This window comes from Acidovorax sp. SUPP3434 (genome assembly GCF_030159015.1).
Lineage (GTDB): Bacteria > Pseudomonadota > Gammaproteobacteria > Burkholderiales > Burkholderiaceae_C > Paracidovorax.
This window is the reverse complement of the sequence record NZ_BQXL01000005.1, coordinates 1-55,191: the sequence shown is the minus strand read 5'-3', so window position 1 is coordinate 55,191 and position 55,191 is coordinate 1. Positions and strand designations below refer to the sequence as shown.

50 protein-coding genes and 1 pseudogene (1 of these 51 only partly in view) are annotated in these 55,191 nt (G+C 68.2%); 21 read left to right on the top strand and 30 right to left on the bottom strand.

The window, feature by feature from the left end:
• The 3 genes from AVKW3434_RS10640 to cobW all read right to left on the bottom strand — a co-directional run.
• Positions 1 to 624 carry the 5' portion of a magnesium chelatase ATPase subunit I gene (locus AVKW3434_RS10640; protein ID WP_284405818.1) on the bottom strand. It extends 519 nt beyond the left edge of the window, so the window shows 624 of its 1,143 coding nt (coding positions 1-624); it begins with the start codon at positions 622 to 624; its stop codon lies beyond the left edge, outside the window.
• A 130-nt stretch (positions 625 to 754) separates the two neighbouring features.
• Positions 755 to 4,594, bottom strand: a complete 3,840-nt coding sequence (gene cobN, locus AVKW3434_RS10635) for a cobaltochelatase subunit CobN (protein ID WP_284405817.1) — start codon at positions 4,592 to 4,594, stop codon at positions 755 to 757.
• A gap of 33 nt (positions 4,595 to 4,627) precedes the next feature.
• A complete protein-coding gene (gene cobW, locus AVKW3434_RS10630; protein WP_284405816.1) occupies positions 4,628 to 5,677 on the bottom strand; it encodes a cobalamin biosynthesis protein CobW in 1,050 nt (349 codons plus the stop codon).
• A 231-nt stretch (positions 5,678 to 5,908) separates the two neighbouring features.
• Here cobW and AVKW3434_RS10625 point away from each other — a divergent pair, with 231 nt between their 5' ends.
• Complete coding sequence (locus AVKW3434_RS10625) at positions 5,909 to 7,141, top strand: multidrug effflux MFS transporter (RefSeq protein ID WP_284405815.1); 1,233 nt, start codon at positions 5,909 to 5,911, stop codon at positions 7,139 to 7,141.
• Positions 7,142 to 7,186: 45 nt separating this feature from the next.
• Here AVKW3434_RS10625 and AVKW3434_RS10620 read toward each other — a convergent pair whose 3' ends face one another.
• The 3 genes from AVKW3434_RS10620 to orn all read right to left on the bottom strand — a co-directional run bounded on the left by AVKW3434_RS10620 (position 7,187) and on the right by orn (position 11,588).
• Positions 7,187 to 8,659 (bottom strand): sensor domain-containing diguanylate cyclase, encoded by a 1,473-nt coding sequence (locus AVKW3434_RS10620; protein WP_284405814.1) that lies wholly within the window; start codon positions 8,657 to 8,659, stop codon positions 7,187 to 7,189.
• A gap of 130 nt (positions 8,660 to 8,789) precedes the next feature.
• Entirely contained in the window at positions 8,790 to 10,682 is a 1,893-nt protein-coding gene (locus tag AVKW3434_RS10615) for a DEAD/DEAH box helicase (RefSeq protein WP_284405813.1), read from the bottom strand.
• A gap of 327 nt (positions 10,683 to 11,009) precedes the next feature.
• A complete protein-coding gene (gene orn / locus AVKW3434_RS10610; RefSeq protein ID WP_284405812.1) occupies positions 11,010 to 11,588 on the bottom strand; it encodes an oligoribonuclease in 579 nt (192 codons plus the stop codon).
• Between the two features lie 37 nt (positions 11,589 to 11,625).
• On the opposite strand from orn, the gene AVKW3434_RS10605 reads away from it, so the two are divergent.
• The 3 genes from AVKW3434_RS10605 to rsgA are packed head-to-tail and all read left to right on the top strand — an operon-like array spanning position 11,626 to position 14,273.
• Complete coding sequence (locus tag AVKW3434_RS10605; RefSeq protein ID WP_284405811.1) at positions 11,626 to 12,945, top strand: M48 family metallopeptidase; 1,320 nt, start codon at positions 11,626 to 11,628, stop codon at positions 12,943 to 12,945.
• Complete coding sequence (locus tag AVKW3434_RS10600) at positions 12,942 to 13,280, top strand: 4a-hydroxytetrahydrobiopterin dehydratase (RefSeq protein ID WP_284395098.1); 339 nt, start codon at positions 12,942 to 12,944, stop codon at positions 13,278 to 13,280. Before AVKW3434_RS10605 ends, AVKW3434_RS10600 begins: the two co-directional genes overlap by 4 nt.
• A gap of 18 nt (positions 13,281 to 13,298) precedes the next feature.
• Complete coding sequence (gene rsgA / locus AVKW3434_RS10595; RefSeq protein ID WP_284405810.1) at positions 13,299 to 14,273, top strand: ribosome small subunit-dependent GTPase A; 975 nt, start codon at positions 13,299 to 13,301, stop codon at positions 14,271 to 14,273.
• 19 nt (positions 14,274 to 14,292) lie between these two features.
• Here the strand turns inward: rsgA and AVKW3434_RS10590 are convergent, their stop codons facing one another.
• From AVKW3434_RS10590 to rpsP, 7 genes are all read right to left on the bottom strand, one after another.
• Positions 14,293 to 15,378: a hypothetical protein gene (locus AVKW3434_RS10590; RefSeq protein WP_284405809.1), complete on the bottom strand. Its 1,086-nt coding sequence runs from the start codon at positions 15,376 to 15,378 to the stop codon at positions 14,293 to 14,295.
• A 104-nt stretch (positions 15,379 to 15,482) separates the two neighbouring features.
• Positions 15,483 to 16,460, bottom strand: a complete 978-nt coding sequence (locus AVKW3434_RS10585) for a CobD/CbiB family protein (protein ID WP_284395104.1) — start codon at positions 16,458 to 16,460, stop codon at positions 15,483 to 15,485.
• A gap of 66 nt (positions 16,461 to 16,526) precedes the next feature.
• Positions 16,527 to 17,261 carry a CoA pyrophosphatase gene (locus AVKW3434_RS10580; RefSeq protein WP_284405808.1) on the bottom strand — a complete coding sequence of 245 codons (735 nt, stop codon included), beginning with the start codon at positions 17,259 to 17,261 and terminating at the stop codon, positions 16,527 to 16,529.
• 85 nt (positions 17,262 to 17,346) lie between these two features.
• On the bottom strand, positions 17,347 to 17,733 hold the full coding sequence (gene rplS / locus AVKW3434_RS10575) for a 50S ribosomal protein L19 (protein WP_272548681.1): 387 nt from the start codon (positions 17,731 to 17,733) through the stop codon (positions 17,347 to 17,349).
• 113 nt (positions 17,734 to 17,846) lie between these two features.
• Positions 17,847 to 18,614, bottom strand: a complete 768-nt coding sequence (gene trmD, locus AVKW3434_RS10570) for a tRNA (guanosine(37)-N1)-methyltransferase TrmD (RefSeq protein ID WP_284405807.1) — start codon at positions 18,612 to 18,614, stop codon at positions 17,847 to 17,849.
• A 69-nt stretch (positions 18,615 to 18,683) separates the two neighbouring features.
• Positions 18,684 to 19,256, bottom strand: coding sequence for a ribosome maturation factor RimM (rimM, locus tag AVKW3434_RS10565; RefSeq protein WP_272564612.1), 573 nt, complete (start codon positions 19,254 to 19,256; stop codon positions 18,684 to 18,686).
• 86 nt (positions 19,257 to 19,342) lie between these two features.
• Positions 19,343 to 19,594, bottom strand: coding sequence for a 30S ribosomal protein S16 (rpsP, locus tag AVKW3434_RS10560; RefSeq protein WP_272564613.1), 252 nt, complete (start codon positions 19,592 to 19,594; stop codon positions 19,343 to 19,345).
• A 124-nt stretch (positions 19,595 to 19,718) separates the two neighbouring features.
• On the opposite strand from rpsP, the gene AVKW3434_RS10555 reads away from it, so the two are divergent.
• Both AVKW3434_RS10555 and AVKW3434_RS10550 read left to right on the top strand, forming a co-directional pair.
• The gene (locus AVKW3434_RS10555) at positions 19,719 to 20,240 is read left to right on the top strand and encodes a GNAT family N-acetyltransferase (RefSeq protein ID WP_284405806.1); all 522 of its coding nucleotides are present in this window, start codon (positions 19,719 to 19,721) and stop codon (positions 20,238 to 20,240) included.
• Between the two features lie 7 nt (positions 20,241 to 20,247).
• Complete coding sequence (locus AVKW3434_RS10550; RefSeq protein WP_284405805.1) at positions 20,248 to 20,694, top strand: TM2 domain-containing protein; 447 nt, start codon at positions 20,248 to 20,250, stop codon at positions 20,692 to 20,694.
• Between the two features lie 88 nt (positions 20,695 to 20,782).
• On the opposite strand, the gene AVKW3434_RS10545 is transcribed toward AVKW3434_RS10550, so the two are convergent.
• A complete protein-coding gene (locus tag AVKW3434_RS10545; RefSeq protein WP_272564616.1) occupies positions 20,783 to 21,793 on the bottom strand; it encodes an inorganic phosphate transporter in 1,011 nt (336 codons plus the stop codon).
• Positions 21,794 to 21,829: 36 nt separating this feature from the next.
• Entirely contained in the window at positions 21,830 to 22,477 is a 648-nt protein-coding gene (locus AVKW3434_RS10540) for a DUF47 domain-containing protein (RefSeq protein ID WP_092740846.1), read from the bottom strand.
• Positions 22,478 to 22,768: 291 nt separating this feature from the next.
• Between AVKW3434_RS10540 and AVKW3434_RS10535 the strand changes: the two genes are divergently transcribed.
• Positions 22,769 to 23,368 carry an outer membrane beta-barrel protein gene (locus AVKW3434_RS10535; protein WP_284405804.1) on the top strand — a complete coding sequence of 200 codons (600 nt, stop codon included), beginning with the start codon at positions 22,769 to 22,771 and terminating at the stop codon, positions 23,366 to 23,368.
• Between the two features lie 145 nt (positions 23,369 to 23,513).
• Here AVKW3434_RS10535 and AVKW3434_RS10530 read toward each other — a convergent pair whose 3' ends face one another.
• From AVKW3434_RS10530 to AVKW3434_RS10510, 5 genes are all read right to left on the bottom strand, one after another.
• Positions 23,514 to 24,242 carry an ABC transporter ATP-binding protein gene (locus AVKW3434_RS10530; RefSeq protein ID WP_272564618.1) on the bottom strand — a complete coding sequence of 243 codons (729 nt, stop codon included), beginning with the start codon at positions 24,240 to 24,242 and terminating at the stop codon, positions 23,514 to 23,516.
• A gap of 2 nt (positions 24,243 to 24,244) precedes the next feature.
• Positions 24,245 to 25,027 (bottom strand): ABC transporter ATP-binding protein, encoded by a 783-nt coding sequence (locus AVKW3434_RS10525; protein WP_272548690.1) that lies wholly within the window; start codon positions 25,025 to 25,027, stop codon positions 24,245 to 24,247.
• Positions 25,028 to 25,046: 19 nt separating this feature from the next.
• The gene (locus AVKW3434_RS10520; protein WP_272564620.1) at positions 25,047 to 26,126 is read right to left on the bottom strand and encodes an ABC transporter permease subunit; all 1,080 of its coding nucleotides are present in this window, start codon (positions 26,124 to 26,126) and stop codon (positions 25,047 to 25,049) included.
• 13 nt (positions 26,127 to 26,139) lie between these two features.
• A complete protein-coding gene (locus AVKW3434_RS10515; RefSeq protein WP_272564621.1) occupies positions 26,140 to 27,069 on the bottom strand; it encodes a branched-chain amino acid ABC transporter permease in 930 nt (309 codons plus the stop codon).
• A gap of 373 nt (positions 27,070 to 27,442) precedes the next feature.
• Complete coding sequence (locus AVKW3434_RS10510; RefSeq protein WP_284405803.1) at positions 27,443 to 28,747, bottom strand: replication-associated recombination protein A; 1,305 nt, start codon at positions 28,745 to 28,747, stop codon at positions 27,443 to 27,445.
• A 258-nt stretch (positions 28,748 to 29,005) separates the two neighbouring features.
• On the opposite strand from AVKW3434_RS10510, the gene AVKW3434_RS10505 reads away from it, so the two are divergent.
• The gene (locus AVKW3434_RS10505) at positions 29,006 to 29,362 is read left to right on the top strand and encodes a DUF1304 domain-containing protein (protein WP_284405802.1); all 357 of its coding nucleotides are present in this window, start codon (positions 29,006 to 29,008) and stop codon (positions 29,360 to 29,362) included.
• Positions 29,363 to 29,472: 110 nt separating this feature from the next.
• Here the strand turns inward: AVKW3434_RS10505 and lolA are convergent, their stop codons facing one another.
• Complete coding sequence (gene lolA, locus AVKW3434_RS10500; protein WP_284405801.1) at positions 29,473 to 30,105, bottom strand: outer membrane lipoprotein periplasmic chaperone LolA; 633 nt, start codon at positions 30,103 to 30,105, stop codon at positions 29,473 to 29,475.
• A 49-nt stretch (positions 30,106 to 30,154) separates the two neighbouring features.
• On the bottom strand, positions 30,155 to 32,497 hold the full coding sequence (locus tag AVKW3434_RS10495; RefSeq protein ID WP_284405800.1) for a DNA translocase FtsK: 2,343 nt from the start codon (positions 32,495 to 32,497) through the stop codon (positions 30,155 to 30,157).
• 225 nt (positions 32,498 to 32,722) lie between these two features.
• Here AVKW3434_RS10495 and trxB point away from each other — a divergent pair, with 225 nt between their 5' ends.
• The 3 genes from trxB to rpmG all read left to right on the top strand — a co-directional run bounded on the left by trxB (position 32,723) and on the right by rpmG (position 34,291).
• Positions 32,723 to 33,682, top strand: a complete 960-nt coding sequence (trxB, locus tag AVKW3434_RS10490) for a thioredoxin-disulfide reductase (RefSeq protein ID WP_272564625.1) — start codon at positions 32,723 to 32,725, stop codon at positions 33,680 to 33,682.
• 193 nt (positions 33,683 to 33,875) lie between these two features.
• A complete protein-coding gene (gene rpmB / locus AVKW3434_RS10485; RefSeq protein ID WP_087496789.1) occupies positions 33,876 to 34,109 on the top strand; it encodes a 50S ribosomal protein L28 in 234 nt (77 codons plus the stop codon).
• 11 nt (positions 34,110 to 34,120) lie between these two features.
• The gene (rpmG, locus tag AVKW3434_RS10480; RefSeq protein WP_008904999.1) at positions 34,121 to 34,291 is read left to right on the top strand and encodes a 50S ribosomal protein L33; all 171 of its coding nucleotides are present in this window, start codon (positions 34,121 to 34,123) and stop codon (positions 34,289 to 34,291) included.
• Positions 34,292 to 34,421: 130 nt separating this feature from the next.
• Here the strand turns inward: rpmG and AVKW3434_RS10475 are convergent, their stop codons facing one another.
• Complete coding sequence (locus AVKW3434_RS10475; protein WP_284405799.1) at positions 34,422 to 35,927, bottom strand: aminotransferase-like domain-containing protein; 1,506 nt, start codon at positions 35,925 to 35,927, stop codon at positions 34,422 to 34,424.
• Between the two features lie 224 nt (positions 35,928 to 36,151).
• Between AVKW3434_RS10475 and AVKW3434_RS10470 the strand changes: the two genes are divergently transcribed.
• Positions 36,152 to 36,568 carry a hypothetical protein gene (locus AVKW3434_RS10470; RefSeq protein WP_284405798.1) on the top strand — a complete coding sequence of 139 codons (417 nt, stop codon included), beginning with the start codon at positions 36,152 to 36,154 and terminating at the stop codon, positions 36,566 to 36,568.
• A 64-nt stretch (positions 36,569 to 36,632) separates the two neighbouring features.
• On the opposite strand, the gene AVKW3434_RS10465 is transcribed toward AVKW3434_RS10470, so the two are convergent.
• The 3 genes and pseudogenes from AVKW3434_RS10465 to AVKW3434_RS10455 all read right to left on the bottom strand — a co-directional run bounded on the left by AVKW3434_RS10465 (position 36,633) and on the right by AVKW3434_RS10455 (position 41,216).
• A complete protein-coding gene (locus tag AVKW3434_RS10465) occupies positions 36,633 to 37,847 on the bottom strand; it encodes a DesA family fatty acid desaturase (RefSeq protein WP_284405797.1) in 1,215 nt (404 codons plus the stop codon).
• A gap of 137 nt (positions 37,848 to 37,984) precedes the next feature.
• The gene (locus AVKW3434_RS10460) at positions 37,985 to 39,307 is read right to left on the bottom strand and encodes an RsmB/NOP family class I SAM-dependent RNA methyltransferase (protein WP_284405796.1); all 1,323 of its coding nucleotides are present in this window, start codon (positions 39,305 to 39,307) and stop codon (positions 37,985 to 37,987) included.
• 52 nt (positions 39,308 to 39,359) lie between these two features.
• A pseudogene (locus AVKW3434_RS10455) lies at positions 39,360 to 41,216 on the bottom strand (M48 family metallopeptidase).
• A gap of 38 nt (positions 41,217 to 41,254) precedes the next feature.
• On the opposite strand from AVKW3434_RS10455, the gene AVKW3434_RS10450 reads away from it, so the two are divergent.
• Together AVKW3434_RS10450 and AVKW3434_RS10445 are read left to right on the top strand one after the other, a co-directional pair.
• Complete coding sequence (locus AVKW3434_RS10450) at positions 41,255 to 41,521, top strand: DUF1653 domain-containing protein (RefSeq protein WP_284405795.1); 267 nt, start codon at positions 41,255 to 41,257, stop codon at positions 41,519 to 41,521.
• Between the two features lie 192 nt (positions 41,522 to 41,713).
• Entirely contained in the window at positions 41,714 to 42,403 is a 690-nt protein-coding gene (locus tag AVKW3434_RS10445; RefSeq protein ID WP_284405794.1) for a hypothetical protein, read from the top strand.
• A gap of 107 nt (positions 42,404 to 42,510) precedes the next feature.
• Here the strand turns inward: AVKW3434_RS10445 and AVKW3434_RS10440 are convergent, their stop codons facing one another.
• Positions 42,511 to 43,668, bottom strand: a complete 1,158-nt coding sequence (locus tag AVKW3434_RS10440) for an ATP-binding protein (protein WP_284405793.1) — start codon at positions 43,666 to 43,668, stop codon at positions 42,511 to 42,513.
• On the bottom strand, positions 43,665 to 44,393 hold the full coding sequence (locus AVKW3434_RS10435; protein WP_284395201.1) for a response regulator: 729 nt from the start codon (positions 44,391 to 44,393) through the stop codon (positions 43,665 to 43,667). Before AVKW3434_RS10435 ends, AVKW3434_RS10440 begins: the two co-directional genes overlap by 4 nt.
• A gap of 256 nt (positions 44,394 to 44,649) precedes the next feature.
• On the opposite strand from AVKW3434_RS10435, the gene xopAW reads away from it, so the two are divergent.
• The gene (xopAW, locus tag AVKW3434_RS10430; protein ID WP_284405792.1) at positions 44,650 to 45,717 is read left to right on the top strand and encodes a XopAW family type III secretion system calcium-binding effector; all 1,068 of its coding nucleotides are present in this window, start codon (positions 44,650 to 44,652) and stop codon (positions 45,715 to 45,717) included.
• Between the two features lie 314 nt (positions 45,718 to 46,031).
• On the top strand, positions 46,032 to 47,096 hold the full coding sequence (locus AVKW3434_RS10425) for a sensor domain-containing diguanylate cyclase (RefSeq protein ID WP_284405791.1): 1,065 nt from the start codon (positions 46,032 to 46,034) through the stop codon (positions 47,094 to 47,096).
• A 27-nt stretch (positions 47,097 to 47,123) separates the two neighbouring features.
• Here AVKW3434_RS10425 and purN read toward each other — a convergent pair whose 3' ends face one another.
• Positions 47,124 to 47,708, bottom strand: a complete 585-nt coding sequence (gene purN / locus AVKW3434_RS10420) for a phosphoribosylglycinamide formyltransferase (RefSeq protein WP_284405790.1) — start codon at positions 47,706 to 47,708, stop codon at positions 47,124 to 47,126.
• Positions 47,709 to 47,729: 21 nt separating this feature from the next.
• Here purN and AVKW3434_RS10415 point away from each other — a divergent pair, with 21 nt between their 5' ends.
• The 3 genes from AVKW3434_RS10415 to AVKW3434_RS10405 all read left to right on the top strand — a co-directional run bounded on the left by AVKW3434_RS10415 (position 47,730) and on the right by AVKW3434_RS10405 (position 50,875).
• The gene (locus AVKW3434_RS10415) at positions 47,730 to 48,443 is read left to right on the top strand and encodes a YceH family protein (RefSeq protein WP_284405789.1); all 714 of its coding nucleotides are present in this window, start codon (positions 47,730 to 47,732) and stop codon (positions 48,441 to 48,443) included.
• 63 nt (positions 48,444 to 48,506) lie between these two features.
• Positions 48,507 to 49,712, top strand: coding sequence for an acyl-CoA dehydrogenase family protein (locus AVKW3434_RS10410; RefSeq protein WP_284405788.1), 1,206 nt, complete (start codon positions 48,507 to 48,509; stop codon positions 49,710 to 49,712).
• Positions 49,713 to 49,759: 47 nt separating this feature from the next.
• Positions 49,760 to 50,875, top strand: a complete 1,116-nt coding sequence (locus AVKW3434_RS10405; RefSeq protein ID WP_284405787.1) for an acyl-CoA dehydrogenase family protein — start codon at positions 49,760 to 49,762, stop codon at positions 50,873 to 50,875.
• Positions 50,876 to 50,898: 23 nt separating this feature from the next.
• Here the strand turns inward: AVKW3434_RS10405 and AVKW3434_RS10400 are convergent, their stop codons facing one another.
• Positions 50,899 to 52,026, bottom strand: a complete 1,128-nt coding sequence (locus AVKW3434_RS10400; RefSeq protein ID WP_284405786.1) for an esterase-like activity of phytase family protein — start codon at positions 52,024 to 52,026, stop codon at positions 50,899 to 50,901.
• Positions 52,027 to 52,204: 178 nt separating this feature from the next.
• Here AVKW3434_RS10400 and AVKW3434_RS10395 point away from each other — a divergent pair, with 178 nt between their 5' ends.
• Both AVKW3434_RS10395 and AVKW3434_RS10390 read left to right on the top strand, forming a co-directional pair.
• On the top strand, positions 52,205 to 53,512 hold the full coding sequence (locus AVKW3434_RS10395; protein WP_284405785.1) for a glycoside hydrolase family 18 protein: 1,308 nt from the start codon (positions 52,205 to 52,207) through the stop codon (positions 53,510 to 53,512).
• A gap of 215 nt (positions 53,513 to 53,727) precedes the next feature.
• Complete coding sequence (locus tag AVKW3434_RS10390) at positions 53,728 to 55,041, top strand: tetratricopeptide repeat protein (protein WP_284405784.1); 1,314 nt, start codon at positions 53,728 to 53,730, stop codon at positions 55,039 to 55,041.
• Positions 55,042 to 55,191 lie beyond the last annotated feature (150 nt).

Genomic DNA, 55,191 nt, shown 5'->3' with positions numbered 1-55,191 from the left:
CTGGGCGTCGGCAAAGCGCGCGCGAAAGCCTTCCGGGTCCATGTCGAACGCCAGGCGCGAGCGCACGATGGCCTGGCGCTCGGCCGGCTCCACTACGTTGGCCAAGCGCACGCAAAGGCCCAGCCGGTCCAGCAGCTGCGGCCGCAATTGGCCTTCTTCCGGATTCATGGTGCCCACGAGCACGAAGCGCGCGGCGTGGCGGTGCGAGATGCCGTCGCGCTCCACCACGTTGACGCCGCTGGCGGCCGCGTCCAGCAGCACGTCGACCAGCGCATCGGGCAGCAGGTTGATCTCGTCCACGTAGAGCACGCCGCCGTGCGCGCGCGCCAGCAGGCCGGGCGCAAAGCGCACCGCGTTGCCGGCCATGGCCTGTTCCAGGTCCAGCGTGCCGGCAAGGTGTTCCAGCGATGCGCCGAGCGGCAGCGTGACGAAGGGCGCGCCTTCGATCAGCTCGGCCAGGGCGCGCGCGGCGGTCGATTTGGCCGTGCCGCGCGGGCCTTCGATCAGCACGCCCCCCAGCTGCGGATCGATGGCGGCGAGCAGCAGCGCCTGGCGCAGTTGCGGCTGGCCGGCAACGGCGGCGAAGGGAAAAAGCGCGGGCAGGGAAGGAGTGGCGTCTTGCATGGGGAGGGGTGGGAGAGGCGATGTCAGCGCCGATCGCGGCCTTGGCCATGCGGTCGATGCGGTCCGGCTGCCAGGGGCGATGTTGCGGGCCGTGTTGCGGGCCGTTGCGCAGATCGGGGTGCGTGGGGTGTCATCCGCGGGCGCCCTCCTGCGCTTGCTCGTGCTCCAGCAGCAGGTCTTGCAGCGCCTGGCGGTAGTCGCCCGGCACCTGCCACAGGCCGCGCTGCATGGCCTCCAGCAGGCGCTCGAGCATGTCGCGCAAGGCGGCGGGGTTGTGGGCGCGCACGAAGTCGCGGGTGCCGGCGTCCAGCACATAGGCATCGGCCACCAGCGCGTAGTGGTGGTCGCTCACCTGGCGCGTGGTGGCATCGAAGCCGAACAGGTAGTCCACCGTGGCCGCCATTTCGAAGGCGCCCTTGTAGCCGTGGCGCTTGGCGCCGTCGATCCACTTGGGGTTGGTGACGCGCGCGCGCACCACCCGGCCGATCTCTTCCTTCAGGGTGCGGATGCGAGGCGCCTGGGGGTTGGCGTGGTCGCCGTGGTACAGGGCGGGCTGCCGGCCCGACAGGTGCCGCACGGCGGCGGCCATGCCGCCCTGGAACTGGTAGTAGTCGCTGGAGTCGAGCAGGTCGTGTTCGCGGCTGTCCTGGTTCTGCGCCACCACGTCCAGGCCCTGCAGTCGGCGCGCGAGCGCATCGCCCGCGGGCTCGCCCGCGGCGTCCTGCCCGTAGGCATGGGCGCTCCAGCCCACGTAGGCGCGTGCCAGGTCGCCGTCGTCTTGCCAGTCGCCGGTCTGGAACAGGCCGTTCAGGCCCGAGCCGTAGTGGCCGGGCGGTGCGCCGAACACGCGCCAGCCGGCCTGGCGGCGTGCAGCGGCCGCGTCCACGCCCCGCTGCTGCAGCGCGGCGCATTCTTCGAGGATGCGGGCGCGGATGGGGTTTTCCTCGGCGTCCTCGGCCTCCAGCGCCGCCACGGCCTGCACGGCCGCATCGAACATCTGCACCGTGCCGGGGAAGGCATCGCGGAAAAAGCCCGAGATGCGCAGGGTGACGTCGATGCGCGGGCGGCCCAGCCCCACGCGCGGCACCACCTCGAAATCGACCACGCGCTGGCTGCCCGCCGCCCAGCGGGGCCGCACGCCGATCAGCGCGAAGGCCTGGGCGATGTCGTCGCCGCCCGTGCGCATGGTGGCCGTGCCCCAGACCGACAGGCCCAGCGTGCGCGGGTACTCGCCGTGCTCCTGCAGGTAGCGCTCCAGGATGCGCTGGGCGGACTGCTGGCCCAGCTCCCAGGCGGTCCGGGTGGGAATGGCGCGCGTGTCCAGGGTGTAGAAGTTGCGCCCCGTGGGCAGCACGTCGGGCCGGCCGCGCGACGGCGAGCCGCTCGGGCCCGGCGGCACGAACAGCCCGCGCAGGCCGCGCAGCAGCTGCCCCAACTCTTGGCCACCGCAGGCGTCCAGCGCGGGCGCCAGCGTGCCCTGCACCCGCGCGAGCACGGCCTGGGTGCGCGGCCAGGCTGCGGCCGGCGCGCCGTCCTCCAGCAGTTGCTGGGCGAGCAGCTCCAGCCGCTCGCGCGTGTCGCCGTGGTGCCGCCAGGGGCTGGCGTCCACGGCCTGCAGCGCTTGGGGCCGTGGGCCCTGCCAGGGCTGCGCCGCCTCGATCTGCAGCGGGTCGAAGGGATCGCCGGGCAACAGGTCGTCGGCCATGGCCTGCAGCAGCCCGGCCTGAGCGCCCTGCCCGTCGCCGGCCGGGTAGCGGGCCAGCGCCAGCAGCGTGTCGCGCCGCTGGCGCCCCGTCGGCGAGGCGCCGAAGACATGCAGGCCGTCGCGGATCTGCGTTTCCTTCAGCTCGCACAGGTAGGCGTCGATGCGCGCGAGGATGGCATCGTCGTCCGGCGCGCTACCGGCCGGCGCGGCCAGGTCCAGCTCTTCAAGCAGGTGCTGGCGGCGCACCGCATCCAGGATCTGCCGGCGCAGCAGCGTGGCGCGGCGCGCATCCACCAGCAGCGCGTCGTAGTACTCGTCCACCAGGCGCTCCAGGTCCTGCAGCGGGCCGTGGTTTTCGGCGCGGGTGAGCGGCGGCATCAGGTGGTCGATGATGACCGCCTGGCTGCGGCGCTTGGCCTGCGCGCCCTCGCCCGGGTCGTTCACGATGAAAGGGTACAGGTGGGGCAGCGGTCCCAGGATCGCATCAGGCCAGCACACCTGCGACAGTGCCAGGCTCTTGCCGGGCAGCCATTCGAGGTTGCCGTGCTTGCCCACGTGCACTACCGCGTCGATGGCGAACACATCGCGCAGCCAGAAGTAAAAGGCCAGGTAGCCATGCGGCGGCACCAGCTCGGCATCGTGGTAGCTTGCGTAGTCCTGCGCACCGGCAGTGCCCTGTCCTGGCGCCGCCGCATTGGCACGCGCCGGCTGGATGCCGATGAACACATTCCCCTGCCGCAGGCCCGCGATCATGAAGCGGCCCTGGCGCAGCAGCGGGTCGGCCTCGGGCGGGCCCCAGCGGTCGTGGATGGCTTGCGCCATGCCCTCCGGCAATGCGTCCAGCCGCGCGCGATAGTCGGCCAGGGCGTAGCTCTGCCAGGCGGGACGCAGCGGCCACTGCGCGGGGTCGTTCGCAATGCCCTGCTGCAGCACGCGCATGAGCGCATCGCCATCGGCCGGCGCGGCCGCGGCGTCGCCCAGGGCGTAACCCTCGGCGCGCAGGCGCTGCAGGATGCCGATCACCGACGCGGGTGTGTCCAGGCCCACGCCGCTGCCCAGGCGCCCCTCGCTGCCGGGGTAGTTGGCCAACACCAGCGCCAGCCTTTTGTCCGGGTTGGGAAGGCCCCGCAGCCGGCACCAGCGCTGGGCCAGCGCAGCGACGAACGCCACCCGGTCGGGCTCGGGCTGGTAGGCCACCACGTCGGCCTGCGTGAACGTGCAGCGGTGCGACAGCCCCTTGAAGCTGATGGCGCGCGTGACGATGCGCCCGTCCATCTCGGGCAGCACCACCTGCATGGCGATGTCGCGCGGGCGCAGGCCCTGGCTGTCCGCCCACCAGTCCTCGCGGTTTCCGCCGCTGGCGATCACCTGCAGCACCGGTGCATCGCCCGCGAGCGCGGCCCCCTCCTCCAGCGCCGCGAAGGCCGTGGTGTTCAGCACGAGCTGCACCGCATGCTGGCGGCACAGGTCCTGCAGGGTGGACAGGCACAGCGGGTCCTTGAGCGAATCGAGCGCCACCGGCAAGGGGTTGAGCCCCTGTCCGGCCAGCGCCAGCGCCAGCGCGTCGAACGCCGCGGTGTTGCCCGCCATGAGGTGCGAGCGGTAGAACACCAGCGCCACCACCGGCGCGCCCGGCGCCCAGACCGCGCGCAGATCGTCGATGCCGGGCACGGTGTGCCCCGCCGGACGCGCCACGCCCAGCGCCGGCGGCACATGCACGGCGGCCTGCGGCAGGCTGCGCGGCGGCAGCGGCGCATCGCCATGGTCCAGCCCGTGGAAGGCCACCGCGCGCAGGAACTGCATCGCATTGCCCGCGCCGCCGGCGCGCAGGTACTGCCACAGCCCATGGCACACCGAAGGGGGCAGCGTGCTGCGCTCCACCAGGTGCGGGTCTTCCTGCAGGTCGCCCGAGAACATGGCCAGTCGCAGCCCCTGCCGGCGCGCGAGCGCGCCGATCTGCTGGATGCCGTAGGGCCAGGCCGATTCGGAACCCAGGTGGTCCACGATCACCACGCGCGCGTGGCGCAGCACCTCGTCCAGGTACAGGTCCAGCGACGCGGGCTGGCGCAGGTACAGCAGGTTGGCCACCCGCACCGAGGGAAAGCCCGGCTGCGTGCGCGCCAGTTCGGCACAGGCGGCCGAAAGCAGCGAGAGCGTGGTGTCGGCCGAACTGAGCACGACGATGTCCGCCGGGCTCTGGTCCAGGCGGGTGATGACGGTCTCGTCCTCGACGAAGCCGCCCGGGCGGGTGCTCAGCAGGTGCATGCGGGCGGGCCGGGCCGGACTATCGCGCCCGCATCAGGCGGCCACGCCGTCGAGCCCGGCCCGCAGCGCGGTGGCATCCAGCGCCTGGCCGATGAACACCAGCCGCGTGCGGCGGTCCTCACCCTCGCGCCATGCGCGGTCGAAGTGGTGATCCAGGCGCCGGCCCACGCCCTGCAGCAGCCAGCGCATGGGCTTGCCCGGAATGGCGGCGAAGCCCTTCACGCGCAGGATGGCGTGCTGCTCCACGAGGCCCGCCAAGGCGGTCAACAGGCGGTCGCGGTCCACGGCCGGCAGATCGATCACGTGCGCGTCGAACTCGTCGTGGTCGTGGTCTTCTTCATGGTCATGGTGGCTCTGGCGCTGGTCGATGGAGGCCTCGGACGCCTTGGACAGGCCCAGCAGCACATCCAGCGGCAGGCGGCCCTGCTCGGACTGCACCACCTTCACGGACGAGGGAATCTCCTCGCGCACCAGCGCCTGCACGCGGGCCAGCGCGTCGGCGTCCACCAAATCGGTCTTGTTGAGCACGACCAGGTCCGCAGCGGAGAGCTGGTCCTCGAACAATTCATGCAGCGGCGACTCGTGGTCGAGATTGGGGTCCGCGCGGCGCAGGGCGTCCACGGCCTGGGGGTTGGCGGCGAACTGGCCGCTGGCGGCGGCCGGCGTGTCCACCACCGTCACCACCGCATCCACGGTGAACACGTTGGCGATCTCCGGCCACTGGAAGGCCTGCACCAGCGGCTTGGGCAGCGCCAGACCCGAGGTCTCGATGAGCACCGCATCGATCTGGTCGCGCCGCTCGGCCAGCAGCTTCATCACCGGGAAAAACTCTTCCTGCACCGTGCAGCACATGCAACCGTTGGCCAGTTCGTAGAGTGCGCCTTCGCGCTCGTTGCCCGCGTCGTCGCAGCCGATGCCGCAGCCCTTGAGGATCTCGCCGTCGATGCCGAGTTCGCCGAACTCGTTGACGATCACCGCGATGCGGCGGCCGTCGGCGTTGTCGAGGATGTGGCGCAGCAGCGTGGTCTTGCCGCTGCCCAGGAAGCCGGTGACGATGGTGGCGGGAATCTTGGACGTTTGCATATCGGTTCTTTCGGTGCCGCAGACGGCGTGACTGCGGAATTATCCGGGAACCCGCCGAGCCGTCCCCCGCGGGACAGGCGGCGCGGCCTGCACACCTCCCAAAGTGGAGCCTGCACCATAATCGTGACCCTGTGCCCTGCGGCGACGAGGCGTGCCAACAGGCATGCGGACCGTTCCCCGACCCCACGGCGGCACGGCCCTTTCGCCCGTCCCCTGCTCCACACCGAATCCATGAACCCTGAAGCCCACAACATCTGGCGCGCACCGCGCTGGGCCCTGGCCGTCCTGCTGGCGCTGCTGGGCATGCTGGGCCCATTTTCGATCGACACCTACATCCCCGCGTTCTCGGGGATCGCCGCCGCGCTGGGCGCATCGCCGGTGGAGATGCAGCAGACGCTGTCGGCCTATCTGTTCGGCTTCGCCTTCATGACGCTGTTCCACGGGGCGCTGTCGGACAGCTTCGGGCGCAGGCCCGTGGTGCTGTGGGGCATTGCCGTGTTCACCCTGGCGTCGGCCGGCTGCGCCCTGTCGGAGAGCATCGGCCAGCTGGTCATCTTCCGCGCGCTGCAAGGCCTTTCGGCGGGCGCGGGCATCGTGGTGTCGCGCGCGGTGATCCGCGACATGTTCCCGCCCGCCCAGGCGCAGCAGGTGATGAGCCAGGTCACCATCTATTTCGGCGTGGCACCGGCGATCGCGCCCATCATCGGCGGCTGGCTGTTCGTGCATGCGGGGTGGCACAGCGTGTTCTGGTTCCTGACCGGCGTCGGCGCGACGCTGTGGCTGGCCAACTACCGCCTGCTGCCGGAAACGCTGCATGCCGAGCAGCGCCAGCCTTTCAATGCGCGGCACCTGCTGCGGGGCTACTGGGAGCTGGGCTCGAGCCCCCGCTTCCTGCTGCTGGCACTGGCCAGCGGCGTGCCGTTCAACGGCATGTTCCTGTACGTGCTGGCCGCACCGGCCTTCCTGGGCGACCACCTGGGGCTGGCTCCCACGCATTTCTTCTGGTTCTTCGTGCTGACGATCTCGGGCATCATGGGCGGCGCCTGGCTCAGCGGGCGGCTGGCAGGGCGAATCGCGCCCAAGCGGCAGATCCGCCACGGCTTTCTGATCATGTTCTCCATGTCCATCCTGAACCTGCTGGCGAACTGGCTGTTCAAGGCGCACGTGTCCTGGGCGCTGCTGCCCATCGCCGTGTTCGCGTTCGGATGGGCGCTCATGGTGCCCGTGGTCACCCTGCTGGTGCTGGACCTGCATCCGGAGCGGCGCGGCATGGCCTCGTCTCTGCAGGCCTTCGTGGGGTCGTCCGCCAACGGCCTGGTGGCGGGGGTCGTCGCGCCGCTGGTCATGCATTCCACGCTGTGGCTGGCTGGTGCCTCACTGGGAATGATGTGCGTGGGGCTGGGTGCCTGGGTCTACCTGCACCACCGCTGGCCGGACGTCGGCCGCACGGCATCGGCGGGCTGACCCGGATCGGGGCATGCCCCGCCGGGCGCAGCGCGAGCCGCCGGCTCAGTTGCCCCGCCGGCGATCCGTCTCGCGGGCTTGGTAGTAGCGCATCTTCTCGGCGTACATGGCCTGGTCCGCCCGGTTCACCGCGGCCTCCAGCTGGTCGCCCGACGAGGCACTCGACGTTCCCATGGACAGGCTCAGCGGCCGGCCGGGGTAGAACTGGTTGTTCAGGTCCAGCAGCGAGTTGATGCGTTCCATGAGGGAATGCGCACCCCGTTCGTCGGTCGCAGGCATCAGCACGGTGAACTCGTCGCCGCCGATGCGCGCGGCACATGCCGGCGCATCCACGGCCTTGGCCAGCACCTCGCCCACGCGGCGCAGCATGGCGTCGCCGGCCGCATGGCCTTCTTCATCGTTGATCGACTTCAGGCCGTTCATGTCGATCACGAGAACGGCCACCGGCCAGGGGCCCTTGCGCGTGAGCCGATTCAGTTCCTCGACATAGAAGGCCCGGTTGCGCAGCTGGGTCAGCACGTCGTGCTTGCCCAGGTATTCCAGGTACGCCTCTGCCTTTTTGCGCGCGGTGATGTCCACCAGCGACAGCAGCACCATGCTCCAGTCGTGCGCGTGCTCGGGCAGGATGGCGAATTGCATGTGGATGTTCACGGCATCGCCGGAGAGGGAGTAGTTCACCACCTCGCGCTGCTGGAAGAGCCTGCCGTCCCACAAGTCCAGCAACTGCTCCGCAAAGGACTCCTGCATTTCCCCGCGGAACACCTTGCCGATCTGGTGCAGCAGCATCTCCTTGGAATCGGCCCCGAACATCGACAGGGTTTCCTGATTGACGTCGATCACGCGGATTTCGTGCATGCACCGCACCACGAACTCGGGGTGCACCTTGAGGAAGGTCTTGAAATCGCGGATGCCCTGCGAACGCACGTCATCCAGCAGCCGCTTGACCGCGCTGAAGTCCTCCACCCACAGCGACACGGGCGAATTCTCGAAGAGGCCGCGCGCATACAGTTCGCTCTCCTTCAGGGCACGGCTTGCCTGGTGCTGCGCGGTGTGGTCCTCCAGGGACACCAGCACGCGGCTCCAGTCGTCCTCATGCCCGGGCAGGATGCGTCCGCGGATCTGCACGTCGAGCCGGCGGCCATCGAGCGTGTAGTTGACCGCCTGGTTGGAAAACTCGGTCGCCCCGGACCACAGCTGCAGGATCTCGGGCAAGGCCTGCTCGTGCATGTCGTCTCGAAACACCTGACCGAGAGAGGCCTCCAGCGTGGCCTGGTCCGGCGCGGCGAACAGCTCCAGCGTCCGCTGGTTCACCTTGATGACCTTGAGGCAATGGCTGTACTGCCGCAGGCAGGAGGGGTCGTTTCGGACGTGCTCGGCGATGTCTTGCACCCCTTCGCTGCGCCAGCGGGCAAAGAGTTGCTTGAGCGCGCTGTAGTCCTCCAGCCAGAGCGACACGGGCGCAAGGTCGAACATGTGTTCGAAGTCCGCGTCCAAGGACGAGGGCAAAGAAGACGGCATCTGGAACCTCCAATCAAGCGGACGATTGTCGGGCAGACGCCGACGGCACCGTTCCATCGTGTGGTCCGCCCATAAAAAAAGCCAACCCCGAAGGGTTGGCTTTTGCAGTCAGCGGCAGTCCGCGCGCCGATCAGCGGGCAGGGCGTGCAGGGCGCTTGCGTGCATCGTGCGGCACGAAAGGCTTGCCGCCGCCGGCTCCGGGCTTCGCGAACGCCGGCTTGCGGGGAACGAATTCGCCACGGGGTGCGAAATCACCACGCGGAGCGAAGTCGCCGCGCGGAGCGCCGCCTTCGTTGCGGCCACCGCCGAAGCCATTGCCACGGGCTGCGTCGCCGAAGCCGGGCTTGCGGCCATAGCCATCGCCGTCGCGGCGGGCACCGCCGCCGAAGCCGCGGTCATCGCGCGGAGCGGCATGGCCGCCAGCACCTTGGTAGCCGCCACCAGCAGCACGGGGAGCGGGAGCGCCACGGCCACCGAAACCGCCACGGCCTGCGCCGGCCGGCTTGCGATCGCGCGAGAAGCCGTCACGGCTCTCGTAGCCACCCTGGCGGCCACGGCCACCGAACTCGGGACGGGCCTGCGGCGCGCGTTGCTGCGGCTCCAGGCCAGGCACCACTTCCGACTTGAACTGCTGCTTGCTGTAGCCTTCGATGTCGAAGATCTTGCGGCGATCGCGGAACTCGGCGAACGTCACCGCCAGGCCATCGCGACCTGCACGGCCGGTGCGGCCGATGCGGTGGGTGTAATCCTCAGCCTTCATCGGCAGGCCATAGTTGAACACGTGCGTGATCGTGGGCACGTCGATGCCACGGGCAGCGACGTCGGTGGCCACCAGCACCTGCACCTGGCCGCTGCGCAGCGCCATCAGGCGGCGGTTGCGAAGGCCCTGGCTCAGGGCGCCATGCAGCGCCACGGCCGAGAAGCCTTCCTGCTGCAGGTCGTTGGCCAAGCCGTCGCATTCGACTTGCGTGCTGGCGAACACGATGGCCTGGTTGATCGTCGTGTCACGCAGCCAGTGGTCCAGCAGCTTGCGCTTGTGCTGGGCGTTGTCGGCCCAGAACAGCACCTGCTTGATGTTGGCGTGCTTTTCCTGCGGGGAGTCGATCTGGATCTTCTTCACCGAAGCGCCGTTGTCGTGCATCACACGCATGGCCAGTTGCTGGATGCGCGGTGCGAACGTGGCACTGAACATCATGGTCTGCTGGCGCTGGGCGGTCAGCTGGTTCAGTTCGGCCAGATCGTCCGAGAAGCCAAGGTCGAGCATGCGGTCGGCTTCGTCCACCACCAGGAACTGCACCTGGTCGAGCTTGATCTGCATCGAGCGTTGCAGGTCCAGCAGGCGGCCGGGCGTGGCCACCACGAGGTTGGCGTTCTGCAGCTTGGCGATCTGCAGTTGGTACGGAATGCCGCCCACCACATTGGCCACGCGCAGGCCGCGGCAATGCTTGACCAGTTCGATGGCGTCATGGGCCACTTGCTGGGCCAGTTCGCGGGTGGGGCACAGGATCAGGGCGCCAGGGGCGGCAGCCTTGAAATTGCGGGGGTTGGTCGGGTCCTTGCGTTTGCGCTTGGGGGCCGGCTCGCCACGGGCCAGGGCTTCGGCAACGGAACGGTCGAACTCGTCGCGGGCGGCGGCATCGGCTTCGGCCTGCTGGCGGATCAGCGTGTGCAGCACGGGCAGCAGGAACGCGGCGGTCTTGCCGCTGCCGGTCTGGCTCGAAACCATCAGGTCGATGAACTGGCTGGACTCATCGCCCGAACCCATGGCCAGAGGAATGGCACGCTCCTGAACACCGGTGGGCTGGGTGTAGCCCAAGTCGGCCACGGCCTGCACCAGTTCGGGGGCCAGGCCCAGGCGCACGAAGCCGTTGGGCAACGCGGGTGCCGAGTCTTCCGCCAAGGCGGCAGATTCAGTGGATTCGATGGATTCGCCGGTTTCGATCGCGGACGATTCCAGCGTTTCAACGGCCATGGAAGATTCAGCAGGCGCGAATTCGCCCTGCACTTGCAAAGTGTCGGTCATATTTTTCTCACACGAAGACGGCCGCAGGCGTGGCCTGCGGAGGCTTCGTCAATGGTTAAAAAACATCAACCATCAAACGAAACCAGCGCCAGCATGTTGCTGGGCAGGTGGGCATTAGCGCGGGATCCAGGCTGAAGGGTTCAGCAGGCCGCAGGCCCAGTGTGTGAAGGGAGATGCACAAACTGCGCGATATTTCCGCGCAGCCGGCGATTATTGCACGGCTGGGGTTTTCCCGCAATGCAATCGGTTAAATAACGCGTTAGAGCCGCCCTGCCCGAATCGAACGATCCGCGTGCGTTGCAGCCCCGCCATGAGTGCCCCCAGCGCTCACAGCGCCAGCAGGTGGGTGCGGTAGTGCGCGAGTTCGTCGATCGACTCGTGCACATCCGCCAGGGCGGTGTGCCGCTGCGCCTTCTTGAAGGTGGTGTAGGCCTCGGGCTTCCAGCGCTTGGCCAGTTCCTTGAGAGTGCTGACATCCAGGTTGCGGTAGTGGAAAAACGTTTCCAGCCGTGGCATGTACCGGACCAGAAAACGGCGATCCTGCCCGATGCTGTTGCCGCACATGGGCGCCGTGCCCTTCGGCACATAGCGCGAGAGGAATTCGATGATCTGTTGCTCTGCTTCGGCTTCGGTCACCGTGGAGGCGCGCACCTTGTCGATCAGGCCGCTGCGGCCGTGCGTGCCCTTGTTCCATGCGTCCATTCCGTTGAGCAGCGCATCCGACTGGTGAATGGCGAACACGGGGCCCTCCACACGAGGGCTGAGGGTCGGCCCCGTGACCACGACGGCGATCTCCAGCAGGCGGTCGGTTTCCGGGTTCAAACCGGTCATTTCGCAGTCAAGCCAGACGAGGTTCTGGTCGGATTTGGGTAGCACAGGCACAGTGGGGTTGGCGATATCGGACATGGCCGGCATTGTCGCCGATGGCCTAAACTCGCCGGACATGCCCACCCCTGCCCCTTCCTCGCTGCTCGCGCCCTCCACCCTTCTCACCCTGCTGTTCGCCGCCTTTCTGGTGGCGGGGCTCGCACTCCGGTTCTGGCTGGCATCGCGCCAGATCCGCCATGTGGCACGGCACCGCGACGCCGTGCCTGCCGCGTTCGCCGACCGCATACCACTCACAGCCCACCAGAAAGCGGCCGACTACACCATCACCAAGGCCCGCTTCGGCCTGCTGGAGATGGCACTGGGCGCCGCGGTACTGCTGGGCTGGACCCTGCTGGGCGGACTGGATGCACTGAACCAGTTCCTGCTCGATGCACTGGGTGGCGGCATGCTGCAGCAATTGGCGCTGCTGACGGCCTTCGCGGCCATCAGCGGGTTGATCGACCTGCCCGCCACGCTCTACCAAACCTTCGTGATCGAACAACGCTTTGGCTTCAACCAGATGACGGCGCGCCTGTGGCTGGCAGACCTGGCCAAGTCCACCTTGATGGGCGCGGCCATCGGCCTGCCCATCGCGGCATTGATCCTGTGGCTCATGGGTGCGGCCGGCCCCCTGTGGTGGCTTTGGGCCTGGGGCGCGTGGATGGGATTCAACCTGCTGCTCATGGTGGTCTATCCGATCTTCATCGCGCCGCTGTTCAACCAATTTCAGCCGCTGGAAGACGAATCCCTCAAGGCCCGCGTCACGGCCCTCATGCAGCGTTGCGGCTTTGCAGCCAAAGGGCTTTTCGTGATGGACGGCAGCCGCCGCAGCGCCCATGCCAACGCCTATTTCACGGGGTTCGGCGCAGCCAAACGCGTGGTGTTCTACGACACCCTGCTGCGCCAGTTATCCCCCGGCGAAGTCGAGGCGGTGCTGGCCCATGAGCTGGGGCATTTCAAGCACCGCCACATCGTCAAGCGCATCGTGAGCCTTTTCGCGCTGAGCCTCGCGGGCTTTGCGCTGCTGGGCTGGCTTTCCACGCAGGGCTGGTTCTACACGGGGCTGGGCGTGCTGCCCAACCTGTCGCTGGAAGGCGTGGCCGGCTCTGCGCCCAACGATGCCCTGGCGCTGCTGTTGTTTTTGCTGGCGGTGCCAGTGTTCACCTTCTTCATTTCACCGTTGTTTGCGCAGCTGTCGCGCCGCCACGAGTTCGAGGCCGACGCTTATGCCGTGGCCCAGACCAATGGCAGCGACCTCGCCACGGCCTTGCTGAAACTTTACGAAGACAATGCCTCCACCCTCACGCCCGATCCGGTGTACGTGAAGTTCTATTACTCGCATCCGCCGGCCACCGAACGGCTGGCGCGCATGCCCAACCTGGCCCCGACACCATGACTTCGATGCTCAAGAAAAAAGACTGGTCCACGCAGACGCGACGTGCTTTGACGGCGACGGAAATCGTCGCCAAGCTGGCCGACCTCGACGGCTGGAAACTGACCGGCGACGGCGCGGATGTGGCCATCGAAAAGACCTACCGCTTCGCCAACTACTACGAGACCATCTCGTTCGTGAACGCCGTGGCCTTCGTCGCCAACGCGCAGGACCATCACCCGGACCTGTCAGTGCACTACAACCGCTGCGTGGTGCGACTGAATACGCACGACGTGAATGGCATCTCGGCGACCGACATCGAATGCGCATCGCGCTTCGATGGCCTGCTCGCCGCATGACCACACCCCTTCCCCGCCATGGCTGAGCGCAGCGCCCTGTTCGACGGCATCGTGGTGGCCAGCCACGGCCGCCATTGCCTGGTCGAATCGCCCGACGGCCAGCGCCGCATTTGCCATCCCCGCGGGAAAAAGAGCCAGGCCGTGGTGGGCGATCACGTCCTTTGGCAGGCCGCGCCAGCCGGCCAGGGAGACGAAGGCACCATCGAGAAGGTCAAGGAGCGCCGCAACCTGTTCTACCGGCAGGACGAAATCCGCACCAAGTCCTTCGCCGCCAACCTGGACCAGGTGCTGATCCTGATCGCCGCCGAACCCGTGTTCTCGGAGAGCCAACTGGCCCGTGCGCTGATCGCTGCGGAAGCAGAGCGCATCACGCCGATCATCGCGTTGAACAAAAGCGACCTGGTCGAGCCCTTCGCCCGCGCGTGGGAGCGGCTGCTACCCTACCGCCACATGGGCGGCAGCGCAGCGGACGGACACCACTATGGCGTGATGCCGCTGTCGCTGTCCGAGTCAGGCGAGGTGGACAAGGTCGCACTGATGGAGCGCCTGTCGGGCAAGACCACGCTGGTGCTCGGCCCGTCGGGCTCGGGCAAGAGCACGCTCATCAACCTGCTGGTGCCGGGCGCCACGGCGCTCACAGGCGAGATCTCCCAAGCGCTCAATTCCGGCAAGCACACCACCACCACCACGACCTGGTACTGGGTGGACGCCGAACGCCACACCGCCCTGATCGACTCGCCGGGCTTCCAGGAATTCGGCCTGCACCACATCGGACCAGCCGATCTGCCGCGCTACATGCCCGACATCGGCCTGCATGCCCAGGGATGCAAGTTCTACAACTGCACGCACCTACACGAGCCCGGCTGCGCGGTCATGGCGCAGGTGGACGGATTGCAAGGCGAATCACGCACCGGCGCAGATTCCATCAGCGCGAATCGCTACCAAATTTATAGCAACCTGTTTGCCGAACTGAGCGAGCACCGGCATTGGTGATGGGACGGCACGGCGGCGCTCAGTCCCGGCACTCGACGTACCACCCCAGATAGTCGCTCCAGGCCGGCTCGTGCTCGGCCTCCAGCACGGGGGGGTCCATGCCCGGCACCGCTTCGGCAGCGCGCCGCGCGGCCTCCAGGGCATGGTCGGCGCTGGTCACGTAGCAATGCACCGTGCGGGTGCCACCGCGCAGCACGATGTGGCTGCAGATGCCTTGCTGGTACATGGTGGCCGCATTGACCCAGGCATCCTCGAAATCCTGCGCCTGCTGCAGCGCGGACTTGTCCTGCGCCGGCAGGCTGGCCTGCACGCGCCAGCCGAAATCCGCGCGGGACACCAAGGCATTGGCGCTCAGATTGACCTGCACCATGATGGGATCGCCCTGGGCATCCCGCCCCTCCAGCGCGGCCCAGCGCACCGGCTCGGGCGGATAGACCGCCGAGCGGCCCAGGGTCTCACGCCAGAAGGTGTCGATGCGCGAAACGCTGTCATCGAGCGACGCGGGCTCCCAGTCCTCGAAGCCCGCGTCGTCGCTGAGCCCATCGGTGTCGAATTCCACCACCCCGACCTTCACCGAAAAATCGTACTCGCCCAGCATGTGGTCGAGCAAGATGAACGCCATGTGGCGGGCATGGTCCTGCAGGTCCATGGGCACGGGCTTGGAAAACGACAGCGCCAATGCGATGCGTCCATCGATCTGGCCCACGCGCACCAGCAGCTCATGGGTGGCCAGATCGAATCCGTCCATGCGCATGCCGAAGCCACCGGGCATCCGCTGGCGGAAGGCCTCCACCCGCCATGGCAACTGCGCCGGTGCCTGTGCGGTCAACGCTTGCACATCGGCAAACCGCTCGGCACTCCCGTGGGCCGTGAAAACCAGCCGGGCCAGGCCTTCCACGGGCCCCTCCTTGCCCGCGCCGGCCACCTCCACCGTGACCCCGGGAACGCAAGGCTCCAGCAGGGCATTCAGGCGCTCCATGAACGGAACGGACTCCAGGCCCTGCAAATCGGCCCGTTCGCCCAGGACCGCAGCCCAGAAGCGGTCCGCGGCGGCGGACATTTCCTGCGTGGAAGGCTCGCGGGAGGGAGATTCAGTTCGGTTCATGGACAGTCCTGGTAGCACCTGCTCGGGGGCAGGGCATCGGTAACGAACAAGGCCGCGTCAAAGGCGGAGCGACTTCGCCGCGAACTTCAAAAAGAAGGCCCGGCTCAGCCCAGCAACCGGGCCAGGGTCAGCAGGGCGAGCAGCAGCATCCATACCACCACCGAGCGCCAGACCAGGCCGACCACGCTGCGCAAATGCCCCACTTCGGGCTCCCGCCCCGGCGTCACGTCGCTGCTTGCGGCCTCAATGTCGCCATCGAAGCCGGCGGGCGAGAGCGGGTCCACCCGCGCCCGCAAAGCCTCACCGCCCAGGCGCACGTTGATGGCGCCGGACGTGGCCGCCAGCACGACGCCATCGTTGTCGTTGGGAAAGCGCTGCGCATGGAAGCGCCAGCCATCGATGGCCTCTTCGAAACTGCCCACCACGGCGAAGCTGAGGGCCGTCAGGCGGGCAGGCAACCAGTCGATCACGGTCCAGGACCGCGCCGAGGCACGCTGCAACGATGCGCTGGCCGGATGCGGGCTGCCGGCCTTCCAGTAGCGCGAGACGAATTCAGCCAGCCGGTAAAGCACCGCACCGGTCGGCCCGAGTCCCAACGCGGCCAGCACCGAAAAGCAGGCGAGCACGCCGAACACGTGGCGGTGCGCGGCGATGACGGAATACTCGACCACGTGCCGCACGATCTCGCTGCGGGGCAGTTGGCCCACATCCACCTGCTGCCAGGCCGCGAGCCGGGCCCGCGCGCTGTCTTCGTCGCGCTCTTCCAGCGCATCGCGGATGTTGGTGAAATGGTGGCTGAACTGCCGGAACCCGAGGGTGACATAAAGCACCGCGACATTCCAGACCACCGCCGCCGGCCAGCCCACCCCGTAGAACAGCAGCCAGTGCACCGCCAGCACCGCGAGCGAAGGCACCAGCACGGCGAGCGCCCATGCCACCCACCCGTGGTGGGCCTTGCCCGCATCGAAGTTGCGGCTGATCGACAGCGCCCAGGCGCGAACGCCCGCATGGATGGGGTTGCTGCGCGCCAGCGGGCGTGCCTGCTCGATCAGCAACGCGAACAGGATGGCAAAGAAACTCATGGTGGGCAATGATAGCGGCCCGGTTCGGTGCCCAGCCGTCGTCGCCACCGGAAAGATCGCCCGATCTCAGGCCAGCATGAAACGGTAGAAATTGCGCAGCATGCCCGCCGTTGCGCCCCAGATGAAGTGCGTCTTGCCGGCGGCATCCTCATAGGGCATGGAAAACCATTCGCGGGTGACCCCTTCCCATTCGAACGCATGGCGCCGGTGGTGCGACGGATCGAGCAGGTAGTCCAGCGGGACCTCGAACACGTCCGCCACTTCGTAGGCATTGGGATTCAGCGTGCAATCGGGCTGCACCAAAGCGACCACCGGGGTGATGCTGAACCCGGTGCCCGTCCTGTAGGTGGCCAGTTCCCCCAGCACCTCCACATACCGCACCTCCAGGCCGACCTCCTCCCAGGCCTCGCGCAGCGCCGTGGCGGCAGGGTTGGCATCTTCCGGGTCGGCGCTGCCGCCGGGAAAGGCCACCTGGCCGGAGTGCGTGGACAGGTGCACGGTGCGCTCGGTGAGCAGCACCGTCGCGCGTTCGCGCATCACGATCGGGATCAGCACGGCGGCATGGCGCAGCGGCCGGTCGGTGAAGGCACGCTCATGCACGACCTCAGGCACCCACTCCGGCGCCGAGGCGAAGCGCAGCCGCAGCGCTTGCGCCGTTTGCGCCGCAGCGGGAACGCGGGGGAGATGAGCATCCACCCCCAGCACGGGCACGCGGCGCGGGTCGAACTGCGGCAGCGAGGACAGCGGGGCGATCACCGAAGGCATGGAGGGTGAAGGGGGCGAAGAATCTGGCGGCGTCATGGAGTGGGCCTGGTCGGCCAGGCGGCCAAAGAAAAAGCCGCTACGGCTTGCGCTGTAGCGGCTTCGGGGCAGTGCGCAAGGCGCCTTATGCGGCTGCGACCGGCGCGGCCTTGACACGCGAAGGCAGCTTTTCCTTGATACGTGCCGACTTGCCGCTGCGTTCACGCAGGTAGTACAGCTTGGCACGGCGCACGTCGCCACGGCGCTTGACTTCGATGTTGGCGATCAGGGGGCTGTACGTCTGGAACGTACGCTCCACGCCTTCGCCGCTGGAGATCTTGCGCACCGTGAAGCCGCTGTTCAGGCCGCGATTGCGCTTGGCAATCACCACGCCTTCGTAGGCCTGCACGCGCTTGCGGGTACCTTCCACCACGTTCACACTCACGATGACCGTGTCGCCAGGGGCGAATTCGGGAATGGTCTTGTTCAAGCGGGCGATTTCTTCCTGCTCGAGAGTCTGGATCAGATTCATGTTTGCATCCAACGATCATGTCCGCGCCAAGATTGGCAAGCGTCGGGATTGACGTGGGGGTGCTTTCGCAGCAAAGGCGAAAGCGGCCGGCCAGAGGATCGAAAAGCCCGCGATTATAGCAAGTTGCCGTTCTTTGCCAAAACGGCCTCGTCCGCCTTGCCCAAAAGCCCCTGCGCGCGCGCCGCGTCGATGAGCTCGGGACGGTGCTGCGCGGTGATCGACAGGCGCTGATCCCGGCGCCAGCGCTCGATCTGCACATGGTGGCCAGAGAGCAGCGGCGCAGGAACCCGCAGGCCCTCCCACTCTTCGGGCCGGGTGTAGTGGGGGCAGTCCAGCAAGCCGTCGAGCGCTTCGTTGAAGCTGTCGAACTGGTGGCTCCCCTCATCGTTCAGCACGCCCGGCTGCAGGCGTGCGACGGCATCCAGCAGGGCCATGGCCGGGATCTCGCCGCCCGACAGAACGAAATCGCCCAGGCTGAGCTGCATCTGCACATGCGCGTCGATGAAGCGCTGGTCGATGCCCTCATACCGCCCGCACAGCAAAATGGCGCCCGCACTGCCGGACCAGCGGGTCACGCCCGCGTGATCGAGCACCTGCCCGATCGGCGAGAACAGCACCACCGGGGCCGTCTGCCCCGCCGCCTCGGCCCGGTCGGCCCGAATGGCCGCCAGGCACCGCGACAAGGGCTCGGCCATCATCACCATGCCGGGGCCGCCCCCGAAGGGCCGATCGTCCACCCGGCGGTAGTTGCCTTCGGCGTGATCGCGCGGGTTCCACAGCCGCACCTCGACCTGGCCCGACGCATACGCGCGCCGCGTCACCCCGCTGGCCAGAAACGGCGCGAACAGCTCGGGAAACAGGGTGATGACGTCGAAACGCATGGGCAGAGGGGGCCAGGGCCGCCGAAGGAATGGCGACGCGGCCCGTCCTTCAATCGGTCGGTCGATCCATCAGTAGTCGGGTTGCCAATCGACCGTGATGCGGCGCTCGGCCAGCTCCACCTTGTCGACGAAGGCCGAGACGAAGGGAATCATGCGCTCCTGCGCCTTGCCCTCGTGTTCGTAAGCCAGCACCAGCGTGGTCTGCGGGCCGGTGGAGAGCAGCTCGCGCACCGTGCCGAGGTCCACGCCCTCGCGGTTGACGACCGCCAGGCCGATCAGGTCGACCCAGTAGTACTCGTCCTCGGCGGCGGTCGGAAAGCTCGAGCGGGGCACGAAGATGCGCGCGCCGCGCAGCGCCTCGGCCGCATCGCGGTCGTCCACGCCCTGGGCGGTGGCGACCACCGTATCGGAATGTTCTCGCGCCTGCTTCACCGCCAGCACCACCGTGCCTTCGAAAAAGCTCTTGGCGCCCTTTTCGCTGGGCTGCAGAAACCAGCGCTTGGAGGAAAACAGCGCTTCCGGATCGGCGCTGTAAGGCAGCACCTTGAACCAGCCCTTCACACCCCAGGCATCGGCAATGCGGCCGATCTCCACCGCATCGGACGGCAATTCGGCAGACTCAAGAACGGGCAGATTGGGCATGGTGTGCAACGGGGTTTCGGAAATGAAAAAAGGCGGGGCCCGTCAGAAAAACCAACGGAACCCGCCTTTTGTCCGGAGGACGCGGATCAGGCAGCCTTCTTGGCAGCCTGCTTGATCAGACGGTCCACGGTGGGCGACGACTGGGCGCCGACGCTCTTCCAGTAGGTCAGACGGTCTTGCGCAATGCGCAGGCCTTCTTCGCTTTCCTTGGCCGTGGGGTTGTAGAAACCCAGGCGCTCGATGAATCGGCCATCGCGGCGCACACGCTTGTCGGCCACGACGATGTTGAAAAACGGACGACCTTTGGAGCCGCCGCGGGAGAGTCGAATAACGACCATAATGAATCCTTCGGGTGGTCGCAGCGTAAAGCTGCATGGTTTTTTGCTGCGTTTGAGACACGCGACATGGCCACCCGGCCAGCGACACGCTGCAAAGCCCGCGATTATAGCCACTTCACCCCACATGCCTACCATCCGCGACAGCCGCAGCGAAGATATCGCTGCCATCACCGCCATTTACCAACACCACGTACTGCACGGCACCGGCACCTTCGAGGTGGACCCACCGACCGAAACCGACATGGCCGCCCGCCGCACCGACGTGCTGGCCCGGGGCCTGCCCTACATCGTGGCGGAAAAGGATGGCGAGGTTCTCGGCTTCGCCTACGCCAACTGGTTCAAGCCCCGCCCGGCCTACCGCTTCTCGGCGGAAGACTCCATCTATGTCGCCGACACCGCCCGGGGCATGGGGTTGGGCCGCAAGCTGCTCGATGCGCTGGCGCAGCAGGCGGAGGCGGCGGGGGTTCGCAAGCTGCTCGCGGTGATCGGCGATTCCGCCAATGCCGGCTCCATCGGGGTACACCGCGCTGCCGGCTTCACCGAGATCGGCGTGATGCGCTCGGTGGGCTGGAAGTTCGGCGCCTGGCGCGATATCGTGCTGATGGAAAAGACCCTGGGCGCGGGCGACACCACGTCGCCGGAATGAGCCCCTCATGAAGAACAAGACCGTCGCCGCGTGGCTGGCCTTCGTCGGCGGGCCCCTGGGGCTGCACCGCTTCTATCTGCACGGCCTGTCGGACATGCTGGGCTGGCTCCTGCCCATTCCCACGGCGCTGGGCATCTACGGCATCCAGCGCGTGCAGGCGATGGGGCAGGACGACCACGCCAGCTGGCTGCTCATCCCGCTGCTGGGCTTCACCATCGCAGGCTGCGCGCTGCGCGCCATCCTCTATGGACTGATGACGCCCGAGCAATGGAACGCCCGCTTCAACCCGGCCGCGGCACCGGATGCCGCGGCGGGGCGCACGCACTGGTTCACGATCTTCGCCATCGCCCTGTCGCTCCTGGTGGGCACGGCGGTGCTGATGGCCAGCCTGGCCTTCAGCTTCCAGCGCTACTTCGAATACCAGATCGAAGAGGCCCGCAAGATCTCCCAGTGACGGCATTGGGCACCAAATATGCCCAATGCCCTAGAAAATCATGCGGTGGCAGCTATAAAAATAATAGCAAACGTCCCTTGGATCGCGATCAGTAGAGCTGCAGACTGACCCAGTAGGCGATGGCCGCCACGAACGCGCTGGCCGGAATCGTCAGGATCCACGCCCAGACGATGTTGCCCGCCACGCCCCAGCGCACGGCGCTGGCACGCTGGGTGGAGCCCACGCCGACGATGGCGCCCGTGATGGTGTGGGTGGTCGACACCGGAATGCCCAGCGCCGTGGCGACGAACAGCGTCATCGCCCCGCCCGTCTCGGCACAGAACCCGCCCACGGGCTTGAGCTTGGTGATTCGCTGGCCCATGGTCTTGACGATGCGCCAGCCGCCGAACATGGTGCCCAGCCCGATGGCCAGGTAGCAGGACACGATGGTCCAGGTGGGCGGCGAGGCGTCGGATGCCGACGCGTAGCCCGTGGCGATCAGCAGCAGCCAGATGATGCCGATGGTCTTTTGCGCATCGTTGCCGCCATGGCCCAGGCTGTACGCGCCCGCGGACAGCAGTTGCAGCCGGCGGAACCACTTGTCCACCTTGTTCGGGCGCGCGCGGCGGAAGATCCACGCCACCGCCACCATCATCAGCGAGCCCAGCAGAAAGCCGAGCAGCGGCGAGACGAAGATGAACGCCACCGTCTTCAGGATGCCGGCCGAGATCAGCGCCCCCGCGCCCGCCTTGGCGATGACCGCGCCCACGATGCCGCCGATCAGCGCGTGCGACGAGCTGCTCGGAATGCCGTAGTACCAGGTGATGACGTTCCAGGTGATGGCGCCCACCAGGGCCCCGAAGATCACGTGCGTGTCCACCACGCCGGGCTGCACGATGCCCTTGCCGATGGTGGCGGCCACGCTCAGGTGGAAGATGAAGATGGCGATGACGTTGAAGAACGCGGCGAAGAGGACGGCCTGCGTCGGCTTGAGCACCCCGGTGGAGACCACGGTGGCAATCGAGTTGGCGGCGTCGTGAAACCCGTTCATGAAGTCGAACAGGATGGCCAGCGCCACCAGCAGCATCACGACCCACAGGGCGGTTTGGACGGTTTCCATGCGTAGAGAGCGTGTATTTCTTCTGGCAGGCCGGGATCAGGAGTTCTCGAGGATGATGCCCTCGATGTGGTTCGCCACGTCTTCGCACTTGTCGGTGATCGTCTCGAGCAGTTCGTAGATCGCCTTGAGCTTGAGCACCTCGCGCACGTCGGGCTCTTCGCGGAACAGTTTGCTCATGGCGCTGCGCATCACGCGGTCGGCGTCGCCCTCCAGGCGGTCGATTTCCTCGCAGGTCTTGAGCGCGGCTTCGGCCACGGCCGGGTCGGCGATCTTCTCCAGCAGCTTGACCGCGTCGCGCACGCGTTCACAGCACTTGAGGCTGATGTCGGTCAGGCGGGTGATCTCTTCGGTCATGTGGCGCACGTCGTACAGCGCCATGGTTTCGGCCGAGTCCTGGATCAGGTCGGCCACGTCGTCCATCGTGTTGATGAGCGAATGGATCTGCTCGCGGTCGATGGGGGTGATGAAGGTCTTGTGCAGCGAGCGGTTGACCTCGTGGGTCACGCGGTCGGCGGCGCGCTCCGCGTTGTCCACGTCCTGGTTGTACTTGTCGCGCAGGTGGGGATCGTTGTAATTGGCCACCAACTGCGAAAAAGCGCGGGCGGCCTCGACGATGCGGTCAGCATGCTGATTGAACATCTCGAAAAAATTGCCCTCGCGGGGCAACAGCTTTCCAAAAAACATGCGGACTCCTGAACAGACGGACCCATCGCCCACGGTCGCCACGGATGTGACAGGACGATGACACTTTTGCGAAAGGCGCGAGTTTAACCGCGCCGTTTGCATGCACTCCGGCCCATCGTGTGCCGACGGGTGGCGGCGGGCGTGTCAGGCAACTCCTACAAACATCGCGCCGCGCTGCCCACATGACCCTGCCGAGGCGCGGCTTACATTGAATCGGCAGTCTTTGATCCGCCCTCTTCCAGACGCTCAGACGCAACCGCCTCTTTCATTGCCATGCCAAAGGATTTCCCCATGAAACACACGCTTCGCGTTCTTCCGTGCGTTCTCGCGCTTGCGTTCGGTGCCGTCAGCGCCCACGCGCAGACGGCCAATCGCGCCTCCAACCGCGACTCGTTCATTCCCAGCACGCAGCAAGGCTACGTCGGCCTGAGCGGCGGCCAGTCCAAATACGATCTGCGCAGCGGCACGGGTGGCTTCGCGTTCGACGACAACGACACCGCCTGGAAAATCTACACCGGCGGCTATTTCAACCAGAACTTCGGCATCGAGTTCGGTTATCTGAACTTCGGCAACGCCACCCGCGTGGGCGGCGAGACCAAGGCGCAGGGCCTGAACCTCAGCCTGGTCGGCCGCCTGCCGCTCAGCGAGCAGTTCGACGTGTTCGGCAAGGTCGGTACCACCTACGGCCGCACCAAGACCTCGGGCAACCCCGGTTTCGGCGTGACGACCGGCGATGACAACGGCTTCGGACTCTCGTATGGCGCCGGCGTGCGCTGGGCGTTCAACCCGCAGTGGGCGGCCGTGGTCGAATGGGAGCGCCACCGCCTGAACTTCGCCGACGGCAAGTCCGATGTGGACATGACCACGGTGGGCGTGCAGTACCGCTACTGAGCGCGCAGGTACGCACGCGTACCCCCAACAAAAAGGGCCCTTCGCAGGGCCCTTTTTTCGTGCGCTTCACGCGCTTTCATCCCGATTCCAGACGCCGGCCTTCGTGCGCCGCTTGGCAGCGCATGGAGGCAGCGGTGGAGGGGGATCACTCGCCCAGGTAGGCGGCGCGCACGCGCGGGTCGCTCAGCAGCTGCTGGCCGGGGCCCGTCATGGTGATGAGGCCCGACTCCATCACGTAGCCCCGGTCGGCCAGTGCCAGCGCGCGGCTGGCGTTCTGCTCCACCAGCACGATGGTCACGCCCAGGGCGTACACGTCGCGCACCACCTCGAAGATCTTGTCCACCATGATGGGCGACAGGCCCATGGAGGGCTCGTCCAGCAGCAGCACCTTGGGCTGGCTCATCAGCGCGCGGCCCATGGCCAGCATCTGCTGTTCGCCGCCCGACATGGTGCCGGCCAGTTGGTCCTTGCGCTCGCGCAGGCGCGGGAAGATGGTGAACATCTTCTCGATGTCGGCCGCGATGCCGGCCTTGTCGTTGCGGATGTAGGCGCCCATCTGCAGGTTCTCGGTGATGGTCATGCGCGCGAACACGCCACGGCCTTCCGGCACCATCACGAGGCCCTTCTTCACCAGGTCCCAGGCGCCCTGCCCCCGGATGCTCTTGCCCAGGTACTCGATGTCGCCATCGGCGAACGGCAGCGTGCCCGTGATCGCCTTCATGGTGGTCGTCTTGCCGGCGCCGTTGGAGCCGATCAGCGACACCAGCTCTCCCTCGCGCACCTCGAAGTCCACACCCTTCACGGCCTGGATACCGCCGTATGCCACCTTCAGGCCCGAGACCTTGAGCAACACGTTGTTGGATTTTTCGGCCATTCTCAATGTCCTCCGGTGCCCAGGTAGGCCTCAATCACTTTTTCGTTCTTCTGCACGGTGGCAGGCGTGCCTTCGGCGATCTGCTTGCCGTAGTCGAGCACCGTGACGCGGTCGCACAGGCCCATCACCAGCTTCACGTCGTGCTCGATGAGCAAGATGGTGCGGTTGTCGTTGCGGATGCGGTCGATCAGCTCGCGCAGCTGCACCTTCTCGGTCGCGTTCATGCCGGCGGCCGGCTCGTCGAGCGCGATCAGTTGCGGGTCGGTGGCCAGGGCGCGGGCGATCTCCAGGCGGCGCTGGTCGCCATAGCTCAGGGTGCGCGCCTTGTAGTCGGCGAACTTGCCGATGCCCACGTAGTCGAGCAACTCCTGCGCCCGGCGGGCGATCGCGGCCTCTTCTTCCTTGAAGCCCTTGGTGCGCAGCACGGCGCCCAGCAGCCCCGACTTGGTGCGGATGTGCCGCCCCACCATCACGTTCTCCAGTGCCGTCATTTCGGCGAAGAGGCGGATGTTCTGGAACGTGCGGGCGATGCCCGCCTTGGCCACTTCGTGCACGGCCGTGGGCTGGTAGGGCTTGCCTGCCAGCTCGAAGCTGCCGCTGTCGGGCGTGTAAAGACCGGTGATCACGTTGAAGAACGTGGTCTTGCCGGCGCCGTTGGGACCGATCAGGCCGTAGACCTGACCCCGTTCAATGGTGATGCCGACGTCGGACAGGGCTTGCAAGCCGCCGAAGCGCTTGGAAATGCCGGCGACCTTCAGCACCACATCGTTGGATTTCTCTGCCATTTCTAACTTTCAGTGCTGTTCAGGTCTTTTGCGTCAGGCTCTTGCCATGGTCGGGCGCGGGCCACAGGCCGCGGGGACGCAGCAGCATGATGATGATCATGGCCAGCGCGATCAGCAGCTGGCGCAGGATGGCGGAGTCGAGGCGGCCGTCCGTCATGGCCTGCAGCGGACCGGCCACGTAGCGCAGCACTTCCGGCAGGGCCGACAGGAGCACGGCGCCCAGGATCACGCCGGGGATGTGGCCGATGCCGCCCAGCACCACCATGGCGACGATCATGACCGACTCCATCAGGCTGAACGATTCGGGCGACACGAAGCCCTGGAAGGCACCGAACATGGCGCCGGACACGCCGCCGAACGAAGCGCCCATGCCGAAGGCCAGCAGCTTCATGTTGCGGGTGTTGATGCCCATGGCCTTGGCGGCGATCTCGTCTTCGCGGATGGCCATCCAGGCGCGGCCGATGCGCGAGTCCTGCAGGCGATAGCAGATGATGACGCTCAGCACCACCAGCACCAGGAACAGGTAGTAATACAGCGTGACCGACGAGATGTCGAACCCGAACACTTCCAGGCGCTTGCCCAGGTCCAGCCCGAACACCTTCACCGAATCGATCTGCCCGATGCCCTTGGGCCCGTTGGTCAGATTGACGGGGTGGTCCAGGTTGTTCAGGAAGATGCGGATGATCTCGCCGAAACCCAGCGTCACGATGGCCAGGTAGTCCCCGCGCAGCTTGAGCGTGGGGGCCCCGAGCACCGCCCCGAAGATCGCGGCCACCAGCGCCGCGAGCGGTATGACCAGCCACAGCGACGTGTGCAGCCCGTTGGGGAACATGGCCGCGAACGACGCGAAGGTCTCCGACAGGTGGGGCGATGCCATCAGCGCGAACAGGTAGGCGCCCACGGCGTAGAACGCCACGTAACCCAGGTCCAGCAGGCCGGCGTAGCCCACCACGATGTTCAGGCCCAGGGCCAGCAGCACGTAGAGCAGCGCCAGGTCGGCGATGCGCACCCAGGCGTTGCCGAAGTACTGCAGCATGAAAGGAAGCAGCAGCAGCGCGATGCCGCCGACGATCCACTGTGCGGTTTTGTTTTGCTTCATGACAATGGGTTCCTCAGGCGCGATCGGCCACACGCTCGCCCAGCAGGCCCGAGGGGCGCAGCGTGAGGATGATGATGAGCACGATGAATGCAAAGATGTCGGTGTAGTGGCTGCCCAGCAGGCCGCCTGTGAGGGTGCCGATGTAGCCCGAGCCGATGGCCTCGATCAGGCCGAGCAGGATGCCGCCCACCACCGCGCCGGCCAGGTTGCCGATGCCGCCGAACACCGCGGCCGTGAAGGCCTTCAGACCGGGCAGGAAGCCCATGGTGTGCTGCGCGGTGCCGTAGTTGGAGGCATACATGATGCCGGCGATGGCCGCCAGGATGGCGCCGATGATGAAGGTCGCCGAGATCACCATGTCGGGTTTCACGCCCATCAGGGAGGCCACGCGGGGGTTTTCCGCGGTGGCGCGCATGGCGCGGCCGAGCTTGGTGTAGTTCACCAGATACACCAGCGAAGCCAGTGCGACCACCGTCACGCTCAGGATCAGCACCTGGGTGGAGGTGATCACCGCGCCGCCGACCTGGAACGGGGTCGTGGGCAGCAGGGTGGGATACGGCTTGTAGTTCGGCTTCCAGATGATCATGGCCAGCGTCTGCAGCAGGATCGACATCCCGATGGCGGTGATCAGGGGCGCCAGGCGCGGACTGCTGCGCAGCGGCTTGTAGGCGACCTTCTCGATGACGAAGTTCAGCGCTGCGGCGACAACGCAGGCGATCAGGGTGGCCAGGAGAAGGATGATCCAGCCCGGAGCCCCGGGCATGGCCTCTTGCATCAGGCCAATGCAACTCCAACTGGTGAGAGCGCCGATCATCAGCACTTCCCCATGGGCAAAATTAATCAGCTGAATAATGCCGTACACCATCGTGTAGCCCAAGGCTATCAAGGCGTACATGCTGCCGAGAACCAGACCGTTGATGATCTGCTGCAGCAAGATGTCCATAAAAAAAGTCCTTCGTGTTTGTAACGCGCGCACTTCGCAAGCCAAGATCGGCAGTGCCTTGTGAGCCCCCAATGCCACCTAGCAAAAAACCCGCCAGGAGCAAAGCTGTGCGGGTTTGGTGGACGGGATTGTAGCCAGTCGAAACCGTGCGCCTTTAGCACGTTTGGCGGGGTTTTCCCTTGGACTCGCGCGCCATCAGCGGGGCGACGTCACCATTAGCCGGGGTGATGCAGCCGAGGGATTGGCCCGGGTGGCTTATACGGTTCAGCAGCCGCCAACCGCCCCGCCCGAGGGGGCGGCCGGTGGGCCGGGCGGAGATGCTGCCCGGTGAGGGACCGGGGGGCGCAGCCTCGCAGCGCCCTCCCCTTCCCCCTCAATCCTTGGCCGCGTCCTGGTCCAGCTGGCGCAACTGGGCCAGCTTGTCGGCGATCTTGGCCTCCAGCCCGCGAGGCACCGGCTGGTACCAGCCGGGCTCGGGCATGTCCTCGGGCAGGTAGGTCTCGCCCGCCGCGTAGCCGCCGGGCTCGTCGTGGGCGTAGCGGTAGGCCTTGCCGTGGCCCAGTTCCTTCATCAGCTTGGTGGGCGCGTTGCGCAGGTGGTTGGGCACCTGGCGCGACTTGTCCTTCTTGATGAACGCCTTGGCCTGGTTGTAGGCCATGTAGCCGGCGTTGCTCTTGGGCGCCACGGCCAGGTAGATCACGGCCTGGGCCAGTGCCAGTTCGCCTTCCGGCGAGCCCAGGCGCTCGTAGGTGAGCGCCGCGTCGTTGGCGATCTGCATGGCGCGCGGATCGGCCAGGCCGATGTCCTCCCAGGCCATGCGCACGATGCGGCGCGCGAGGTATTTCGCATCCGCTCCCCCATCCAGCATGCGGCTGAGCCAGTACAGCGCCGCGTCGGGGTGCGATCCACGCACGGATTTGTGCAGCGCCGAGATCTGGTCGTAGAAGTTGTCGCCGCCCTTGTCGAAGCGGCGCGCGTTGAGGGTGAGCGCGCTCTCCAGAAAGGCGGCGTCCACCCGCTGCACCCCGGCGGCGCGCGCGGCGGTGTCGGTCTGCTCGACCAGGTTGAGCAGGCGCCGCGCATCACCGTCGGCATAGCCCACGAGCGTGTCCACCGCCGCGTCGTCCAGCTGCAGGTGGGTGAGCACCTTGTCCTGCGCCCGGCGCACGAGCTGCTTCAGTTCGTCGTCGGTCAGCACCTGCAGCACATACACCTGGGCACGCGAGAGCAGCGCCGAATTGACCTCGAACGACGGGTTCTCGGTGGTCGCGCCCACGAAGGTCACCAGGCCCGACTCCACGAACGGCAGCAGGCCGTCCTGCTGGCTCTTGTTGAAGCGGTGGATCTCGTCCACGAACAGGATGGTCTTCTTGCCCAGCGCCAGATTGTGTTCGGCCTGCTCCATCGAGGCGCGGATTTCCTTCACGCCCGAGAACACCGCCGACAGGGCGATGAACTCATAGCCGAACGCGCTCGCCGTGAGCCGCGCCAGCGTGGTCTTGCCCACGCCGGGCGGGCCCCAGAGGATCATCGAATGCGGCTTGCCCGACTCGAACGCCAGCCGCAGCGGCCGGCCTGCACCGATCAGGTGCGACTGGCCGATGACCTCGTCCAGGCTGGCCGGGCGCAGGGCCTCCGCGAGCGGCGCGGTGGGGGCGGAGGAAAAGAGATCGGCCATGGGCGTGGGGGTCAATGGGTAGGCTCAATGAAGAAGTAGTGAACGCGATGGGAGCAAAAGACCCAGGGCCAACGCCAACGGGCCAGGCACCGGGTGACGCGGGAGGACGCTCGGCAGGCAGGCAGGCGGCACGGCCCTGCCACGCCCGATTATTCTCCGTCCCCCTGCGGGGCGCTTCGCCCCCCTGGGCCTGCGGGAATTTCCCGCACAATGCCGCGGCGCCCGTTTCGATTCGAAAACCCAAGGAGGAGATCCCCCATGTCCATCGCCGCCAATGCCGTCGTCGCCCTGATCGCCCTGCTCCACGTCTACATCCTGGTGCTGGAGATGTTCCTGTGGGACAAACCCGCTGGCCTGCGCGCCTTCGGGCAGAGCGCGGAACGGGCCGCCGCCACCAAGGTGCTGGCGGCCAACCAGGGGCTCTACAACGGCTTTCTCGCGGCGGGCCTGTTCTGGGGCCTGTGGCTGGGCGGGGCCGGCCTGGGCATGAAGGTGTTCTTCCTGCTGTGCGTGCTGGTGGCCGGCGTGTTCGGCGCTGCCACGGCGTCCCGCAAGATCCTGTTCATCCAGGCCATTCCGGCCGCCGTGGGCCTGGCCCTGGTGCTGCTGGCCTGATCCGGCGCGCTGCGGCGCCAGGGCGCATGCCATGCATCAAAATGGCCGCCAGCGCAATCAACACTAGGGCATCACGCTACAAATACAATAGCAAAAAGACTTTCAGCCGGTCACTGCTTGACCACGTCCGCGCCTGCTGGCGGCTTGAAGTCGAACGTCGAAGCCGGCAGCGAGGCGCTCGACTGCACGTTGGTGAAGCGGATGGCCGAGCGCTGGCCGAAGCTGTCCAGGATGTCGAGCGCCGCGAGCCGTTCGCCCTGGAAGCCCACGCGCACGCTCTTGAGCTGCCCTTCCTTGGCCTTCGGCGTGGCCAGCACCCACTGCAGTCCGTCCTGCTCGGGCTGCGACTCCAGAGCGAAGTCGGCGCGCAGCGCCTGCAGGTCGGGCGCCGAGGCCAGCAGCGCTGCCGGCGTGGTGCCCAGGGCCTGGGCCTGCGCGCGCTGGGTGACCTGGTTCAGATCGGCGTCGTAGAGCCACAGCGTCTTGCCGTCGGCCACGATGGTCTGCTCGAACGGCTTTTGGTAGGTGAAGCGAAAACGCCCGGGGCGCTGGAATTCGAAGGTGCCGCTGGACGTCTTGGTCCGCGCCGCCTCGCCGTCCTTCGGGGGGGCGGTGACGGTCTGCGTGAAATCGGCACGGCCGGCGGCCGCACCCTTCATGAAGGACTCGAGGCTTTTGAGGCCGTCGGCGCTGGCGCACTGGGCAGCGGCCGCGATCAGGGCGGTGAGGATGATTTTTTTCATGGGTTCTCGGTATCTGAGGCCGGGTGCCGGCTTTTCCAGGGCCGCCGGCTCATTCGCCGCCGCCGCGGGCAGGCACCAGCACTTCGCGCTGGCCGCTGGTGGTGAGGCCGCTCACGAGGCCCGCCTTCTCCATGTCTTCGAGCAGGCGGGCGGAGCGGTTGTAGCCGATGCGCAGCTTGCGCTGCACATACGAAATGCTGGCCTTGCGGTCCTTGAGCACCACTTCCACGGCCTGGTCGTACATGGGGTCCTTCTCGCCACTGCCTCCGTCCCCGTCGCCCAGCGGGCCGTCGTCGCCATCGACCGTGCCGCCCTCCAGCACGCCCTCGATGTAGTCGGGTTCGCCCTGGCTCTTGAGGTAGCTCACCACGCGGTGCACCTCTTCGTCGGACACGAAGGCGCCGTGCACGCGCACCGGCAAGCCGGTGCCGCTGGCCATGTAGAGCATGTCGCCCATGCCCAGCAGGGCCTCGGCGCCCATCTGGTCCAGGATGGTGCGGCTGTCGATCTTGCTGCTCACCTGGAAGGCGATGCGCGTCGGAATATTGGCCTTGATCAGCCCGGTGATCACGTCCACGCTGGGGCGCTGCGTGGCCAGGATGAGGTGGATGCCGGCTGCGCGCGCCTTTTGCGCCAGGCGGGCGATCAGCTCTTCGATCTTCTTGCCCACCACCATCATCAGGTCGGCCAGCTCGTCGATGACCACCACGATGTGCGGCAGGCGCTGCAGCGGCTCGGGCTCTTCGGGCGTGAGGCTGAACGGGTTGTAGATGAACTCCTCGCGCGCCTTGGCCTCGTCGATCTTCACGTTGTAGCCGGCCAGGTTGCGCACGCCCAGCTTGCTCATGAGCTTGTAGCGGCGCTCCATCTCGGCCACGCACCAGTTCAGGCCATGGGCGGCCTGCTTCATGTCGGTGACCACGGGCGCCAGCAGGTGCGGAATGCCTTCGTACACCGACATTTCCAGCATCTTGGGGTCGATCATCAGCAGGCGCACATCGCGCGCCTCGGCCTTGTAGAGCAGCGAGAGGATCATGGCGTTGATCCCCACCGACTTGCCCGAGCCGGTGGTGCCGGCCACCAGCACGTGCGGCATCTTGGCCAGGTCGGCCACCACGGGGTTGCCCACGATGTCCTTGCCCAGGCCCATGGTGAGCATGCTCTTGCCCTCGTGGTAGACGTGCGAGCCGAGGATCTCGGACAGCCGGATCGACTGCCGCTTGGCATTGGGCAGCTCCAGCGCCATGAAGTTCTTGCCCGGGATCGTCTCGATCACGCGGATGGAGACCAGCGACAGCGAACGCGCCAGGTCCTTGGCCAGGCCCACGATCTGCGAGCCTTTCACGCCGGTGGCGGGCTCGATCTCGTAGCGGGTGATGACCGGGCCCGGCATGGCGGCGACCACGCGCACTTCCACGCCGAAGTCCTTGAGCTTCTTCTCGATGAGGCGGCTGGTCATCTCCAGGGTTTCGGGCGAGACCGTCTCCTGGCGCTGCGCGGGCGGGCCGTCCAGCAGATCGACCTGCGGCAGGCGGCTGTCGGGCATGTCGGTGAACAGGGGCTTTTGGCGTTCCTTGACCACGCGGGCGCTCTGGGGCACGTCGGACAGCACCGGCTCGATGATCTGCACCGGCTGCGGATGGTGCTGCTCCACCTCGTGGCGCTCCTCCAGCACCACCTCTTCGCGTTCGCGCGCGGCGCGCTTGCCCACGGCCACGTCCTTGGCCTTCTCGCGCTTGGCCCGGCCCAGTTGCACCAGCGCATCGATGCGCCCGCCCAGCCGCTCGGCCACGTGGCCCCACGAGAAGCGGAACACCAGCGCCGCGCCCAGCACCACCAGGATCACGCCCACCAGGCCCGAGCCGGTGAACCCCAGCCACTTCACGCCCGCAGGCCCGGTGAGGTAGCCGATCGCACCGCCCGCATGGCCGGGCAGCAGGGACTCCAGCCGGTACAGGCGCGACCACTCCAGCCCGGTGCTGGCCGCTATCAACACGATGAGGCCGCCCCAGAACATCGCGCGCCGCACCATTGGGCTGTGCGCATTGGCGCCGGCGTCTTCGCCGCCCCGCATCCAGCGCGCCAGGGAAGACAGCCAGGCCCGCACCGCCGCGGCCACGCACCACCAGACCGAAAAGCCCAGCGCAAAATAGCTGCTGTCCGCCAGCCAGGCACCGAAACGGCCGGCCCAGTTGGCCATCAGCCGGCCGTCGCCCACGCCCGAGGTGGACCAGGCGGCGTCCTGCCCCGAATAGGTCGCCAACGCCAGCAGCCAGAAGACCAGGGCCACGAGACCGAGCACCAGGCTGATCTCGTGGCCGAAACGTGCGGCGCCGCTGCGGGGCGGCGACTTGCCTGCGGAGGCATTGAGGGTATTGAGGGAGTAGGTCATAAACGTGCGCGGCCAAGCTTACCCCATGCGCATTGCGCGGTTTTTCCACCCGGCGCGGCGCCGAGCGCCCCGGTGGAGCGCCCGGCTTTTCATCGCTTCTTACAATGGGCGCGATTGAAAAAGCGGCGCCGCCCACCGGTGGCGGCGGGTTGATACTCCGCGGCTGCGGTCCCATCTGCCCATCCAACCCGGCCGCGGGCGCATACAAACATTTACCTTCCTTCCATGTCCAACACGCAACACGCCAAAGTCCTGATCCTCGGCTCCGGCCCCGCCGGCTACACCGCCGCCGTGTACGCAGCGCGCGCCAACCTGAGCCCCGTGCTCATCACGGGTATCGCCCAGGGCGGCCAGCTGATGACCACGACGGAAGTGGACAACTGGCCGGCGGACGTGCACGGCGTGCAGGGCCCCGACCTGATGCAGCGCTTCCTGGAGCATGCCGAGCGCTTCAAGACGCAGATCGTGTTCGATCACATCAACCAGGTGGACTTCAGCCAGCGGCCGTTCACGCTCAAGGGCGACAGCGGCACCTACACCTGCGACGCGCTCATCCTGGCGACCGGCGCCTCGGCCAAGTACCTGGGCCTGCCGTCCGAGGAGGCCTTCATGGGCCGCGGCGTGTCGGGCTGCGCCACCTGCGACGGCTTCTTCTACCGCGAGCAGGACGTGTGCGTGGTCGGCGGCGGCAATACCGCCGTGGAGGAGGCGCTGTACCTGTCCAACATCGCGCGCAAGGTCACGCTGGTGCACCGCCGCGACCGGTTCAAGGCCGAGCCCATCCTGGTGGACAAGCTCAACGAGAAGGTGGCGGCCGGCAAGATCGAGCTCAAGCTCTTTCACACGCTGGACGAGGTGCTGGGCAACGACGGCGGCGTGACGGGCATCCGCGTGAAAAGCACCGTGGATGGCCGCACCGAGGACATCGCGCTGCAGGGCTGCTTCATCGCCATCGGCCACTCGCCCAACACCGCCATCTTCGAAGGCCAGCTGACCATGGAGAACGGCTACATCGTCACGCAGGGCGGCCTCAAGGGCTTCGCCACGCAGACGAGCGTGCCGGGCATCTTCGCCGCAGGCGATGTGCAGGACCACGTGTACCGCCAGGCCATCACCAGCGCGGGCACGGGCTGCATGGCGGCGCTCGATGCACAGCGCTTTCTCGAGCAGGATGGCGTCATCTGAACAAAGCGGGCTATAATCTGCGGCTTTGCTGAAATTGGGCGGGCTTTGCGCCATCCTGGACACGGCAATCGGGTTACCGCCACCCTGAACTGGCGAGGTGAGGCCGACGGCAGGCCTTGCGATCCAAAGCGTTCTTCGCTGGCGATCCGCAGGGCACCCGCTCGAAGGCCGTTGAAAACATTGGAGTGTCCTCATGGCACGCGTATGTGAAGTCACGGGCAAGGGCCCGATGGTCGGGAACAATGTTTCCCACGCCAACAACAAAACCAAGCGCCGGTTCCTGCCGAACCTGCAATACCGCCGTTTCTGGGTCGAGAGCGAAAACCGCTGGGTGCGCCTGCGCATCTCCAACGCCGGCCTGCGTTTGATCGACAAGAACGGCATTGACTCCGTGCTCGCAGACCTGCGCGCACGTGGCCAGGCTTAAGGAGAAGCACCATGGCAAGCAAAGGCGGACGCGACAAGATCAAGCTGGAATCCACTGCGGGTACCGGCCATTTCTACACCACCACCAAGAACAAGAAGACGATGCCCGAGAAGATGCTGATCATGAAATTTGATCCAAAAGCTCGCAAGCACGTCGAATACAAGGAAATGAAGCTGAAGTAATTCAGCTCAGGCCCCTTCAAGAACCGCCCGGCACCCCGGGCGGTTTTTTTATGCCTGCCTGCCTGCGCCGTGCATGATCGCCTGCCGGCGCGCCCCCCCCCCCGGCGCACCCTCCTCCGCCGCGGGTGCGTCAGGCCGCGCGGCGCAGGGCCGGCTCGGCGCGCTGCTGGGCCATGAGCGTGCCTAGCGTGCGGTAGGCCTCCTCCACCTCGGGCGTGAAGGGCATGCCGCAGCTCAGGCGCAGGAAGTTCTCGTAGCGTCCGGTGTTGGAGAACATCGGGCCCGGCGCGATGCGGATGCCGCACTGCAGGGCCTGGTCGTACAGGCGCGTGGTGGAAATGTCGGGGGGCAGTTCCAGCCACAGGCTGATGCCGCCCGGCGGCAGACTCAGCCGAGTGCCGACCGGAAAGTACCGTGCCACCGCGCGCGCCGCATGCTCCCGCTGCACGCGCAACTGGGTGCGCATGCGGCGCATGTGGCGCTCGTAGGCCGGCGAGTCCACGCTGCGCGCGGCCAGCAACTGGGACCAGGTCTGCATGTTGCGCGTGCGGGCGAACTTGAGCATCTGCACCCGGGCCTGCCAGCGCCCGGCGCTCATCCAGCCCTGGCGCAGGCCGGGCGCGAAGCTCTTGCTGAGCGAGGCGCAATAGATCACCTGGCCAGCATCGCCCACCTTGTCCCAGGCCTTGGCGGGCCGCAGTGCGCGGGGCGACTCGACGAACTCGCGGTAGATGTCGTCCTCGACGAGCGCCAGCCCGTATTCCACGCACAGCGCCACCAGGCGCTCCTTGTGCGCATCGGGCATCACGCTGCCCTGGGGCATCTGCAGGTGGGGCACCACCACCACGCCCTTCAAGCGCGGCTCGTTGCGCCCCGCCAGTTCCAGCGCCTCCAGCGAAATGCCGGTGTGCGGGCTGCAGGGGATCTCCAGCGCCTTCAGGCCGCGCACCTGGATGGCCTGCAGGATGCCGAAGAACGTCGGCGACTCCACCGCGATCACGTCGCCCGGCTCGGCGATGGCATCCAGCGCCAGCGTGACCGCCTCCGAATTGCCATGGGTGGCACCGATGTCGGAAGGCGCCAGGCACACCCCGAACGTGAGCGCATGGCGGGCCATCGCCTGCTGGAACTCCACGTGGGTGGTGGGCGCCGACGGCCCGTAGACGAGGATGTCGGGCTGCTCGCGCAGCAGGCTTTGCGCCAGCCGGTTCAGCGCGCGGGCATCGAACAGGCTGGGCGCCGGCATGGCGCTGCCCAGGTCCAGCGGCACCCGGCCGGCGCGGCGCGCCTTTTCCAGGAACATGGAGATGCGCTCGTTGATGCCGGCGAACACGCTCGGGTCGTCCGGCAGCGGCTCCAGCAACTCGGGCTCGCGCGCGCCGGGCAGCGCCATGCCGCCGGGCTCGCGCACGAAGTAGCCCACGCGCTCGCGGGCCTCCACACTGCCCTGGGATTCGAGGTGCCGCAGCACCTGCAGCGCGGTCGTCAGGCTCACCTGGTGGCGCTGGCACAGCTCGCGCACCGACGGCATGCGCATGCCCGGCCGCAGGCTGCCGGCGGCGATCGCCTGCTCGTACAGGGCCGCCAGCTGGCGGTACAGGGGGGTCGTCTCTCGGGGATCGGCAGGGCGGGACATGGCAGGCAGGCATCGGAAGAACCGCGCGCCAGGCCCCGCGCGCGGCAAGCGGGAATCCCATCATGCCCCGGCACGGTGCGCCGGAACAGATACAGGATGGAACATGGCGAACCATAACAGCCCCCTGCCGATCGCGGCTGTTCTACCTGCCGCCGCTGGCGCTTGTACCTGCCCCCGAAGGCCGGCTTTTCTTACGCTGGAGCCCTCATCCGAAGGAGTCCGCCATGACGCAAGCCCCCCGCCCGACCGCCACCGCCACCACAGCCGCCACCCCTGCCCTTCGCCTTGTTCTGGACATCGCGCCGGGGCAGCATGTGCTGGCCTGCCTGCCCCCGGCCAGCACGCTCCGGGCGCTGGAGGGCGACATCGCCCTGGGCTTCGGCCCGCTGGTCTGCGGGCAGGTGCTGCATGTGGGCCAGCAGACGCTGGTGGCCGGGCAGGCACTCACCCAGGGCGGCGGTGCGCCCACCACCTGGGTCCGCCTGGGCAACCCGGGCCGCCGGCCGGTGCGCGCTGTCTTGATCGAAGCGGTGCCGCAGCCCGGCGCCCTGGCGCAGGCTTGGGGCTGGATGAAGACCCGGTGGCACGCTGCCGCAGCCAGCGGAGCGCGGGCGTCCGGCGAGGTCGGCGCAGCGCATTGAGCGGCAACCGACACGGGTCGACCCAGGGACGCCGAAGCGTTGCCGACCCGGCAATCCGTGAGGGTCAGACCTGCGCCGCGCGCAGCCGCAGCGAAAACTCGCGCAGGGCCGCCACGCCGCTTTCCTCGGCGCGGTGGCACCAGGCCTGCAGGTCGGCCGTGAGCTGCTCGCGCGACTGCGAGGTGTTGAGCCACAGCTGGCGCAGTTCTTCACGCATGGTCATCATCTTGTCGAGCACCGGATGGGCGGCGCGGGCCTGGGCCAGGTGCGGCTTGGCGCGGGCGGGCACCTTCTCGGCATCGCGGTGGGCCCAGCGGCGGGCGGCGCGCAGCACGGAGACGTCGGCCTTGCGGGCCTTGAGCGCCGCCAGCTCCTCGCGGCAGGCCTGGCGCACGCCACGGGCGTAGCCGGCCATCACTTCGTAGCGGTTGGCGATCAGCGCCTCCAGCGTGTGCTCGTCGGCCACCGGCTTCACGGCGCCCAGGCGCAGCTTGGGCGGCACCTTCTTGACCGTGGCCCAGCCGACGGCGCGCATCAGGGAGATGTACATCCAGCCGATGTCGAATTCATAGGGCTTGACCGAGAACTTGGCCGCGGTCGGATAGGTATGGTGGTTGTTGTGCAGCTCTTCGCCGCCGATCACCACGCCCCAGGGCACGAGGTTGGTGCTGGCGTCCTGCGCCTCGAAGTTGCGGTAGCCCCAGAAGTGGCCGATGCCGTTGACCACACCGGCCGCCCAGAAGGGAATCCACAGCATCTGCACGGCCCACACCGTGGCGCCCAGGCCGCCGAACAGCACCAGGTTGATGATGAGCATGAGGCCCACGCCCTGCCAGGCGAACCGGCTGTACACGTTGCGCTCCACCCAGTCGTCGGGCGTGCCGTGGCCGAACTTGCGCACCGTCTCGGCATTGTTCGCCTCGGCACGATACAGCTCGGCGCCGCGCCACATCACGGTGTCCAGGCCGCGGGTCTGCGGGCTGTGCGGGTCTTCCTCGGTCTCGCACTTGGCGTGGTGCTTGCGGTGGATGGCCACCCACTCGCGGGTCACCATGCCGGTGCCCAGCCACAGCCAGAACCGGAAGAAGTGCGAGGGCACCGCGCCCAGCTCCACCGAACGATGGGCCTGCGCGCGGTGCAGAAAGATGGTCACCGCCGCGATGGTGATGTGCGTGGTGAACAGCGTGTACAGCACCACCTGCCACCACGACAGGTTCCACAGGCCGGAGCCCAGCCAGTCGATGGCGGCGTTCAGAACAGCCCAGTCGGGTAACAGCATAGGGAGCCTTCGCTAGCGAACAAAGTGAATGCCGCCCCCTTTGGGGGCAACTGAATGATTTTAGGGGGCGATGCAGGCACGATGCCGCGCATACCCGCAACACCGCCGGTGTCTTGCGGGGGTGCGCGGCGCGGTCTTCAGGGCTTGCGCGTCCACACGGCGGCAAAAAAACCGTCGGTCTGGTGCAGATGGGGCCAAAGGCGCAGATAACCAGTGCCCGATTCCGTTCCGCTGCACAGCGCGCCGGCCTGCTCGACCTTGAGCTGGGTGAGCAGTTCGCCCGCATCGGCCGGCACGAAGTCGGGGTGCGCGGCACCGAAAGCCTCGGCGATGGCCTCGTTCTCCTCGGGCAGCACGCTGCAGGTGGCGTACACCAGCCGGCCACCCGGCTTGAGCAGGCGCGCTGCGCTGGCGAGGATGGCCGTTTGCTTGGCCACCAGTTCCTGCACCGCCTGGGGGCTCTGGCGCCACTTCAGGTCGGGGTTGCGGCGCAGCGTGCCCAGGCCGGAGCACGGTGCGTCCACCAGCACGCGGTCGATCTTGCCGGCCAGGCGCTTGATGCGGTCGTCGCGCTCGTGCGCGATGGCGGCGGGGTGCACGTTCGACAGGCCGCTGCGGGCCAACCGGGGCTTGAGCGCGTCGAGCCGGTGGGCCGACACGTCGAAGGCATAGAGGCGCCCGGTGTTGCGCATGGCCGCGCCGATGGCCAGCGTCTTGCCGCCGGCGCCCGCGCAAAAGTCGACCACCATCTCGCCGCGCTTGGCATCGAGCAGCAGCGCGAGCAACTGCGAGCCTTCGTCCTGCACCTCGACCGCGCCGCGCGTGAAGGCATCGAGCTTGGTGAGTGCGGGCTTGCCGTCCACGCGCAGGCCCCAGGGGGAGTAAGGGGTGGGCTGCGCCGGAATGCCGGCCTTGGCCAGTTCCTTTTGCACATCGGCCCGCTTTTCCTGCAGGGCATTCACACGCAGATCGAGCGGCGCGCTTTGCGAGAGGCTGTCCACCAGGGGCCAGAAGCCATCGCCCAGCTGGCTCTTGAGCGGCGCCACCAGCCACTCGGGCAGGTTGTGGCGGTGGCGGTCCATAAGGTCGTCCGCCGGCACGGCATCGCACTGGTCGAGCCAGTTCTTTTCCTGATCGTTCAGGGCGCCGCGCAGGAAGTCGCGCGCACCGGAGGCATTGCCTGCGCCTGCGCGGCGGGCCTGCTCGTCCTGGCTGTGCGCGAAGCCGAGGATGGCCAGGCGCCGCTCCTTGGGACCGCTGCCCGAACGGGCGAGCTGCTCGAACAGCAGCTTCTTGCGCAGCACCGTGTAGGCGGTCTCGGCGAGGGTGGCGCGCTCGCGCGGGCCGAGGGAGCGGTTGTCACGGAAAAAACGGGACACCACCGCGTCGGCGGGGTGTTCGAGGGTCAAGGTCAGCCTGACGAGTTCAGCGCAGGCGTCCAGAAGGGCTTTGGGGTGCATCGCCCGATTGTCCCACTGGCGCCGCCCCGGCCCGCCGGGGCCCTCGCCGGTGCTATCTCGACAGCACCGGCGCGAAGGCCGAACGCTCGATCTCCTGCAGCGTGGGCGACTCCCCCGCCCACAGCACGAGCGCCGGCCCGGGCAGGCTGAGGTTTCGCTCCAGCCAACGGCACAGCCCGTAGCGGTCCTCATCGTCCATGGCCGGCAGGAGCACGAAGATGAGGTAGGCCCGCCGCTGCGGAAACTCCCGCAGGGCCTTGCACACGATCCAGCATTTCGCCACCGGGCGGCAACGGGCCAGTTCGGACTGCACCTCGCTCAGTTCGAACGGCGAGAGATCGTGCCGCGCCACCCGGCTGAAGTACGGCGGGGTGGACAGCTCCTCCCACGCCCGCTCCTCGGCCTCGCCCGCCTGGCGCAGCCGCTCGCGCCAGTGCTTGAGGCCCTCGGCGTCGTATTCCAGGCCCGGCCGCGTCGTCTCCAGTTCGGCGACGGCGGCATTGGCCGCCCACCAGCGCCGGGCCGGCGCCGCATCCCACAGCCGCGCCAGAACGGCCAGGCGGGCCTCCCGGTCGGGGGGCGGCAGGCAGCGGGCCAGCCCCTGCAGCGCGCCGGCGTGCTCGCTGCTGCGTTGCAGGGCCGCCTCGTACAGGGGGCGCACATCGGCGGCGGGGTCCAGGTGGCGCAGCAGCGTGGCCCATTCCACGGTTTCGTCGGCGTTGTTGCGGGCCGCGCTGGCTTTCAGCGCCTCGGCCCGTTCGCGCACCCGGGTCAGCCAGGCGTGGTGTTCCTTCCAGCCCGTGGCGTTTTCCTGGCACTACAGGCGGTCGAAATGGTCGATCCAGCGCTGCGGATCGCGGCCCAGCAGCGACAGGGCACCGTGGCGCGACCCCTCGGGCAGGGCAGGCCGCGCACCGGTGAGCGCCTCGACCCGGTCGCGCAGCACCGGGTGGGTGTCGTCCACGCCGCTGATGCGCCGCACGGCCTGGCGCAGCGCCTCCTGGGCGAAGCCGGCCTCGACCGGCAGCGCCAGCAGGCGGCGCAGGGCGCCGTAGGGGCCCGCCGGCAGCGGGTGGGCGGCTGCCGTGCGCCAGTGCCCGGGCCAGAACTCGTCCGCCAGCCAGGCGGCCTTGATCTCGATCTCGGCCAGCGCAGCGGCCGCCACGTCGGGGCCCAGCAACCGGCCGGCGATGCCGTCCGCCTCGTATTCGTCCTGGCGCGCCAGGGCGAACGTCCGCGCGGCGAAGCGCGGGAAGTACCAACGCAGGAAGGCCTGCGTGGCCGCCGCCACCGGCCCGCTGCCGTCGCGCAGGCCCTCGTGCAGGCGCAGCCAGCCCAGCCGCGTGCGGTAGATCCAGGCGGTGAATTGGCCGTGGCCACCGCGCAGGTGGCCATATTCGTGCGCCAGCACGGCCATCAGGCGCGGCTTGTCCAGCGCCATGACGAGCGGCAGGCCGATGGTGAGGTGGTTGACCGCGCCGCCGAACAGGCCCCAGCGCGGCGTCTGCCGGATGCTGGCGTTGAAGTCGCCGTCCAGGTACACGCCGTGCAGCGCCGGGCCCTTGACCTTGGTGCGGATGCGCTCCAGCGCCTCGAACAGGCCGGGCGCATCGGCCGCCGTGATGGGCAGGCCATCGGGCGCATCGATGCGCACCCAGAGCGCGCGCAGGCAGGTCCACAGCAGGCCGCCCGCCCCGAGCACCACCCACACGTAGGCCACGCGAAAGCGGCCATGCCACAACTGGGGCAACACCCAGGCCAGCAGCCCCGCCGACAGCAGCAGGCAACCCACCACCCAGGCGTACCCCAGGGCCGCGAAAGCGGCGACACTGCGCCGGTACGCGCTGGAGTCTTCAGCGCTCGCGTGCTCGCTCATGCGCACCATGTGCACGAAATCCGCCTGGTCCATGTCCCGCATCCCCCATTTGCCAATCCGCCATCGTATCCATGACCGACGACCTTCCCGCCCTGCGCCCCACCCCGCCCGGCCTCTATCGCCACTACAAGGGCCTTCTGTACGAGGTGATCGACACCGCGCGCCACAGCGAGACACTGGAGCCCATGACGCTGTACCGCGCGCTCTACGGCGAGCGCGGGCTGTGGGTGCGGCCCGCCGCGATGTTCGAGGAAACCGTGGTGATCGACGGGCGGGCGCAGCCGCGCTTCGAGCGGGTGCAGGCATCGCCGGAAGCCGCGCCGGAGGCCAAGCCATAGAAGTGCCTAATGCCCTAGATCCGATTGCCCTGATAGCTATTATTTTTATAGCAAATTAATTCTAATCCGTTGCGATACGCCAGCTTCGGATGGACCATGGCGTGTTCGTGCGGCAAAGCAAATTCCACAGCGCCAGGAACACCATCCTGTTTCATCCTCTGGCCTGTGCCAGTTGAAACGAAGGCCTGGCCCGTGAAATTTTCCAAACTGCTGCCGCACTCCCGTCCCACCCCGAACGCGGCCCCGTCGACCTCGTCCGGGAAAGCATCGGGTACGGCACCCAAAGCCAGCAGCAGCAGCAGCCACGGCGGTGGCGGCCTGCTGTCCGGCCTGGTGGGGCGCCATTCCAGGCCACAGGCGGCGCCCCGGCCGCGCCAGCCCCTGGACAGCACTGCCAGCCAGAGGGCGTCCGACGTGGCCTCCGCCATCCGCTACATGAACGTGAGCGCCGGATCGGCCTTTACCGCCCCACTCCCCCGCCCCGCAGCGGAGCCGCCGGCGGCGCAAGCCCCTTCCGGGACGCACCCGGAGATCCAGCAGGAGCCGCCGCCCGCAGCGCAGCCCGTACCGGATTCGGCACACGCCGAGGAGATCCAGGCCGACGAGAGCCCCGAGGTGCAAGCCGCGATGGCCCGACTGCAAGGCCGGACCCTGTTCACCATCGCCGAGGAGCCCGAGCTGGAGGCACAAGCGACGAGGGTCACCCTGCAGGATCTGTTCGATGCCGAGGACAAGGCGCGGGCCAAGGCCCAGGCCAAGGCGCAAACCCGCTTGCCGACCGCGGCGGCCGCCAGCGCCGCTGCGGCGGCCTCCACCGCGCCAGCGCATGCCCCCTCCGGGGGAATCGCGCAGCGGCTGCGCCATTTCTTCCAACGGTCTTAGCCGGAGCGCGGGCGACGCGGGCCATCCCCTGCCGGGCCCCTGCCAGGGCGATTCGATGCGCCGACGTGCCAGCGCCAGGAGATTGATTGCCTCCGTAGCTATGTTTTTTATAGCAAACGCATTGCCTGGCCGGCCCCGCCCCCGCGCGGCAGGGTGACGGTGGCGACCAGCCCGCCGCCCGGCGCATTGCACAGCTGCAGGCTGCCGCCGTGGCGCTGCGCGATGTCGTGCGCGATCGACAGCCCCAGGCCCACGCCGCCGCTGTGCCGGTTGCGCGAGCCTTCCACGCGGTAGAAGGGCTGCATCACCCGGTCCAGCTCCTGCTCGGGCAGGCCGGGTCCGTGGTCGCGCACGGCGATGCGCACCGCGGCGCCATCGTCGCTCAGCGTGATCTCGGCACCGCCGCCGTAGCGCACGGCGTTGCCGACCAGGTTGCCGATGCAGCGGCGCAGCGCGCCCACCCGCGCCGGCAGCGGCCGCGCGCTGCCCTGCAGCGTGACGGCGTGGCCGCAGTCCTGCTCGTCGTCCACCAGGCTCTGCAGCAGCGCCCCGATGTCCAGTGGCGCCACCGGCTCGGCATGGGCCACGCCGCGCAGGTGGTCGAGCGTGGCGGTGATCATGGCGTCCATCTCGCCGATGTCGCGGCAAAAGCGTTCGCGCTCGCCGTCGTCGTGCAGGGTTTCGGCGCGCAGCCGCAGCCGGGTGAGCGGCGTGCGCAGGTCGTGCGACACGGCGGCCACGAAGCCGTCGCGCTCGGCCAATTGCTGACGGATGCGCGCCTGCATCTGGTTGAAGACGCGGCTGGCCTCGCGGCATTCGGCGGGGCCGTCCTCGGGCAGTGGCGGGCCGTGGAGATCGCCACCCAGGTCGCGCGCGGCGCGGGCCAGCCGGTGGATGGGCTGGGACAGCCAGCGCGCGCCCCACCAGGCAGCGAGCATGAGGGCCAGCAGCCGCACCCCGATGTCCAGCGCAAGGCCCGCATGCAGGAAGCCGGGGCGGCGTTCGCGCGAGGGGCCGCCGGATTCGGGCGGCCGGGCGGGTGGCGGGCGCTGCGCGGCATCGCCATCCATGGCGGCCTCCGGTGGTGGTGGCGGGCCCATGCCGGCCGGGCGCAGCTCGAACATCAGCGTGAGGGCCAGCACGTGGCTGGCCGTGACGGCCACGAACAGCAGCAGCGCCAGCCGGCCGAACAGGGTGTCCGGCAGCCAGCGCCGCCACCCGGTGCGCGCGGGCGCCGTCGGCGCCGTGGCCGCGGCGTGCGTCACTGCGCCCTGCCCGCCAGCCCCTGCACGGTCTGGGTGTGGAACAGGTAGCCCACGCCGCGCACCGTGCGGATGAAGGCGGGTGCGCGCGGGTCGTCCGACAGCTTGTGGCGCAGGCGCGAGACCAGCAGGTCGATGCTGCGCTCGAACGAATCCATGGTGCGGCCACGCGCATGCTCCATGAGCTGGTCGCGGCTGCACACGCGCCGCGGCATGCGCAGGAAGGTGCACAGCAGGCGGTATTCGGCGTTGGTGAGCGGCACGGTGACGCCGGAGGGCGAGACGAGATGGCGCTCCACGCTGTGCAGCGCCCAGCCGTCGAAGCGCACCACGTCGTCCGGCACCGCGGGCGCGGCGGCGGGACGGCCCGCCGCGCGCCGCAGCACGTTCTGGATGCGCGCGACCAGCTCGCGCGGCTCGAAGGGCTTGCTCATGTAGTCGTCGGCGCCCATTTCCAGCCCGAGCACGCAGTCGTACGGATTGGCGCGCGCGGTGAGCATGATGATGGGCACGGCCGAGCGCTCGCGCAGCTCGCGCGCCAGGGTGATGCCGTCGGTGCCGGGCAGCATGATGTCCAGCACGACGAGGTCCATGGCCTGCGCGGCCATGCGCTCGCGCAGGGTCTGCGCATCGCGCGCCGCATGGGTGGCATAGCCGAAGCGGGCGAGGTACTGCGTCAGCAGCGCGGTGATGTCGTCGTCGTCATCGACCACCAGGATGTGTTGCATGGGAGCGGGCGGAAAAGCGGGGTTGCCGCCCCAGTGTACGCAGCGCCCGCGCGGCGCTGCGCGGGAACTGGCGGGCTTTTTCCCCGCTGTTCGCGCCTTGGCCGACCCTTTCGTACCAGGCCCGATACAAACGGGACAAACCGCCGTTACCGGCGCTTCCAAGAATGGGCTGCAGGCTGCTGCCGGTGCGCGCGCCCCGCTCCCGGGACGCACGACGGCGCGGCAGCCGCCAACCCTTGGAACGAAAGGAACGATGATGACGACCATCAGTAGTGTCGGCAGCGCGTGGTCCAGTGCGAGCGTCCAGCGGGCTTCGCGCCCCGGACCTTCGCCGGAGCGCCTGTTCGGAAAATTGGATGCCGATGGCAGCGGCGGCGTGGACGGCACCGAGCTGCAGGGGCTGCTGGACAAGGTGGCGAAGAAAAGCGGTGTGGACAGCAGCACCAGCGCTTCGGACCTGATCCAGAAGTACGACAGCGACGGCAACGGCAGCCTGAGCAGCGATGAGCTGTCCAAGACGCTGGAGAGCGTGCTGCCGCAGCGCTCCACCCTGGACTTCGCCCAGTCGCGCAGCGACGCCGGCAGCGGCGCCACCGGCCAGGCCGGCGACGACCTGTTCGGCAAGGTGGACGGCGACAGCGATGGCAAGGTGAGCCAGGCGGAATTGCAAGCCCTCCTGGAAAAAATCTCCGGCGGCACCGCCAGCGCCACCGGCACCAGCAGCGACGAGCTGTTCGGCCAGCTGGATGCGGATGGTGACGGCAGCCTGTCGCAGGCGGAGTTCGATGCGGGCCGGCCTTCGGGCCAGGGCGGCGCGGGCGGACCGCAGGCGGGCGGCATGCCGCCCCCACCTCCGGGTGGACCCGGTGGTCCGGGCGGGCCCGGCGGAGCGGGGGGCGCCAGCAGCGCGAGCGCATCGTCCGGCAGCACCACCTACGACGTGCTGGACACGAACGAAGACGGTGTCGTGTCGGCCTCGGAACTGGCGGCGGCCAGCACCACCAGCACATCCGGCGGCACGACGGATGCGGTCACCGCGCTGTTCAATGCCATCGACACCGACGGCGACCAGCAGCTCAGCGCCAGCGAGTCGTCATCGTTCATCGACCAGTTGACGCAGTGGGCGACGGCCAATGCCACCAACACGGCCAGCAGCAGCAGCAGCAGCAGTACCGGCCAGGACGACGGCGCCGCCAGCGCCTCCCGCAGCGGCCAGCGGCTGGACCTGACCCAGCTGGCCGAACAGGCACGCCGGCAATATGCGGCGGCCGCCAGCGCGTGGACCACCAGCAGCAACGCCAGCACCTTGAGCGCCCTGGCCTGAGAGGGCAGCCGGCCGCGCCCGCAGGCACCGGGCGCCCGGCCCCTGGTTTTGCCGGTCCACGCAGTGCTGCACAGCCCGTCAGTGGACGAGCTGCGTGGACCGGCGCCCTGCGCCGCTGGCCTTTGAGCCAAAAACGGCCCCAGCACAATATCTTCTATGGCATATCGCTATATTTTTTATAGCAAAAGCATCGACACACCCGCGCTGCTGCCGTTCGGTGACCCAGGAAAAGACCCTGGCCGTATCAAATGGATACAACGGAATGGCCGGATGCTGCGTACACACTCACTGTCGTTCCTTCAGTGAAGCCATTGATGTCCCCCACCCAGAAACCCGACGCTCCCGCCGACGCCACGCCCCCGGCCCCCGACCCGGCCCAGGGCGCCCCCCTGCCCTTCAACGAGGCCCAGCGCCTGGAGGCCCTGGACAAGCTGCGGGTGCTCGACACCAACCCCGAGCAGGCATTCGACGACCTCACCATGCTGGCGTCGGCGGTGTGCCAGACGCCGATCGCGCTGATTTCGCTCATCGATGCGGAGCGGCAGTGGTTCAAGTCGCGCACCGGCATCGACACGCCCGAGACGCCGCGGGAGCTGGCCTTCTGCGCCCATGCCATCCTGCAGCCCGACTACGTCTTCGAGGTGCCCGATGCGCACCTGGACCCGCGTTTTTCCGGCAACCCGCTGGTCACCGGCGAGCCGGGCATCCGCTTTTATGCCGGCGCGCCGCTCGTGACCTCGGACGGCATGCCCATCGGCACCGTCTGCGTGATCGACCGCGAGCCCCGCACCCTGACGGACGCCGAGCGCCGCGCGCTCGAATCACTGGCCCGCCAGGTGGTGACCCAGCTGGAGCTGCGCCAGGCCATGGCCGGCCTCGAACTGGAGAGCATGACCGACGGGCTCACTGGGCTGTGGAACCGGCGCTGCCTGGACCGCCAGCTGCGCACCAGCTGGGACGAAGGCAAGCGGGCCGGACAGCCGCTCAGCCTGGTGATGGTGGACCTGGACCATTTCAAGCGCGTCAACGACGACCTGGGCCACCCGGCCGGGGACGCCATCCTGCGGCATGCGGCAGAGGTGGTCCGCAGCCACGTGCGGGCGGGCGATTTCGTGGCCCGCTTCGGCGGCGAGGAATTCTGCGTGGTGCTGCCCCAGACGCACGCCACCGGCGCCCGCCTCGTGGCCGAGAAGCTGCATGCGGCATTGAATGCCAGCACCTGGCCGCACCGGCCGGTCACCGCCAGCTTCGGGGTGGCCACGGCGGGGTTCGAAGAGGTGAGCGATCCCCACGCACTGCTGGCGCGGGCCGACCGGGCGCTCTACGTGGCCAAGGATTCGGGGCGCAACCGGGTCTGCGTGTTCGACGGCTGGTCCTGAGCGGGGGCCGCTGCCCGGCGGTCCGGATCAGCCCAGCCGGTGCAGCAGTTTGAGCACGGCGCGGGGGTAGATGGCGTGTTCCTGCGCCAGCACGCGCGCGGCCAGCACCGGCGCGGTGTCGCCGGGCAGCACCGGCACCACGCCCTGGGCCAGGATGGGGCCGCAATCGAGTTCGGCCGTCACCTCGTGCACGGTGGCGCCGGCCACCTCGCAGCCTGCATCGATGGCGCGCTGGTGCGTGTGCAGCCCCGGAAAGGCGGGCAGCAGCGAGGGATGGATGTTGACCAGCCGCCCGGCGTAGCGCGCCACGAACCCGGGCGTCAGGATGCGCATGAACCCCGCCAGCACCACCAGCGCCGGCGCATGGGAGTCGATGCGCTCGGCCAGCGCCGCATCGAAGGCCTCGCGCGAATCGAACGCCCGGTGGTCCAGCGAATCCGTGGCGATCCCTTCGGCCCGGGCCCAGGCCAGGCCCGCGGCGTCGGCCTTGTTGCTCAGCACGGCCACCACCCGGGCGCCGTGGCGGCCGGCCCAATCCTGCTGGCGCGAAGCATTCACGATGGCTGCCATGTTGGAGCCGCTGCCGGAGATCAAAATCACGATGTTCTTCATTGCCGGAAATTATCCCCCGCCATGCCCTTCGATCCCCGCACCCGCCCCCTGTCGCCCACCGAGGCCCGCGTGCTCGCCACGCTGATGGAAAAGGCCCGCACCGTGCCCGACAGCTACCCCCTCACGCTCAACGGCGTGCTGACCGGCTGCAACCAAAAGAGCAGCCGCGACCCGGTGATGCAGCTGACCGAGCCCCAAGCCCAGGAGGCGCTCGATTCGCTGCGCCTGCGCACGCTGGCGGTCGAGATCGGCGGCAACCGGGCGACCAAGTTCGAGCACAACTTCCCGCGCGGCATCGGCGTGCCCGACCAGTCGGCGGTGCTGCTGGCCCTCCTGATGCTGCGCGGGCCGCAGACCGCGGGCGAGCTGCGCATCAACTCCGAACGCTGGCACCGGTTCGCCGACATCTCCTCGGTGGAGGCCTTCCTGGACGAGCTGCAGTCGCGCAGCGAAGAAAAAGGCGGCCCGCTGGTGGTGCAGCTGCCGCGCGCGCCCGGCGCCCGCGAGCAGCGCTGGGCCCACCTGCTGTGCGGCCCGGTCGATGCGAGCCAGTACGCCGCCGGTGCCTCGGCCTCCGAGGCCCCCGCCGCCCAGGGACTGGCCACGCGCGTGGCCGCCCTGGAGGCCGAAGTGGCCCAGTTGCGCGCCACGGTGCAGCGCCTTTGCCAGGAACTGGGGCTGGAGGCAGCGGAGCCGGAAGGCGCTGCGCCCGTGTCGCCGCCCGGACAGGATTAAAAAGCACGACCGTGCTACAACCGGCGGATCGGCTCGAACCGGCAGCCCGAGGAGACACACCGCATGGATCTCGCATTCACCCCCGAAGAACAGGCCTTCCGCGAAACGATTCGCGCCTGGGTCAAAGAGCATCTCCCCCCGGAGATTTCCCACAAGGTGCACAACGCCCTGCGCCTGACGCGGGGCGACATGCAGGGCTGGGCCAAGATCCTGGGCAAGAAGGGCTGGCTGGGCTTCGGCTGGCCGAAGGAGTTCGGCGGCCCGGGCTGGACCGCCGTGCAAAAGCACCTGTTCGAAGAGGAATGCGCCCTGGCCGGCGCGCCGCGCATCATCCCCTTCGGCCCGGTGATGGTGGCGCCCGTCATCATGGCCTTCGGCAATGCCGAACAGCAAAAGCGCTTCTTGCCCGGCATCGCCAGCGGCGAGGTTTGGTGGAGCCAGGGCTACAGCGAGCCCGGCGCGGGCTCCGACCTGGCCTCCGTCAAGACGCGCGCCGAGCGCGTGGGCGACCACTACGTGGTCAACGGCCAGAAGACCTGGACCACGCTGGGCCAATACGGCGACTGGATGTTCAACCTCGTGCGCACCAGCACGGAAGGCAAGCCGCAGACCGGCATCTCGTTCCTGCTGCTCGACATGAAGTCGCCCGGCGTCACCGTGCGTCCCATCCGATTGCTGGACGGCGAGTGCGAGGTCAACGAGGTCTTCTTCGACAACGTGAAGGTGCCCGCCGAGAACCTGATCGGCGAAGAGAACAAGGGCTGGACCTACGCCAAGCACCTGCTGAGCCACGAGCGCACCAACATCGCCGACGTGAACCGCAGCAAGCGCGAGCTGGAGCGCTTGAAGCGCATCGCCCGCGCCGAGGGGCTGTACGACGACCTGCGCTTTCGCGACCAGATCGCCCTGCTGGAGGTGGACATCGTCGCACTGGAAATGCTGGTGCTGCGGGTGCTGTCGGCCGAAAAATCAGGCAAGAACTCGCTGGACATCGCGGGCCTGCTCAAGATCCGCGGCAGCGAGATCCAGCAGCGCTACGCCGAACTGATGATGCTGGCCGCCGGCCCCTTCAGCCTGCCCTTCATCGAAGAGGCGATGGAGGCCGGCTGGCAGGGCGATGCGGGCGCCGGCGCGCTGGGCGGCTTCCCGGGCGGCGAGGTGGCCAACGCCCCGCTGGCCGCGAACTACTTCAACCTGCGCAAGACCACCATCTACGGCGGCTCCAACGAGGTGCAGCGCAACATCGTCGCCCAGACCGTTCTGGGCTGAACCCCACCCCCTCCCGCCAGGGCGAGAACTTCGCCAGGAGTGAAAAAATGGACTTTGATTTCTCGGACGACCAGCAATCGCTGCGCGACGCGGTGCGCCGCTGGGTGGACAAGGGCTACACCTTCGAGCGCCGCCGCGGCATCGTCGCGGCCGGCGGCTTCGACCGCGCGGCCTACAACGAACTGGCCGAGCTGGGCCTCACGGCCCTGACCGTGCCGGAGGCGCACGGCGGCCTGGGCCAGGGCCCGGTGGACGCCATGGTGGCCCTGGAGGAACTGGGCCGGGGCATCGTGCTGGAGCCGCTCGCCCAGGCCTTCATCGCCAGCAGCGTGCTGGGCCAGTACGCGCCCGAAACCGTGCAGGCCGACTGGCTGCCGCGCATCGCCAGCGGCGAGGCCCTGGTGGTGCTGGCGCAGCAGGAGCGCAAGGCCCGCTACCGCCTCGATGTGTGCGAGGCAAAAGCGGCCCCAGCGCAATCAGGACATGCGGTGACAGCTATCAAAAGCATAGTACCGGCCGGCGACCACGCGGATGCCTTCCTGGTGCCTGCCCAACTGGATGGCGCGATCGCCCTCTTCCTGGTCGAACGCAGCGCGCCGGGTGTCACCACGCGCGGGTATGTCACGCAGGACGGCAGCCGCGCCGCCGAAGTGCAGTTGGCCGACGCACCCGCCACGCTCGTCACCACCGACGGGCTGGACGCGCTGGCCCTGGCGGTGGACACCGGCATTGCCGGCGTATGCGCCGAGGCCGTGGGCGTGATGGACCAGGCCGTGTCGCTCACCGTGGACTACATGAACCAGCGCAAGCAGTTCGGCGTGGTGATCGCGAGCTTCCAGGCCCTGCGCCACCGCGTGGCCGACATGAAGATGCAGTTGGAGCTGGCGCGCTCGATGAGCTACTACGCCAGCCTCAAGCTCAACGCACCGGCGGACGAGCGCCGCCGCGCCATCGCCCGCGCCAAGGTGCAGTTGGGCCAGTCGATGCGCTTCGTGGGCCAGCAGTCGGTGCAGCTGCACGGCGGCATCGGCGTGACCGACGAATACATCGGCAGCCACTACTTCAAGACGCTCACCCAGTTGGAGATGACGTACGGCGACACGCTGCACCACCTGGGTGAGGTATCGGCGCGCATGCAGGACACGGCCGGCGTCTTCGCCTGACGGGGCGGGCCTGGCGCGGCCGGCTATTCGGACAGCACCTCGAACGCGAGGAACTGGCTGATCTGCGTGTCGTTGAAGTTGTTGTCGGACACCATCACCAGGCTGCGGTGGCCGTTGGCCAGACGCGGGCCCCAGGCCATGCCCTCGATGTTGTCCAGCGTGCGCAGGCCCAGCGTGTTCAGGTTGAGCACCAGGCGCTTGCGCACTGCGGTAAAGCCGCCCGAGGCCAGCGAGGCGATGCCGCTCACGTCGGTCGCATCCCGGGTGTCGATCTCGTACAGGCGGATGTACATGCGGTACAGGTCGTCGCTGCCCTGCACGCCCGAGCGCTCCAGCACCAGGAAGCGGTGGTCGTCCACCGCCAGCATTTCCGACACGCCGTTGTCCGCGTTCTTGCCCGTGCCCGGAACCGCCTGGATGGGATCGACCGGATAGGCCACCTGGCGCAGCAGCGCACCGCTGCGGTTGTACTGCAGCATGCGCGAATACGCGCCCGCCGTGGGCGTGGGCACCGGGCCGTCCTGATAGAGCGGGGCCTCCATGGCGGCCCACAGCGATGCGCCGTCGGCCGAGAAGCTGAGTCCCTCCAGCGTGAGGTTGTTGCGCGCGCCGGTCGCCTGCGTGGGCGACATGCGGTAAGCCGCAGGCCAGGGCAGCGCGCCCAGGGCCCGGCCGCTGGCATCGGCATGCATCACGAACGGGTCCAGGCCCAGGCTGCGATCGCCCTCGCTGGTCCACCACAGGCTGCCGTCGCGCGGATCGATGCGGATCGCCTCCGGATCGGGCACGGGGCTGGCCGCCGTGGAGGCCGTGCGCGCGGGGTACACGCTGCCGTCCGCCTGGCGCAAGGGCATGGTGCCCAGGAACTGCACGGGTGCGAATGTGGATGGGTCGAACTGCAGGCGCGCGGTATAGAAGCGCGCGGGGTTCTTGTCCGAGCGGTCGTCGCTGACCAGCACCCAGGTGTCGCGCGCGGCGTCGTAGTCGATGCCCGAGAGCCCTCCCACCAGTGTGCCGCCCACCTGCAGCGTGTTAGGCACGGTCTGCTCGCCGATCAGGCGCACGCTGATGTCGCGGGCACCGCCGTCGCTGCCCCCACAGGCGGCAAGGCACACGGAAAGGATGGCAGCGCAGGCAAGGGGTCTGAACATGGACGGCTCTTCGGACAAGGTGGATGGCAGGGATGGACAGCGCCGGACCTTAGCGGGCCCGCATGACAAGTTGATGGCGCTCGCGGCCCGGCATTTTGCAGGGAAATTTCACACATTCCAAAAGGTGGAATTTCGCTATAGTGGCCGCCCCAACAACAGTTCCGGAGGTTTTCCCGCCATGCGCACCTTGATCCGACAGATTGCCGCCATCCCCCTGATGGCCCTCGTGGCCACCAGCGCCTGGAGCCACGGACCGGGCCACGGCCCTGGCGGGGGCAGCGGCGCCCCACCGCGCGAAGTCGTCGGCTACTTCACCTCGTGGGGCATCTACGCGCGCAACTTCAAGGTCAAGGACCTGGTTGCCCAGGGCGGCGTTCCGGCGGTGACCACCATCAACTACGCGTTCGGCAACGTGCAGCCCGCGCAGGCCGGCGGCACCGGCCCGGTGGTCTGCCAGTTGGGCGATGCCTACGCCGACGTGGAGCGCGCCTGGGCCGCCGAAGAGAGCGTAGACGGCCAGGGGGTCGATGCCAGCCAGCCGCTGCGCGGCAACTTCCAGCAGTTGCTCGCACTCAAGCGGGCCTACCCCGGCACCAAGGTCCTGATCGCGCTGGGTGGCTGGAACGGGTCGAAATGGTTCTCCGACGCCGCGCTCACCGCCGAATCCCGCAGCGCGCTGGTCACCTCCTGCATCGACCTGTTCATCAAGGGCCGGACCGACGGCAGCACCACGGGCAACGGGCCGGCCGCCGGCGTGTTCGACGGTATCGACATCGACTGGGAATACCCGGCCGCGGAAGGCGCCGAGGGCAACACCGTGCGGCCCGAAGACACCCGCAACTTCACGCTGCTGCTGCAGGAATTTCGCCGCCAGCTCGATGCGATCGATCCGCAGTTGCGCCTGACCATCGCCGCGCCGGCCGGTCCGCAGACCGCGGCCAAGATCGAACTGGCCGAGGTGGCCCGGTCGCTCGACTTCATCAACGTGATGGCGTATGACCTGCACGGCGCCTGGGAAAGCACCACCAACCACCAAGCCGCGCTCGCGCCGAACCCGAACGACCCGGCCCGTACGCAGAAACTCTCGGTGGTCGAGACCGTGGGCCGATACCTGCAGGCGGGCGTGCCTGCGCACAAGATCGTCGTCGGAGCGCCGCTGTATTCGCGCGGCTGGACGGGCGTGACCAACGCCCAGCGCGGCCTGTACCAGCCGGCCACGGGCATTCCCGCCGGCACGTACGAGGCGGGCATCGAGGACTACCAGACCCTCCAGGCCAAGCCGGGCTTCACCCGCTACTGGGATGCCCATGCGCGCTCGGCCTGGCTGTTCGACGGCACCACGTTCTGGACCTTCGACGATGCGCAGACCCTGCGCGAGAAAGCGCGTTTCGTGAAGCTGGCCCGCCTGCGCGGCATGATGTTCTGGGAGCTGTCGGGCGACGGCGGCGAGCTGGTGCGCGCCGTGGGCGACGAACTCTCGCGCTGAACGATCGCGGATCGCCAAAGGTGGAAGGCCGCTGCCGCCCGTTGGGTCGCAGCGGCCTTTTTTCAGGCCCGGGCCGGCCCCGCGCAGGCATGGTGCAACGCCCTCGTCGCAGCGCGGCCAATGCACGAACAGGGCCCGCAGCGAATCCGGGATAATCGTCCACCCATCCTGAAGGCGCCGAGCATGCGCGCCTCCCCCTATTTGCCCCTCCCGACATGAGCGCAACACCCCTCGCAGACCCCAACCGCCAACACCTTGAAACCGCCAGGACGCAGATCGCCCAGGGCGAACTCCAGAAAGCCGCGCTGACGCTGAACAAGGCCCAGCAGCAGTCCCCCAACGATCCGCGCGTGTTCATGCTGGCGGGCCTGATGGCGGAGAAGGCCGGCAACCTGCCCAAGGCGTTCGAGGCGCTGCGCCATGCCGTGGCGATCTCGCCGGATTGGGGCCCTGGCCTGCTGGAACTGGCCCTGCTGCTGGCGCGCCAGAACCAGTTCGACGAAGCGGTGAGCACCGCGGAGAAGGTCGCCCTGATCGAGCCCAACAACTTGGTGGTGCTGGCCGGCGTGATCGACGTCGCGCACCGCGCGGGCCACCTGGACATGTCCGTGCGCCACCTGCGCCGCGGGCTGGAACTCGTGCCGGGCGATGCGCAGCTGCGCCGCCAGCTGGCGCGCGACCTGAGCGGCCAGGGCGCGCACGCCGAATCCGTCGAGCTGTGGAGCGGCCTGATCGCCGAGAACCCGGCCGACACCGAATCGCTGCTCGGCCGCGTGAAGGCGCACCTCGCCGCGGGCACGCCCGCCCGTGCCGTCGCCGACACCACCACGCTGCTGGAACTGGCCCCTGGCGACTCGGTCTATGCCTACTACGCCGCGCTGGCCCATGGCGTGACGCCGAAGCACCAGCCGCCGGAACTGAACCGCGGCCTATTCGACAGCCTGGCCGAGATGTACGACCAGCACATGGTGCGCGGCCTGCGCTACCAGCTGCCCAAGCGCGTGGCGGACAAGATCCTCGAACGCTTTCCGGACAAGAAGCTCAACCTGCTGGACCTGGGCTGCGGCACGGGCCTGCTCGGCGTGTGCCTGGGCCGGCTGGACGGCTTTCTGATCGGCGTGGACATCTCGATGAAGATGATCGAGCAGGCCGGCCGCCACAACGTGTACGACCGCTTCCACCACGTCAACCTGCTCGACGCCCTGCAGGAAACGCCCGACGCCATCTACGACGTGCTGGCCGCGCTGGACGTGTTCATCTACACGGGCGACCTGACCGAGACCGTTCCCAACGCCCTGCGCATCCTGGTGCCCCAGGGCGAGCTGATCTTCTCGTGCGAGACTTCGGACGAAGCGGGCCCGGACATGGTGCTGCAGCCCAGCGGCCGCTACGCCCACAAGCGCAGCCATGTGGTGGCGCTGTGCAAGGCGGCGGGCTTCGAGACCGTGGAAGTGGAAGACACCGTGCTGCGCTACGAGAACAACGCGCCCGTGCAGGGCTTCATCGTCACGGCGCGCAAGGCGGTCTGACGGCGGGGCGCCCACGGCGCCCCTGACCCGTCCTGGAATAGGTTGACACCTATGCGGGACTGAACCCTAGCCGTAATTGGCTTGCAAGAGACGCCCGGTGCACCGCATCGGGCGTTTTGTATTCTAGGGACAGGTGGGGCCGCTGCTCGT

Bases quoted from the DNA above. Each gene is read 5' to 3' on its own strand.
- AVKW3434_RS10515 (WP_272564621.1), bottom strand. From the start codon at position 27,069: ATGGACATCTTGCTGCAGCAGATCATCAACGGTCTGGTTCTCGGCAGC.
- AVKW3434_RS10395 (WP_284405785.1), top strand. From the start codon at position 52,205: ATGCGCACCTTGATCCGACAGATTGCCGCCATCCCCCTGATGGCCCTC.
- xopAW (WP_284405792.1), top strand. From the start codon at position 44,650: ATGACGACCATCAGTAGTGTCGGCAGCGCGTGGTCCAGTGCGAGCGTC.
- trxB (WP_272564625.1), top strand. From the start codon at position 32,723: ATGTCCAACACGCAACACGCCAAAGTCCTGATCCTCGGCTCCGGCCCC.
- AVKW3434_RS10540 (WP_092740846.1), bottom strand. From the start codon at position 22,477: ATGTTTTTTGGAAAGCTGTTGCCCCGCGAGGGCAATTTTTTCGAGATG.
- AVKW3434_RS10495 (WP_284405800.1), bottom strand. From the start codon at position 32,497: ATGACCTACTCCCTCAATACCCTCAATGCCTCCGCAGGCAAGTCGCCG.
- AVKW3434_RS10550 (WP_284405805.1), top strand. From the start codon at position 20,248: ATGAAGAACAAGACCGTCGCCGCGTGGCTGGCCTTCGTCGGCGGGCCC.
- AVKW3434_RS10580 (WP_284405808.1), bottom strand. From the start codon at position 17,261: ATGACGCCGCCAGATTCTTCGCCCCCTTCACCCTCCATGCCTTCGGTG.
- AVKW3434_RS10620 (WP_284405814.1), bottom strand. From the start codon at position 8,659: ATGCCGTCTTCTTTGCCCTCGTCCTTGGACGCGGACTTCGAACACATG.
- AVKW3434_RS10400 (WP_284405786.1), bottom strand. From the start codon at position 52,026: ATGTTCAGACCCCTTGCCTGCGCTGCCATCCTTTCCGTGTGCCTTGCC.
- cobN (WP_284405817.1), bottom strand. From the start codon at position 4,594: ATGCACCTGCTGAGCACCCGCCCGGGCGGCTTCGTCGAGGACGAGACC.
- AVKW3434_RS10425 (WP_284405791.1), top strand. From the start codon at position 46,032: ATGTCCCCCACCCAGAAACCCGACGCTCCCGCCGACGCCACGCCCCCG.
- AVKW3434_RS10505 (WP_284405802.1), top strand. From the start codon at position 29,006: ATGTCCATCGCCGCCAATGCCGTCGTCGCCCTGATCGCCCTGCTCCAC.
- AVKW3434_RS10450 (WP_284405795.1), top strand. From the start codon at position 41,255: ATGACCGACGACCTTCCCGCCCTGCGCCCCACCCCGCCCGGCCTCTAT.
- rplS (WP_272548681.1), bottom strand. From the start codon at position 17,733: ATGAATCTGATCCAGACTCTCGAGCAGGAAGAAATCGCCCGCTTGAAC.
- AVKW3434_RS10525 (WP_272548690.1), bottom strand. From the start codon at position 25,027: ATGGCAGAGAAATCCAACGATGTGGTGCTGAAGGTCGCCGGCATTTCC.
- AVKW3434_RS10585 (WP_284395104.1), bottom strand. From the start codon at position 16,460: ATGAGTTTCTTTGCCATCCTGTTCGCGTTGCTGATCGAGCAGGCACGC.
- AVKW3434_RS10460 (WP_284405796.1), bottom strand. From the start codon at position 39,307: ATGCACCCCAAAGCCCTTCTGGACGCCTGCGCTGAACTCGTCAGGCTG.
- AVKW3434_RS10415 (WP_284405789.1), top strand. From the start codon at position 47,730: ATGCCCTTCGATCCCCGCACCCGCCCCCTGTCGCCCACCGAGGCCCGC.
- rsgA (WP_284405810.1), top strand. From the start codon at position 13,299: ATGGCTGAGCGCAGCGCCCTGTTCGACGGCATCGTGGTGGCCAGCCAC.
- rpsP (WP_272564613.1), bottom strand. From the start codon at position 19,594: ATGGTCGTTATTCGACTCTCCCGCGGCGGCTCCAAAGGTCGTCCGTTT.
- rpmG (WP_008904999.1), top strand. From the start codon at position 34,121: ATGGCAAGCAAAGGCGGACGCGACAAGATCAAGCTGGAATCCACTGCG.
- AVKW3434_RS10535 (WP_284405804.1), top strand. From the start codon at position 22,769: ATGAAACACACGCTTCGCGTTCTTCCGTGCGTTCTCGCGCTTGCGTTC.
- cobW (WP_284405816.1), bottom strand. From the start codon at position 5,677: ATGCAAACGTCCAAGATTCCCGCCACCATCGTCACCGGCTTCCTGGGC.
- AVKW3434_RS10530 (WP_272564618.1), bottom strand. From the start codon at position 24,242: ATGGCCGAAAAATCCAACAACGTGTTGCTCAAGGTCTCGGGCCTGAAG.
- AVKW3434_RS10410 (WP_284405788.1), top strand. From the start codon at position 48,507: ATGGATCTCGCATTCACCCCCGAAGAACAGGCCTTCCGCGAAACGATT.
- AVKW3434_RS10590 (WP_284405809.1), bottom strand. From the start codon at position 15,378: ATGAACCGAACTGAATCTCCCTCCCGCGAGCCTTCCACGCAGGAAATG.
- AVKW3434_RS10520 (WP_272564620.1), bottom strand. From the start codon at position 26,126: ATGAAGCAAAACAAAACCGCACAGTGGATCGTCGGCGGCATCGCGCTG.
- trmD (WP_284405807.1), bottom strand. From the start codon at position 18,614: ATGCGTTTCGACGTCATCACCCTGTTTCCCGAGCTGTTCGCGCCGTTT.
- AVKW3434_RS10470 (WP_284405798.1), top strand. From the start codon at position 36,152: ATGACGCAAGCCCCCCGCCCGACCGCCACCGCCACCACAGCCGCCACC.
- AVKW3434_RS10390 (WP_284405784.1), top strand. From the start codon at position 53,728: ATGAGCGCAACACCCCTCGCAGACCCCAACCGCCAACACCTTGAAACC.
- AVKW3434_RS10605 (WP_284405811.1), top strand. From the start codon at position 11,626: ATGCCCACCCCTGCCCCTTCCTCGCTGCTCGCGCCCTCCACCCTTCTC.
- orn (WP_284405812.1), bottom strand. From the start codon at position 11,588: ATGTCCGATATCGCCAACCCCACTGTGCCTGTGCTACCCAAATCCGAC.
- purN (WP_284405790.1), bottom strand. From the start codon at position 47,708: ATGAAGAACATCGTGATTTTGATCTCCGGCAGCGGCTCCAACATGGCA.
- AVKW3434_RS10510 (WP_284405803.1), bottom strand. From the start codon at position 28,747: ATGGCCGATCTCTTTTCCTCCGCCCCCACCGCGCCGCTCGCGGAGGCC.
- AVKW3434_RS10555 (WP_284405806.1), top strand. From the start codon at position 19,719: ATGCCTACCATCCGCGACAGCCGCAGCGAAGATATCGCTGCCATCACC.
- AVKW3434_RS10475 (WP_284405799.1), bottom strand. From the start codon at position 35,927: ATGTCCCGCCCTGCCGATCCCCGAGAGACGACCCCCCTGTACCGCCAG.
- rpmB (WP_087496789.1), top strand. From the start codon at position 33,876: ATGGCACGCGTATGTGAAGTCACGGGCAAGGGCCCGATGGTCGGGAAC.
- AVKW3434_RS10435 (WP_284395201.1), bottom strand. From the start codon at position 44,393: ATGCAACACATCCTGGTGGTCGATGACGACGACGACATCACCGCGCTG.
- AVKW3434_RS10465 (WP_284405797.1), bottom strand. From the start codon at position 37,847: ATGCTGTTACCCGACTGGGCTGTTCTGAACGCCGCCATCGACTGGCTG.
- AVKW3434_RS10615 (WP_284405813.1), bottom strand. From the start codon at position 10,682: ATGACCGACACTTTGCAAGTGCAGGGCGAATTCGCGCCTGCTGAATCT.
- AVKW3434_RS10600 (WP_284395098.1), top strand. From the start codon at position 12,942: ATGACTTCGATGCTCAAGAAAAAAGACTGGTCCACGCAGACGCGACGT.
- AVKW3434_RS10405 (WP_284405787.1), top strand. From the start codon at position 49,760: ATGGACTTTGATTTCTCGGACGACCAGCAATCGCTGCGCGACGCGGTG.
- rimM (WP_272564612.1), bottom strand. From the start codon at position 19,256: ATGCCCAATCTGCCCGTTCTTGAGTCTGCCGAATTGCCGTCCGATGCG.
- AVKW3434_RS10545 (WP_272564616.1), bottom strand. From the start codon at position 21,793: ATGGAAACCGTCCAAACCGCCCTGTGGGTCGTGATGCTGCTGGTGGCG.
- lolA (WP_284405801.1), bottom strand. From the start codon at position 30,105: ATGAAAAAAATCATCCTCACCGCCCTGATCGCGGCCGCTGCCCAGTGC.
- AVKW3434_RS10625 (WP_284405815.1), top strand. From the start codon at position 5,909: ATGAACCCTGAAGCCCACAACATCTGGCGCGCACCGCGCTGGGCCCTG.